At 72.0% G+C, this 45,497-nt stretch carries 43 protein-coding genes and 3 pseudogenes; 15 read left to right on the forward strand and 31 right to left on the reverse strand.

Annotated features, from left to right (window positions below; genetic code table 11):
* From ABIA33_RS36230 to ABIA33_RS36255, 6 genes and pseudogenes are all read right to left on the reverse strand, one after another.
* Window positions 1-423 (reverse strand): annotated as a pseudogene (locus ABIA33_RS36230) (hypothetical protein); the annotation flags it as partial.
* 152 nt (window positions 424-575) lie between these two features.
* On the reverse strand, window positions 576-866 hold the full coding sequence (locus ABIA33_RS36235; RefSeq protein ID WP_370088122.1) for a helix-turn-helix domain-containing protein: 291 nt from the start codon (window positions 864-866) through the stop codon (window positions 576-578).
* A 246-nt stretch (window positions 867-1,112) separates the two neighbouring features.
* On the reverse strand, window positions 1,113-2,135 hold the full coding sequence (locus ABIA33_RS36240) for a DNA cytosine methyltransferase (protein ID WP_370088124.1): 1,023 nt from the start codon (window positions 2,133-2,135) through the stop codon (window positions 1,113-1,115).
* Window positions 2,135-3,271, reverse strand: a complete 1,137-nt coding sequence (locus ABIA33_RS36245) for a DNA cytosine methyltransferase (protein WP_370088126.1) — start codon at window positions 3,269-3,271, stop codon at window positions 2,135-2,137. Before ABIA33_RS36245 ends, ABIA33_RS36240 begins: the two co-directional genes overlap by 1 nt.
* Window positions 3,271-4,269, reverse strand: coding sequence for a TRM11 family methyltransferase (locus tag ABIA33_RS36250; protein ID WP_370088128.1), 999 nt, complete (start codon window positions 4,267-4,269; stop codon window positions 3,271-3,273). The genes ABIA33_RS36245 and ABIA33_RS36250 overlap by 1 nt, the downstream gene beginning before the upstream one ends.
* A gap of 36 nt (window positions 4,270-4,305) precedes the next feature.
* Entirely contained in the window at window positions 4,306-5,082 is a 777-nt protein-coding gene (locus ABIA33_RS36255; RefSeq protein WP_370088130.1) for a hypothetical protein, read from the reverse strand.
* Between the two features lie 440 nt (window positions 5,083-5,522).
* On the opposite strand from ABIA33_RS36255, the gene ABIA33_RS36260 reads away from it, so the two are divergent.
* The 10 genes from ABIA33_RS36260 to ABIA33_RS36305 all read left to right on the forward strand — a co-directional run bounded on the left by ABIA33_RS36260 (window position 5,523) and on the right by ABIA33_RS36305 (window position 18,819).
* Window positions 5,523-6,329, forward strand: coding sequence for a hypothetical protein (locus tag ABIA33_RS36260; RefSeq protein ID WP_370088132.1), 807 nt, complete (start codon window positions 5,523-5,525; stop codon window positions 6,327-6,329).
* Between the two features lie 299 nt (window positions 6,330-6,628).
* A complete protein-coding gene (locus tag ABIA33_RS36265; protein WP_370088134.1) occupies window positions 6,629-6,994 on the forward strand; it encodes a pilin in 366 nt (121 codons plus the stop codon).
* Window positions 6,991-8,883 (forward strand): hypothetical protein, encoded by a 1,893-nt coding sequence (locus ABIA33_RS36270; RefSeq protein WP_370088136.1) that lies wholly within the window; start codon window positions 6,991-6,993, stop codon window positions 8,881-8,883. Before ABIA33_RS36265 ends, ABIA33_RS36270 begins: the two co-directional genes overlap by 4 nt.
* A 2-nt stretch (window positions 8,884-8,885) precedes the next feature.
* Window positions 8,886-9,830 carry a PrgI family protein gene (locus ABIA33_RS36275; protein WP_370088138.1) on the forward strand — a complete coding sequence of 315 codons (945 nt, stop codon included), beginning with the start codon at window positions 8,886-8,888 and terminating at the stop codon, window positions 9,828-9,830.
* A complete protein-coding gene (locus ABIA33_RS36280; protein ID WP_370088140.1) occupies window positions 9,827-11,650 on the forward strand; it encodes a VirB4 family type IV secretion system protein in 1,824 nt (607 codons plus the stop codon). Before ABIA33_RS36275 ends, ABIA33_RS36280 begins: the two co-directional genes overlap by 4 nt.
* Window positions 11,647-14,079 carry a type IV secretory system conjugative DNA transfer family protein gene (locus ABIA33_RS36285; protein WP_370088142.1) on the forward strand — a complete coding sequence of 811 codons (2,433 nt, stop codon included), beginning with the start codon at window positions 11,647-11,649 and terminating at the stop codon, window positions 14,077-14,079. Before ABIA33_RS36280 ends, ABIA33_RS36285 begins: the two co-directional genes overlap by 4 nt.
* Before the next feature lie 8 nt (window positions 14,080-14,087).
* A complete protein-coding gene (locus ABIA33_RS36290) occupies window positions 14,088-15,104 on the forward strand; it encodes a replication-relaxation family protein (protein ID WP_370088144.1) in 1,017 nt (338 codons plus the stop codon).
* An 18-nt stretch (window positions 15,105-15,122) separates the two neighbouring features.
* Window positions 15,123-16,052 carry an NlpC/P60 family protein gene (locus tag ABIA33_RS36295; protein ID WP_370088146.1) on the forward strand — a complete coding sequence of 310 codons (930 nt, stop codon included), beginning with the start codon at window positions 15,123-15,125 and terminating at the stop codon, window positions 16,050-16,052.
* A 145-nt stretch (window positions 16,053-16,197) separates the two neighbouring features.
* Window positions 16,198-17,229: a hypothetical protein gene (locus ABIA33_RS36300; protein ID WP_370088148.1), complete on the forward strand. Its 1,032-nt coding sequence runs from the start codon at window positions 16,198-16,200 to the stop codon at window positions 17,227-17,229.
* A 372-nt stretch (window positions 17,230-17,601) separates the two neighbouring features.
* Window positions 17,602-18,819, forward strand: coding sequence for an IS110 family transposase (locus ABIA33_RS36305; RefSeq protein ID WP_370088150.1), 1,218 nt, complete (start codon window positions 17,602-17,604; stop codon window positions 18,817-18,819).
* On the opposite strand, the gene ABIA33_RS36310 is transcribed toward ABIA33_RS36305, so the two are convergent.
* Window positions 18,816-19,271, reverse strand: a complete 456-nt coding sequence (locus ABIA33_RS36310) for a hypothetical protein (protein ID WP_370088152.1) — start codon at window positions 19,269-19,271, stop codon at window positions 18,816-18,818. The two genes, ABIA33_RS36305 and ABIA33_RS36310, sit on opposite strands and share 4 nt — an antisense overlap.
* 204 nt (window positions 19,272-19,475) lie before the next feature.
* On the opposite strand from ABIA33_RS36310, the gene ABIA33_RS36315 reads away from it, so the two are divergent.
* A complete protein-coding gene (locus tag ABIA33_RS36315; RefSeq protein WP_370088154.1) occupies window positions 19,476-20,444 on the forward strand; it encodes a hypothetical protein in 969 nt (322 codons plus the stop codon).
* Between the two features lie 78 nt (window positions 20,445-20,522).
* Window positions 20,523-21,509, forward strand: coding sequence for a serine/threonine protein kinase (locus ABIA33_RS36320; protein ID WP_370088156.1), 987 nt, complete (start codon window positions 20,523-20,525; stop codon window positions 21,507-21,509).
* Here ABIA33_RS36320 and ABIA33_RS36325 read toward each other — a convergent pair.
* The 3 genes and pseudogenes from ABIA33_RS36325 to ABIA33_RS36335 form a co-directional block, all read right to left on the reverse strand.
* Window positions 21,502-22,176, reverse strand: a complete 675-nt coding sequence (locus tag ABIA33_RS36325) for a hypothetical protein (RefSeq protein WP_370088158.1) — start codon at window positions 22,174-22,176, stop codon at window positions 21,502-21,504. The genes ABIA33_RS36320 and ABIA33_RS36325 overlap by 8 nt on opposite strands.
* A gap of 225 nt (window positions 22,177-22,401) precedes the next feature.
* On the reverse strand, window positions 22,402-22,830 hold the full coding sequence (locus ABIA33_RS36330) for a hypothetical protein (protein ID WP_370088160.1): 429 nt from the start codon (window positions 22,828-22,830) through the stop codon (window positions 22,402-22,404).
* A 633-nt stretch (window positions 22,831-23,463) separates the two neighbouring features.
* A pseudogene (locus ABIA33_RS36335) lies at window positions 23,464-23,931 on the reverse strand (DUF5317 family protein); the annotation flags it as partial.
* A 476-nt stretch (window positions 23,932-24,407) separates the two neighbouring features.
* Here ABIA33_RS36335 and ABIA33_RS36340 point away from each other — a divergent pair.
* A complete protein-coding gene (locus ABIA33_RS36340) occupies window positions 24,408-25,367 on the forward strand; it encodes an ArsR/SmtB family transcription factor (RefSeq protein WP_370088162.1) in 960 nt (319 codons plus the stop codon).
* Between the two features lie 166 nt (window positions 25,368-25,533).
* Here the strand turns inward: ABIA33_RS36340 and ABIA33_RS36345 are convergent, their stop codons facing one another.
* From ABIA33_RS36345 to ABIA33_RS36445, 21 genes are all read right to left on the reverse strand, one after another.
* On the reverse strand, window positions 25,534-27,366 hold the full coding sequence (locus ABIA33_RS36345) for a hypothetical protein (protein WP_370088164.1): 1,833 nt from the start codon (window positions 27,364-27,366) through the stop codon (window positions 25,534-25,536).
* Window positions 27,367-27,446: 80 nt separating this feature from the next.
* Window positions 27,447-28,607 (reverse strand): AAA family ATPase, encoded by a 1,161-nt coding sequence (locus tag ABIA33_RS36350; RefSeq protein ID WP_370088166.1) that lies wholly within the window; start codon window positions 28,605-28,607, stop codon window positions 27,447-27,449.
* Between the two features lie 540 nt (window positions 28,608-29,147).
* Window positions 29,148-29,579, reverse strand: coding sequence for a hypothetical protein (locus ABIA33_RS36355; RefSeq protein WP_370088168.1), 432 nt, complete (start codon window positions 29,577-29,579; stop codon window positions 29,148-29,150).
* 104 nt (window positions 29,580-29,683) lie between these two features.
* Window positions 29,684-30,223 carry a hypothetical protein gene (locus ABIA33_RS36360; protein ID WP_370088170.1) on the reverse strand — a complete coding sequence of 180 codons (540 nt, stop codon included), beginning with the start codon at window positions 30,221-30,223 and terminating at the stop codon, window positions 29,684-29,686.
* A 52-nt stretch (window positions 30,224-30,275) separates the two neighbouring features.
* Window positions 30,276-30,608, reverse strand: a complete 333-nt coding sequence (locus tag ABIA33_RS36365) for a hypothetical protein (RefSeq protein ID WP_370088172.1) — start codon at window positions 30,606-30,608, stop codon at window positions 30,276-30,278.
* A 68-nt stretch (window positions 30,609-30,676) separates the two neighbouring features.
* Entirely contained in the window at window positions 30,677-31,150 is a 474-nt protein-coding gene (locus tag ABIA33_RS36370; protein WP_370088174.1) for a hypothetical protein, read from the reverse strand.
* A gap of 84 nt (window positions 31,151-31,234) precedes the next feature.
* Window positions 31,235-31,417 (reverse strand): hypothetical protein, encoded by a 183-nt coding sequence (locus ABIA33_RS36375; protein WP_370088176.1) that lies wholly within the window; start codon window positions 31,415-31,417, stop codon window positions 31,235-31,237.
* 83 nt (window positions 31,418-31,500) lie between these two features.
* Window positions 31,501-31,797, reverse strand: a complete 297-nt coding sequence (locus ABIA33_RS36380; protein WP_370088178.1) for a hypothetical protein — start codon at window positions 31,795-31,797, stop codon at window positions 31,501-31,503.
* Between the two features lie 922 nt (window positions 31,798-32,719).
* Window positions 32,720-35,524: a tetratricopeptide repeat protein gene (locus ABIA33_RS36385; protein ID WP_370088180.1), complete on the reverse strand. Its 2,805-nt coding sequence runs from the start codon at window positions 35,522-35,524 to the stop codon at window positions 32,720-32,722.
* The gene (locus ABIA33_RS36390; RefSeq protein ID WP_370088182.1) at window positions 35,521-35,895 is read right to left on the reverse strand and encodes a hypothetical protein; all 375 of its coding nucleotides are present in this window, start codon (window positions 35,893-35,895) and stop codon (window positions 35,521-35,523) included. The genes ABIA33_RS36385 and ABIA33_RS36390 overlap by 4 nt, the downstream gene beginning before the upstream one ends.
* A gap of 59 nt (window positions 35,896-35,954) precedes the next feature.
* Window positions 35,955-36,413, reverse strand: coding sequence for a TadE/TadG family type IV pilus assembly protein (locus ABIA33_RS36395; RefSeq protein WP_370088184.1), 459 nt, complete (start codon window positions 36,411-36,413; stop codon window positions 35,955-35,957).
* A gap of 37 nt (window positions 36,414-36,450) precedes the next feature.
* Window positions 36,451-36,840, reverse strand: coding sequence for a TadE/TadG family type IV pilus assembly protein (locus tag ABIA33_RS36400; RefSeq protein WP_370088186.1), 390 nt, complete (start codon window positions 36,838-36,840; stop codon window positions 36,451-36,453).
* Between the two features lie 45 nt (window positions 36,841-36,885).
* On the reverse strand, window positions 36,886-37,116 hold the full coding sequence (locus ABIA33_RS36405) for a hypothetical protein (protein ID WP_370088188.1): 231 nt from the start codon (window positions 37,114-37,116) through the stop codon (window positions 36,886-36,888).
* 31 nt (window positions 37,117-37,147) lie between these two features.
* A complete protein-coding gene (locus tag ABIA33_RS36410) occupies window positions 37,148-37,387 on the reverse strand; it encodes a hypothetical protein (RefSeq protein WP_370088190.1) in 240 nt (79 codons plus the stop codon).
* Window positions 37,388-37,443: 56 nt separating this feature from the next.
* Window positions 37,444-38,334, reverse strand: a complete 891-nt coding sequence (locus ABIA33_RS36415) for a type II secretion system F family protein (RefSeq protein WP_370088192.1) — start codon at window positions 38,332-38,334, stop codon at window positions 37,444-37,446.
* On the reverse strand, window positions 38,331-39,227 hold the full coding sequence (locus tag ABIA33_RS36420) for a type II secretion system F family protein (RefSeq protein ID WP_370088194.1): 897 nt from the start codon (window positions 39,225-39,227) through the stop codon (window positions 38,331-38,333). Before ABIA33_RS36420 ends, ABIA33_RS36415 begins: the two co-directional genes overlap by 4 nt.
* Window positions 39,227-40,564 carry a CpaF family protein gene (locus ABIA33_RS36425; protein ID WP_370088196.1) on the reverse strand — a complete coding sequence of 446 codons (1,338 nt, stop codon included), beginning with the start codon at window positions 40,562-40,564 and terminating at the stop codon, window positions 39,227-39,229. The genes ABIA33_RS36420 and ABIA33_RS36425 overlap by 1 nt, the downstream gene beginning before the upstream one ends.
* Window positions 40,561-41,403 carry a hypothetical protein gene (locus ABIA33_RS36430; protein WP_370088198.1) on the reverse strand — a complete coding sequence of 281 codons (843 nt, stop codon included), beginning with the start codon at window positions 41,401-41,403 and terminating at the stop codon, window positions 40,561-40,563. The genes ABIA33_RS36425 and ABIA33_RS36430 overlap by 4 nt, the downstream gene beginning before the upstream one ends.
* Window positions 41,403-42,164, reverse strand: coding sequence for an SAF domain-containing protein (locus ABIA33_RS36435; RefSeq protein ID WP_370088200.1), 762 nt, complete (start codon window positions 42,162-42,164; stop codon window positions 41,403-41,405). Before ABIA33_RS36435 ends, ABIA33_RS36430 begins: the two co-directional genes overlap by 1 nt.
* Before the next feature lie 47 nt (window positions 42,165-42,211).
* Complete coding sequence (locus tag ABIA33_RS36440; protein ID WP_370088202.1) at window positions 42,212-42,880, reverse strand: hypothetical protein; 669 nt, start codon at window positions 42,878-42,880, stop codon at window positions 42,212-42,214.
* A gap of 233 nt (window positions 42,881-43,113) precedes the next feature.
* On the reverse strand, window positions 43,114-43,473 hold the full coding sequence (locus ABIA33_RS36445; RefSeq protein WP_370088204.1) for a hypothetical protein: 360 nt from the start codon (window positions 43,471-43,473) through the stop codon (window positions 43,114-43,116).
* Window positions 43,474-44,420: 947 nt separating this feature from the next.
* Between ABIA33_RS36445 and ABIA33_RS36450 the strand changes: the two genes are divergently transcribed.
* Both ABIA33_RS36450 and ABIA33_RS36455 read left to right on the forward strand, forming a co-directional pair.
* A complete protein-coding gene (locus ABIA33_RS36450) occupies window positions 44,421-44,912 on the forward strand; it encodes a helix-turn-helix domain-containing protein (protein ID WP_370088206.1) in 492 nt (163 codons plus the stop codon).
* 135 nt (window positions 44,913-45,047) lie between these two features.
* Window positions 45,048-45,497: pseudogene (locus ABIA33_RS36455) on the forward strand (hypothetical protein); the annotation flags it as partial.

Raw genomic sequence — 45,497 nt, forward strand, 5'->3', positions numbered from 1 at the left:
GCGGATGGCGGTGACGGTGGCGGGGCTGTAGCGCTGGGCGAGTTGCCGGGTCCAGATGGCGACGTCGGCGGAGGTGATCGCGGTCAGTTCGGTGGTGCCCCAGCGCGGGATCAGGTGGTTGCGGGCCAGGCCCTGGTAGCCGAACAGGGTGTTGTCGCCGACGTCGATGGTGTGCCACCAGCCGGTCATCCATTCCGCCAGGGTCAGGCCCGCTGCCGGGGCGGGCTCGGGCGCCACGGCGGGGGTGGCGTGTGGGGCGAGGAACTGGGGTGCAATGGTGGCGGGGGTGCGGTGGTCATCGAGGGTGGCGGCGTGGTCGCGGGCGTCGTCCTCGGTGGTGAACCCGGGGATGGAGCCGGCGGTGTTGTCGGGTTTCCAGTAGCGCACCCGCCAGGTGCGTCCGTGCTTCTCAACCCAGGCCATGGCAGTACTCCTTGCGGATCGCGGCGGTGGCCAGCGGCGCCGACCGCCGCGGCCCTCGCCGCCGTTGGCGGTGTCGTGGTCCATGGACGCGTGGACCACGCGGAAGCGGAACCCCATTCCCCGAGGTGCTTGTGCGCCTGTCCCCCGCCGGGTCAGGGGCCCGGGCGCGGGCGGCGCGGCCCGGTGGTGGCGGGGCGGCGGTGGCTGTCGACCAGGGCGTCCAAGTCGGTGCGGGCGAACAGCAGTCGGCGCCCGAGCAGGACGCTGGACATCCTCCCGGCGGCGGCCTGCTTGCGCAGCCACGAGCCGGGGACCTGGAGCAGCAGTCCTGCCTGCTCGGGTGTGAGCAGCAGTTGTTCCGGGTGCGGCGCCGTGACCGTCCCCGTGTGTGATTCCGGAGGGTCCGGCTCGATGGCGCTGCCGGGGCCCGGCGCCTGGGGCACCGTGGGTAGGGGGCGCGGTGGTGGCACGGGCGGGGAGGTTGGGGCGGGCGGTGGCGGGTGTGCGGTTGTTGGGGTGCGGTGCGGTCGCCTGCGGCCCAAGGGTGGTGCGGTGCCCAGCAGTGCGGACAAGTCATGGCTGTTCTCGACGCTGAGGGGATCACTGGGCGTACGGGGTCCCATCGGGGGCTGCGCCTTTCCTGCGAAGGGCCGACCGGGTGTCATGCCCGGGCGGTGCCCGGTGGTAGTTCAGAGGCGCGGGGAGCCGGGGCGGTGGAGGAGGTAGTGCAGGGCGGCGGCGGCTTGGTGGACGCAGCCGCCTGCCAGGGCGAGGCGTACTGCCTGACGTCTCGTGAGGTCGGGGACCTGGGCGAGATAGCCGTCGGGCAGTCCGGTCAGGAACTCCCCGATCCGGGTCGTGACGAGTGGGGTTCCGGCTGGTCCGGGGGTGCTGGGGGCGGGGGCTGGGCGGCCCAGGATCTGCTCCCAGTGCCGGACCCGGGCCTTGAACGGCCCCCAGTCCACCGGCGGGTCTCCAGCACAGACGGCCGGGCTGGCGGCCTGGACGCTTTCGCGCAGCAGGGCGGTGATCACCGGCGCGACCAGGGCGGACTGCTCGCGCTCCATGCGGGTGGAACCCGGCGCGACCGGGCCTGCGGGCAGGCGCGTGCCTGCGGCGGGCAGACCGCCGTCAAGGCAGGTCGGATCAGGCGGGGATACCTGGTGCCGTCTGTTCGCGCCGGGGCCAGCCGGGGTACCGGCGCCGGCGCGAGCGGGTGCCCGGTCGCGGTGGCAGTGCTCCCCGAATAGGTAGAGCCGCTCGCAGCGCTGCGGCGCACCGACATCGCGGGCCCGCAGTGTGGTCCAGCGGCAGGCGTAGCCCAGCGCGTTGAGATCGGCGAGTACCTGGTCCACGCCGCCGCGCCGCAGCACGGCCGGCCCCTCGACGAAGACGTACCGCGGTGCCAGGACGGCCAGGGCGTCGATCGCGTCGCGCCAGGCGCGGGTGCGGGTCCCGTTGCCGGTCTTGGTGTTGTCGCCGCCGCCGAGTCGGCAGGCGAGCAGGTCCACGCGCGGGGCGGTGGTCCAGTCCGCCTGGGCGGGGTCTCCAAGCTGGAGGGTGTCGCGGAGGTGGTGGGCGGTGACTTTGGCGGCGTCGGGGTCCGGGTCCGCGCGCCAGATCACCTCGCCGCCCAGCACAGTGCGCACCGCCAGGTCCAGGACGCCTACCCCGGTGTGCAGGGCGCCGATGCGCAGGTGGTGGTCCGTCATCAATGCCTCCGGATACTCGTGTCGGGCAGGTCGGTGAACGGGCCGGCGAGGTCGCGCAGGAGCAGCTGCAGGGCCAGGACCGCTTGTTCGACCACCACGGATCCGCCGAGCAGGCGGAGCATGGCGGCCCTGCTGATCCCGTCGACCGAGGTCACATGTCCTTCGGGGAGCGACATCAGGAACTCGACGAACTCGGGCCTGAGCCTTCGGTGCTCGTCCGCCGGAGCTGGAGCGGCACGCCCCAGGACGCGCTCCCACCGTTGGATCGCGGGGGCGTACTCGCCCCAGTCCACCCCGGTGGCAGGAGTAGGAGGGGTAGGACGACCTGGGACAGCGGCGGGCGGAATCCCGGGGTGGCCCTGCGTCCCGGGGTACCGCTGTCCGAGGCGCGTGGGGTCGGCAGCAGCCTGACCGCCGAGGCGGCTGCCGAGGCCAGGCTCGGTCCGTTGCTGTAGTGCTGGTTCGGGGAGCCCTTGGTGCCGTCGGAGGCACGCGGGGTCGGCAGCAACCGCCCTGGGCAGGCAAGCTCGCCGACCTCCGCCGCCAGCGAGCGGCCACGACGGCCCGCCAATTGGGAGGGGCTGCGCCGGGTCTGTCGCTGCTCGCCGGCCGAGGCCCGGGGTGTGGGCAGCAGGGGTGGTGTCGGGTGTCGCCCCAAGGAACAGGCGGCGGCGCAGGTGAGGGGCTCCCACCTGGGCAGCTGCCACAACTCCCCACGCGCTGCGGTAGCCCAGGAGGGCAAGCGAGGCGAGGGCGTCGTGCAGGCCGAGGGTGATAAAGCCGGGTACCTCCTCCAGGACGAGGAGTGGCGGTCGAAGTACCCCCACGGCCGCGGCGATGTGGGGCCACAGGTGGCGCGGGTCATCAGTTCCCCTTCTCTTGCCGGCGAGGCTGAACGGTTGACAGGGCGGGCCGGTCAGGAGCGCGTCGACCTCGGGGACGTCCAGCCAGTCCACCGCAGTGATATCGCCCAGATTCCGGGTGTTCGTCCACCTGTGGGCAAGGACCCGGGCGGCGTCCTTGTCGCTGTCGGCGACCCAGACCAGTTCACTGCCGGGGAACACCCGCAGGGCCGCCAGCTCCAACGCCCCGACTCCCGTACACAGCGAGCCGATGCGCATCCGGCGAAGTGCCATCAGGCCCTCCGCGTCGCGGCGTCGGGCCACTTCTCACCGCGCGCCGGCGGCACAGCGGGCACAGGCGTCGGACCGGCAGCAGGTCCTCGTTCACGGGCGGGCGGGCTGGTCAGCTCGTTGCGGAAGATCAGCACGTCCTCGTGGACGATCAAGTGCATGGGCACTCCGGCGGCGCGGGCCTCGCGGATGTTCTTCAGCTGGTAGAACGAGGGCCGCGCGACCAGCCCCTCGTCGCGGACGGCGGCGAGCAGCGCCACGCAGCGCTCGACGGGCACGAGTCCGGCGGCGCGTCCCGCGCCGATGACGGCGGCCGGGAGGTCGACGAATTCCCCGTGCTCGCGCCAGGGCCGGGCGGTGACCGCGACGGTCGCGCCGTCCGCGAGCAGCGCGCGGCAGCCGGTCAGGATCGCGGTGAACGCGGTGAGCAGGTCGTCGGTCGGGGCGCTGGCGAGGTTGCCGGGTGAGTTGCCGTAGGTGTCGTGGAACTTGGTGATGCCGCGGCGGCCGGTCTCGCGGGTGGAGTGGAGCTGTCCGTGCAGGGAGTTCCCGTACGGGGGCGAGGTGAGCAGGAGTTGCGCGAGGCCGTGCTGCTCGGTACCGATGAGGTGGGCGGCGCGGCGGGCGTCGCCGAGGTAGGCGTGCCCGGCGCCCGGGGCGCCTTGCTGGTAGGCGTGCTGGAGGTTGGCGCGGGCCAGGAACGCCCACTTGGGCTCCAGTTCCACTCCCACCGCGTGGCGGCCGGCGTGGACGGCTTCGACCAGGCTGGTGCCGATCCCGCACATCGGGTCCAGGACGGTGTCGCCGGGGCGGGTGTAGGTGGTGATGGCGTGCCGGGCGATGGCAGGCAGCATCTTGCCGGGGTGGGCGATCGCGTCGGGCAGGTAGCGGTCGCGGCGTTGCGTGCGGGAGTCCTGCTGGGCGGTGACCCACACGCTGGTGGGCAGCGAGGCCAACGTGATCGGTGCCGGGTCAGCGGTGTCCGGTCGGGTCGTGGTCATCGGAGACTCCTTCAGGATTCGTGAACTGACGCGGGCTCACGGGCGGGTGAAGACCAGGAGGTCGTTGTGGACCAGGGCGTGGCGTCCGGCCCCGGGACCAGTGGGGTGGCCGCCGCAGTTCGGGCCGTGGTCGGAGCCGTCGGCCGCCGTGGGGATCAGGCGTCCCTGGCCGGCGGTGGCCTCGACGGCGACGATGTGCTGCAGGTAGACCAGTCCGGCCGCCTGGGCGTGGACGACCAGGTGCCCGGCCAGGTCCTGGCCTGCGGCCTGCCGCGCGGCGATCACGAGTACGCCGTCCGGGCGCAGCGCGCGAGCGCAGGAGTCGATCAGGGCGGCTAGTTCGATAGAGGTGGTGGGGGTGTGCGGGGCGAGGATCGCCAGTGCGGCGCGTGATGCGATGCGCTGGCTCTGCGAGGCCAGGGCGCCGGGGACGGGGGCGTTGCGGATGATCGCGAGGCTGGCGACCTCGGCTGCTTCGTCGGTGAACCTCTGGTGGGTGCGCCGTCCGTGGTCGCTGCCGCGGACCAGGCCGTAGACCTTGCGTCCGCACCTTGCCGGTGCGATCAACGCGCTGGCGTTGCCCGCGTCCGGGGTGAAGACCACCTCGCCGGGCTTGCTGAACGCCTCGGTGATCTGCTGGACCAGGCCGAGCGGCAGGCGCTGCGCGCAGGCCGCCGAGGCGGGCTCCCGGCACACCTGGCAGCAGCCGGTCAGCGGGTCGGTCAGCCAGACGGACAGCGGCACGCCGAGGTCCTGGGGCCGGGCCTGGGACTGGTTGCGGCTGGAGGTGCGGATGGTGTGGGTGCGGTTCATGGGCGTCGGCCCGGTGGCCGCCGCGAGGGACGCTGACGAGGTCCTCTTGCACCCTTACAAACCGGGGTGAAGGCCCGCCCTAACGCCCAATCGGCCAAAGTGCGCGATAAGTCATATCAGTGACCATGCGTCACGCCAGCCCATTTCAGGGGCAGCGGGGACTGGGCAAGGGGTCACGCTGAAGAATTTCGAGAATCTTCTCCCCGCCTCGCGGCGGACGGCCGCCTCCACGCGCACCACCGCATTGCTGCTGGTCAGCGCCGGATTGGGGCAGCGATGGGTCAGTCGTCCACAGGGCTTGGGCCCTGCGGCGCCCCATGACTGCCCCAGGCGTGCCCCACCGCGGCACCTTCGCCGAACCAAGATCGCCCCACCCGTCCTGGCGGACTCGACCCCGGCGGCACCAAGCCGTCGCCCCGCCGGTCGAGAGGAACCACGCCTTGAGCGCCAACACCACCACTACCGCTCTGGAGCCGCTGCACGTCCTGGAGGAGCAGATGCACCTCCTGGTCGAGCGCGACCACCCGCTCACCCTGTTCGTCGGCGACCTCGATGAGGGCCTGCCGCCCCACCCGCTGGACCTGATCTCGCTGCGGGCGCTGCTGCTGCACCCCTCGGTCGGCCACCAGGCCCGCGGCCAGATCTGGGTCCGCCTGCTGAAGCTGACCGGCCAGGACGGCACGGCCGGCGAGGAGTGGCGCATCGCCTGCTGTTCGATGGCGCTGTCCGGGCTGTGGCGCACCGCAGCACGCCTGCGCCGCCAGGCCCCCGCGCTGGAGCAGGACGATGTCCAGCAGATCGTCCTGGCCGGATTCTGGGAGGCCCTGACCGACCTGCGCACCCGCGTCGACGAGATCACCGAGCCGGGCCGGATCCCCGCGAGCCTGTGCTGGAACGCCGACCGGGCCGCCCGCCGCCACCAGGAGCTCCAGCAGCGCCACGCCACCCGCCGCGCCGAGCTCGCGGACCGGCCCGAGACCCCACAGGAGCCGGCGGCAGACCTGCGCCCGTGGTGGATGGACCTGGACGTGCACCTGCTGCTGCGCAGGGCGGTCGAACAGCGGGTGATCGACGCCGAACTGGCCGAACTGATCGTCAGCACCCGGCTGAAGGGCGTCCCGATCGGCCGGCTCGCCCGCGAAGCCGGGACGAGCCCGGAAACCCTGGGCATGCGTCGCCGCCGGGGCGAGAAGAAGATCGCCGAGGCGGTGCGGGCGGGCCGCCTGGACCCGCTGCCGTTCGTATGACTTACCCGCGACTTGCTCGCGAATCGCGTTAGGACGCTCGAACACCCCGGTTTGGTAAGGGTGTGAGGGACGCTTCCCGATCATCACTGCCGGAGTCGGCGCAGCCCTGGGACCGCCGCAGACGCTGACACCGCTGAAATGCCGCACCCGATCCCGTGAGGGGAGGTGACGGCCCGATGGACCCCCTCGGCAGCGCCGACCCGGCAGGTATCACCCCCGCCTCTCTCCCGCCCAGAGCCCTCTCCCCGGCACCGCCAGGCAATGACCCCGGGCCCTGCCAGTAAAGGAGTCGACCTGCCATGCCCGCAGCCCCCGCCCCGCGCCCGCGCCGACCGCCCCGCCCGCTCCTGATCGCCGTCATCATCCTCGGCTGCTGGCCGCTCTCCCGTACCAGTGCGCACGCGGCAGCGGCCCACGCGCCATTGCTGGCGGTCGCGTCGATCGACCAGACGATCACGAACATCACCAACTGGATCGTCGGCCTGCTCGCCGGGATCGCGACGATGTTCCTGACCATCGGCGGACTGCGCTACCTGATGGCCAGTGGTGAGCCGGGCGAGGTGGAGAAGGCCAAGGGCGCGCTGAAGAGCGCCTGCACCGGCTACATGCTCGCGCTCCTCGCACCGGTCATCGTCGGGGTCCTGAAGAAGCTGGTCGGCGCATGACCCCCCGTCACCGGGTTGCTGCAGCAGGCCTGCTGCTGCTCGCCGTGCTCGGCTGCGGCGCGGGCACCGGAACCGCGCTGGCCGATCCCTCGCCTCAGCCCGCACCGGCAGCCGGGCTCGCGCCGAGCGCGGGCACCGGCCCAACCCCTGCACCGGCACCGGCACCGGCACCGGCACCGGCACCGGGCACAGGAGCACCCGCAGCGCCCTCGCCGTCGCCAGGGCCGGCACCGGACCCGCACTACAAGCCACCTGCCCCGGGGCCCAGGCCCGCTACGCCGCCGAATGGCGGCCTGATGCCGCCGGCGAACCCGCCGGACCCGAATGCCACCGGGATCTTCGACATCCCCGGGCAGGTCAAAGCAGCGATGACCTCCCTGCTCGCCTCGCTGCTGCAGCCGCTGGTCGTGCCGCTGATGAACATGCTGGCGCACTTCCTGCTGACCACCCCGGAGGTGACCGCGCAGCCGCGGGTGGCGCACCTGTGGGACTCCCTGCGGATCCTGGCCTGCTCGCTGTACGGGCTGTTCGTCCTGGCCGCGGGGATCCTGGCGATGTCGCACGGCACGGTGCAGCAGCGCTGGGCGGCGCGCGACCTGGTCCCGCGTCTGGCACTGGGGATGTTCGCGGCGAACCTGTCGCTGTTCGTGTGCCGGCAGGCCATCACGCTGACCAACGCCGTCTCCGTGGCGATCTTCGGCGACGGGATCACCGCCCAGGACCTGGCCGGGACCATGGTCGGGCTGATGACCAACAGCAACCCCGACACCGCCCCGCTGTACCTGCTGGTCTTCCTCGGAGCGGTCCTGGGCACCGGGGTAGTGCTCCTGGTCACCCTGCTGGTGCGCACCGCCGTGGTGATCGTGCTGGTGGTCGCCGCCCCGCTGATGCTGGCCTGCCACGGCTTCCCGGCCACCGAGGGCGCCGCGCGAATGTGGTGGCGCGCGTTCACCGGCGTGCTGACGACCCAGATCATCCAGTCGATCGTGTTCCTGGTCTGCGTCAAAGTCGTCCTGGACCCCTCGAACTACAACATGTTCGGCGTCCCGACCTTCACCAGCATGATCAACCTGATGCTGCTGTGCTGCACCTTCTACCTCCTCATCAAGATCCCCGGCTGGATCAGGACACTCGTCACCCAGCCCGTGCACCGCACCATGGGCAACGCGGGCGGCGGCGGGATGCACCTGCTGAAGAAGGTGGCGCTAGGCGCGATCGGCCTTCCGTTCGGCCCCTATGCTCTCGGCGCGCAGCTCGCCGGTCGCGCTGGCATGCGCGCAGGCATGGGCAGGTTCGCGATGGGCGCCGGACGCCGCCCACCCGGACGCCCCGGCGCCCCCGGCGGCCGACCCGGTCCGGGCAACCGTCCCCCCGGAGGCCCCCGCCCCGGACAACCGGGCCAACCCGGCAGCGGTCCCGGGACCCCGCACTACCAGTGGGGCACCCCCACCGGACGCGGCCAGGGCCCAGGCGCCGCCCCTGGCAACGGCCCCGCGCCCGGGAGCCCGGGGCCTGGAACGCCGCCGCCCGGCCCTGGCCCCCGGCCTGCCGGCCCTGGTCCGGCCGCTCCGCAGTACACCTGGGGTCCGCCGCGTCGCCGGGGCGCGGGCAACCGCGTCCCTTCGGGGCCGCCGGTCCGGCCCCAACTGCCCGGCAGCCGTGGCGGCAACGAGACGGCGCCGCCCCCATCGGGCCCGCAGGGGCCCGCCCCACGCCCGGGCGGCACGCCGCCGCGGCCCGCGCCGACCGGCGGGCGACCGGTACCCACCGTGCCGCCGCCATTGCGGCCGGCCCGCGCCGAGCTGCCGCCGCCACTGCCCCGACCCGCACCTCTTCGCCCGCCGCTGGACGACGACCCGCCGCGCGGGCGTCGTGGAAGGAGACCCTGAAGTTGAGCCGTAGAGAATCCGAGAACGACTGGCACGAGCTGGTCAAGATCCCGGCTGTGGACCACGAGGACCGCGTCGTGGCCAACCTGACCATCCGCCAGGTCGTGCAACTCGCCGCCGTCACCGCCGCGCTGTGGCTCGCCTGGCAAGCCACCCACCTCTATATCCGCCCCCTCGTCTTCGCCGTCGCCGCGGCACCCGTCCTCGCTACGGCGCTAGCAGTGGTGCTGACCCGCCGCGACGGCCTGTCCCTGGACCGCTGGCTCCTCGCGGCCTGGCGGCACCGCCGCGCCCCCGACCGGCTCATCCCCACCGGCATCGGCGACCACGAGGACAGCCCGGCGTTGGCGCTCCTCGCTGACCAGGGCCTCGCCGCGCTGCCGCTGCCCGCCCGCGCCATCGGTGCGGACGGCACCGTTGACCTCGGCGAGGCGGGCTGCGCTGTCATCAGCACCGCCGGAACCGTCAACTTCGCCCTGCGGACCGCCGGTGAGCAGCGGATGCTGAACGGCGGCTTCGGGAGGTGGTTGAACGCGCTCACCGCGCCCGTGCAGGTCCTGGTCCGCACGCACCGATTGGATCTCGCCCCGATGGTGGCGGTGCTGCGCGAGGAAGCGCCGGGGCTGCCGCATCCGCTGCTGGAGGACGCCGCCCACGCGCACGCCGACTTCCTGGCCGAGCTCGGCCAGGGCCGCGACCTCTTGGCGCGGCAGGTCCTGCTGGTGCACCGCGAGCCCGGCTCGGACCGGGCCGGCGCCCAGCGCGCGCAGCGCCGCGCGGCCGAGACCGCCTCGCTGCTGGCCCTGTGCGAGGTCGACACCGCGCTGCTGGATCCGAGCGCCGCGTTTGCGGTGCTCGTGGCCGCTTGCGATCCCACCGGTCCGCCGCACCCGGACCCGGCCCGCCCCGAGGTTCCCGTCACCCACCGGCTCGGAGGCCGTCCATGAGCACCCTCACGCACCTCGCCGCCCGCCTCACCCGTGCGGTCAACCCGGAGCTGCCCGGCTCGTCCACGCTGGGACTTGGGCCCGACAGTGTGCAGGTCGAGTCCCGGTGCGTCGCGGTCGGCGATCTGCTCGCCGCCACCCTGATCGTCACCGGCTACCCGGCCGAAGTCGGCCCCAGCTGGCTGGACCCGCTGCTGTCCTACCCCGGACGCCTCGACGTCTCCCTGCACATCGAGCCCGTGCCCGCGGTCGTGGCCTCGGACCGGCTGCGCAAGCAACGCGCCCGACTCGAATCGACCTGCCGCAGCGCCCACCAGCACGGCAAGCTGGAGGACCCGGAGACCGAAGCAGCCGCCGCCGACGCCGCCGAACTCGCCTGGAGAGTCGCGCGAGGCGAGGGGAAGCTGTTCCGCACCGGCCTGTACCTGACCGTCTACGCCCCTTCGCGAAGTGAACTGGCTGATGAAGTCTCGGCGGTGCGCGCGCTGGCGGAGTCGATGCTGCTGCGGGTCCAACCCGCGACCTGGCGCGCGCTGCAGGGCTGGACCAGCTGCCTGCCGTTCGGCGTCGACCAACTCGCCCACCAGCGCACCGTGGATACCGCCGCCCTGGCTGCCGCGTTCCCCTTCGCCAGCCCCGACCTGCCCTCCAGCGGGGACACGGCGGGCGCGGTAGAGGGGGTGCTCTACGGGGTGAACGCCGCCGCCTCGGGACTGCTGTTCTGGGACCGCTGGCGCCAAGACAACCACAACTCGGTCACCCTGGCGCGCTCCGGGGCCGGCAAGTCCTACCTGACGAAGCTCGACGTGCTGCGCTCCCTCTACCAGGGCGTGGAGATCCACGTGATCGACCCCGAGGACGAGTACACCCGCCTGGCCGAAGCCGTTGGCGGCACCCTGATCCGCCTCGGCGCCCCCGGGGTCCGGCTCAACCCGCTGGACCTGGACCCCGAGGGTGGCGCCGACGAACTGACCCGCCGCGCCCTGTTCACCCACACCTTCCTGGCCGTGCTCCTCCAGACCCCGTTCACGCCGGGCGAGAAGGCGCTGCTGGACAAGGCGATCCTCGCCGCCTACCGGCACGCGGGCATCACCTGCGACCCGCGCAGCCACACCCGCCCCGTCCCCCTGCTCGCCGACCTGCAGTCCGCCCTCGTCGCACTGGAGGCGCCCGAGGCAGTGCTGCTGGCGGACCGGCTCGCGCCGTTCACCACCGGCACCCACCGCCAGCTCTTCGACGCCCCCACCACGACCGTCCCAGGTGGGCACCTGACGGTGTACTCGCTGCGGGACCTGCCCGACGAACTGGCCGCCGGCGGAACCCTCATCGCCCTGGACCGGATCTGGCGCACCGTCACCAACCGGCAGCAGCCGCGCCGCCGCCTGGTCGTGATCGACGAAGCCTGGTTGCTGATGCGCGAGGTCGAGGGCGCGAAATTCCTGCACCGCATGGCCAAGGCCGCCCGCAAGCACCAGGCCGGACTCGCGGTGGTCACCCAGGACACCCCAGACCTGCTCAGCACGGACCTCGGCAAGGCCGTCGTGGCGAACGCCGCCACCCAGATCCTCATGCGCCAGGCCCCGCAGGCCATCGACGCCGTCGCCGACGCCTTCCACCTCTCCGCCGGCGAGGCGGCCTACCTGCAGACCGCGCAGCGCGGAGAGGCCCTCCTTTCCGCAGGTCCCGGGCGCAGGGCGGCGTTCGTGAGCGTCGCCTCCGCAGTCGAACACGATCTTTGCGTGACGGGGATCCAGGCTCCCGCGCCCGACAACCCGGATACGGATGCCGACGCGGGCAGTGGCGAGTGGGGTGTCTTGTGAGCGGGGACGGCGGCATCGTCGGCCGCTTCCTGCTGAACCCCCACGCGCCACTGACCCGCCTGCCCGCCGTGATCGGCCACTTCGCGGTCGCTGACGGCTGGTGGCTCGCACCGACCGTGGCCTTCACGGCGGCCGGTGCGCTAGCGGGTCGTCTCGCACTGCACCGCTCCCGCCAGCGCCGCCTGACCGCTGACGGGACCTGCACCACCATCCTGGTCCCGCCCACCGTCGACCCGGCCGCCGCCCAGGCCCTGTGGGCTCACCTGATCGGGCTGCTCCGCCCCTGGTACCGGCGCCTGTTGGAAGGCCAGCCGCACCTCGCATTCGAGTACCGCTTCACCGATGCCGGACTGAGCGTCCGCCTGTGGGCACCAGCGGCCGTCCCGCAGATCCTGCTGCGCCGCGCTGTCGAGGCCGCCTGGCCCGGCGCCCACGCGCGCACCGAACACCGCCCCGTCACCCTTCGCAAAGACCGCGCCCACTCCACCGGCGGGACCCTGCGGCTCGCACGCCCTGAAGCGCTGCCGCTGAAGAGCGACCACGACACCGACCCGCTGCGCGCCCTGCTCGGCGCGGGACTCGCGCTGCTGCCCGGCGAGGAGATCACCGTGCAGGTCCTGGCCCGCCCCGCCACCGGCAGGCGGCTGCGCCGCGCCAAGCACTACCTGCGACGGCTGCGGACCGGCACCGGGAGCCCCACTCGCGCGAGAGCGGTGTTCGACCTGCTCACCCACCAGCCCTCACGTACCCTTCCCGCCCAGCGCGACCCCGAACAGGGAGCCGAACTGCGCGCCGCCCTGGCCAAAGCGGCGGGGCCACAGTGGGAGACGGCCCTGCGCTACCACGTCACCATCCCCATCCAGCCAACCGCCACCGACCCCGCACCCCGTACCGTCGAGGCGGCGCGGGCCCGGGCCCGGGGCCGTGCCCACGCGGTCGCCTCGGCGTTCGCGGTGTACTCCGGCCGCAACTTCTACATCCGCCACCGCCTGCGCGCACCCGCCCGCGTCCTGACCGAACGCCACTTCCCCCGGCGCGGCGACCTGCTGTGCGTGGCCGAACTCGCCGCCATCGCCCACCTCCCCTTGGACCCGGCCGCCCCCGGCGTGCAGCGCGCCGGTGCCCGCTCCGTCCAGCCGACCACCGCCATCGCCGCGCCCGGGCCCACGGCGAAACCACTTGGCGCCGCCGACACCGGGCCCGAGCGCCGCATCGGCCTGTCGGTGGCCGACGGACGCCACCACCTGCACATCGTGGGCGCCACCGGCTCCGGCAAATCCACCCTGATGGCCGGCATGGTCCTCGCCGACGCCGAGGCCGGGCGCGGGGCCCTGGTCATCGACCCCAAGGGCGACCTGATCCTGGACCTCCTCGCGCGCCTGCCCGAATCAGCGCTGGGGCGCACCGTGCTCATCGACCCCGACGACCACGGCCTGCCGCCGCGCCTGAACGTCCTGGAAGGCCACGACGCGGACGTGGTCGTCGACAACCTGGTGGGCATCTTCCGCCGCATCTTCACCGCCTTCTGGGGACCGCGGACCGACGACGTCATGCGCGCCGCCTGCCTCACGTTGATGACCAGCGCCACCACCGCGGGCACCGTCACCCTCGCCGACATCCCCCCGCTACTCACCAACGCCCCCTACCGCCGCCGCGTCACCAAAGGCATCCAGGATCCGGTACTGCGCGGCTTCTGGCACTGGTACGAACAACTCTCCGAACCCTCCCGGGCGGCGGCCACCGGGCCGCTGATGAACAAACTCCGCGCGTTCCTGCTGCGCCCCTTCGTCCAGAACACGATCGCCAAGGGCTCATCGAGTTTCGACCTCGCCGACGTGCTGGACGGCGGCATCGCCCTGGTCCGCCTGCCCAAAGGCGTGCTCGGGGAGGAGACCGCGCGGCTGCTGGGCTCGTTCGTCGTCGCCAAGACCTGGCAGGCCGCCGCCCGCCGCGCCGGCTCGGGCGAGCACACCCGCCGCGACTGCGCCCTCTACCTCGACGAGTGCCACAACTTCCTCACCCTCCCCTATCCCCTGGAGGACATGCTCGCCGAGGCCCGCGGCTACCGCCTGTCCCTGGTGCTCGCGCACCAGCACCTCGCGCAACTGCCCCACGACCTGCGCGAAGCTATCTCCGCCAACGCCCGCTCAAAGATCGTCTTCAACGCCTCCCCCGAGGACGCCCGCGACCTGGAACGCCACATGAGCCCCCACCTGACCGCGCACGACCTCTCCCACCTCGGCGCCTACCAGGCCGCCGCCCGCCTGGTCGCCGCCAGCGCCGACGCCCCCGCCTTCACCCTGCGCACCTCGGCCCTGCCTGCCCGAATTCCCGGACGAGCCACCGCGATCCGCACCTCCAGTCGCGCAGCCTTCGGCCCCACCTCTAACCCCGCCCCGAGCCCCGACTTCGATGCCGACCGGAAGTGAGCACCGCCATGCCGCGCCCACGCCGCACCCACCCGCCCAAGGAACCGGCCCACGCCACCGGCTCCGCCCGCGGCAACCGAAGCCCCTCGCTGACCGCGCTGCTGCCCCGACTCACCGAGCGCGACCTGTGGCTGCTGCACATGCTGCTGGAGCACACCGTCCTGACCACCCCGCAGATCACCGCCCTCGCCTACACCGGCCAACGCTCCACCAACCGCCGCCTCACCGCGCTGCGCGAACTCGGACTCATCGACGCCTTCCACCCCCACCGCGCCACCGGCTCCCACCCCGCCCACCACGTCCTGGGACCACGCGGCGCAGCCCTGCTCGCCGCCCGCTACGCCACCACCCCCACCGCCCTCGGCTGGAGCCCGGAGCTGGCGACCCGCACCTCGTACTCGCCGTTCCTGGCGCACAACCGCGGCGTCGGCGACTTCTTCACCCGCCTCGCCGCCCACACCCGCACCCACCCCGGGGACGGTGCATTGACTCTCTGGTGGTCGGAGAAGCGCTGCGAGCACCAGTGGGGCGACCTGGCCCGCCCCGACGCCTACGGCCACTGGCAAGGCCCCGACGGACAGAGCGTCGCGTTCTTCCTGGAGTACGACACCGGCAGCTACGCGGCCACCCGTGTCGCCGCCAAACTCGACGACTACGCCGAGGCCGCCCACGCGACCCGGGCCCGGCCACTGGTGCTGTTCACCGTCCACAGCCAGCGCCGCGAGCAGTCCCTGCGCGAACGCCTGGCCGCCCACCCCGCGCTGGGCCAGGTCGCCGTCGCCACCACCGCCCGCGACCTGGTCTCCACACCCGGGGGTGACCACGACCCCGCCCGACCCGCATGGCTGCCGATCGCCGCCCCCTGCGGCCGGGTCCGGCTGCACGAACTCCCCACCGCCTGGCCGACCTCGCACCGTCCGGACCCCGCGCCACCACCCGATCAGGACACCAGGGCGCGGGGACTCCCCGGCGCGGACCGTGACCCCCTCTACGTCCCCGCTCCGCCGCCGCTGCCACCCGCATAGACCACGGACGGAGTCGCCATGGAGTCCGCCGCCAAGATCGGCGCCGGGGTCGGGGCCGGCTGCCTCGGCAGCCTGATGTGCTTCACTGCCGTCGTCGCAGGGGTGCTGAGCATCCTCACCGGCGGACTCCTCGGCTCCTTCGCCACCCCCAGCGCCCAGGCAGTCACCGACATCCCGGCCGCGATGCTCACCCTGTACCAGCAAGCAGCCGCCACCTGCCCGGGACTGCCCTGGAGCGTGCTGGCCGCGATCGGCAAAGTCGAGTCCGACCACGGCCGCGCCAAGCAGCAGGTCTCCACAGCGGGAGCCGTCGGGCCAATGCAATTCCTGCCCGCGACGTTCCAGGACTACGCGCTACCGGTGCCGCCCGGCGGAACCACGCCGCCAACCCCCTGGGACGCCCCCGACGCCGTCTACGCCGCCGCCCGCCTTCTGTGCGCCAACGGCGCACGCCGCGGCGACCTGCACGCGGCCGTGTTCGCCTACAACCACGACCAGAGCTACACCTCCCGCGTGCTGTCCCTAGCCAGCACCTACGCCGCTGCGCCAGCCGACACGCTCCCGCCGACCCAGGCCGCCGCCACCGCGATCGCCTACGCCCGCAGCCAGCTCGGTGTGCCCTACCTGTGGGGCGGCCAGACCCCCGGCGTGGCCTGGGACTGCTCCGGCCTAGTCCAATCCGCCTACAACGCGGCCGGCGTCCACCTCCCGCGCACCGCGCAGCAGCAGTACGACGCCGGGCCGGCGCTCCCTGCTGGAGCGGCGATCCTGCCCGGCGACCTCGTCTTCTACGGCGCCGGACCCAAAAGCGTGGTCCACGTCGCGATCGCGGTCTCACCCACGCAGATGATCAACGCGCCCAAACCCGGCGACGGCGTCAAGTACGACCCGATCGTCACCGGCCAGCCGATCGTCGCCATCACCCGCCCCACCAGCACCACTGGTTGAAGCCTCAGGCCCGCACACCACAAACCCACGCCCGCCGCGTGGCGCAAGGAACGCACCCTCACGCGGCCGGAGGTACGCCGGTCGCTGTGCCACCGGCGTACCCAGCGTCACCCTCCCCCTGGCCCTCATTCGAAGGAGTTCCGCCATGCGCGGCATCCGCCTCGCCGCCCTGCTGACCGCCACCCTGCTCACCTGCGGTTGCACCGCGACCGCGGCCCGCAAGAGCGCGCCGCCGGACGCAGCGCGAGGTGTGCTGACGCTTGCGCAGGCCACCGCCGCCTTCCGGCTGTGGGACCAGCGCGCCGACAGTACTTCTACCGATCCGGCGTACTGGCGAGGCCTGCTGGAGGCCGCCCCCTTCGACCAGCGCCTGGACGAGATCACCCGCGCCCGCCACTACGGCTGGCCCACCCCGCCCCCCTTCCCCACCGTCGACCCCGCGCTGACCATCGACCTCATCCCCCACACCGCGAGCGGGGACTGGTTCCTGACGGTCAACCAGGTCGCCGAGTGGGTCATCGGGGGCAAGCCCGGCGACGTCGAGAAGAACACGCGCATCCGCCTGTTCCACCGCGCCCGGCCCACCGGCTCCTGGCTCATGGCTTTCGAGAGCGACGCCACCGGCCCCAGTGCCCTCAACTCCCTGGTCTTGGACCGCAACCGCACGACGACTCTGGCCACCGTCCACGCCGGCGACCCCGCTGGGGCACTGGCCGCCGACCCGCGCGCGGTCTGCGGCCAGCTCGTCACCTACATCGGCGCCACCTCCCCGGCGGACCTCACGGGCTGGGACAGCGCCATCACTCAGTGGCGCACCAGCACGCTCGACTCCCTCAGCCAGGCCGATCCGGTAACCTACAGCGGATCCCTGACCGACAGCGAGGCCGTCCACCCCGGACTCGACCACGCACCGGTGCTGCGCACCACCGGCGGCGGGGCGCTGCTCTTCTGCCAGAGCGCCGACACCCGGCAGCACGTCCATGACCCCGGTACCTGGGAGGAGTTCAGCGAAAGCGGCTGGATCGGCACCACCGGGATCCGCTGGGCCTCCTACACCTCCACCACCTTGACCAGTACCGTCCTGGCGGTCCCGCCCGCCGGGCACGGTCCGATCGCTGAAGCGGCCATCCGCACCACTCCCTGGCAGTTCACCGGGCAGCGCGCCGACCAGAAGTGACCGCTTGCCGCTCACCTGGCGGCCGGTATGCCCGTGCATCCAGGGCCAGAGCCACATCCCCTGCACGATGCTGCCCCGCACGGATCCGCCAGAAGGACGCCCGGCGGTGCGGTGCGGCTTCAACCTCCGGCAATGTCCCCATTACCTTCTTGGTGGCCCCGCAACGGGGCGCCCGGCCTCCGGGTCCGGCATGACTGTCTCCCCCTGTTGAACGCATGGCCTGGGGGGTGGTGTCACCGGCCCGGAGGCATCGACAGACCGCTGATTAGGGGCATGACCACCGGCTCGTCCGCAGGTCGGGAGGCTCTTCGTAATGTGGATGTGGCGATCGGTGCCGTAGGACGGCCGGGTGAGGACGACCGGAGGACGAGCGTGATCGACACCAGTGACATTGGCGCGTTCCTCGGCCTGGACGTCGGCAAGGGCGAACACCACGCCACCGCCGTCACCCCGGCCGGGAAGAAGGCGTTCGACAGGCGGCTGCCCAACAGCGAGCCCAAGCTCCGCGAGGTCTTCGGCAAACTGCAGGCCAAGCACGGCACCGTGCTCGTGGTGGTCGACCAGCCCGCCTCCATCGGCGCCCTGCCACTGGCGGTGGCACGGGACATGGGCTGCCCAGTCGCTTACCTGCCCGGACTGACGATGCGACGGATCGCCGACCTCTACCCGGGCGAGGCCAAGACCGACGCCCGCGACGCGTTCGTCATCGCGGACGCGGCCCGCGTCATGCCGCACACACTCCGCTCGGTCGAGCTCGAAGACGAGACCATCGCCGAACTGGAGATGATCGTCGGCTTCGACGACGACCTGGCCGGCGAGGCCACCCGCGTCAGCAACCGCCTGCGCGGCCTGCTCACCCAGATCCACCCGCACCTGGAGCGCGTGCTGGGCCCGCGCATCCAGCACCCGGCCGTCCTGCAGTTGCTCGCACGGTTCGGATCCCCGGCACAGATCCGCAAGGCCGGCAGACGACGGCTCGTCACGCTGATACGCCCCAAAGCCCCGCGGATGGCCGAGCGGCTGGTCGAGGACATCTTCACCGCCCTGGACGAGCAGACCGTCGTCGTCCCCGGCACGGACGCGGCCGCGCTCATCGTCCCAAGCCTTGCCGGTTCGCTGACCGCAGTCCTGGATCAGCGCAAGGTCCTCGCCACACGCATCGAGGAACTCCTGGAGAACCACCCTCTTTCGAAGGTCCTGACGTCCATGCCGGGGATCGGCGTCAGGACCGGCGCCAGGATCCTCATCGACGTCGGCGACTGCAGCTGCTTCCCCTCCGCCGCCCACCTCGCCGCCTACGCCGGGCTTGCCCCCGCGACCCGCAGTTCCGGGTCATCGATCCGTGGCGAACAACCCTCCCGGCGCGGCAACAAGCAGCTCAAACGGGCCTTCTTCCTCTCCGCGTTCGCCGCCCTAGCCGACCCCGCCTCGCGGACCTACTACGACAAAAAGATCGCCCAGGGCAAACACCACACCCAGGCCCTGCTCTGCCTCGCCCGCCGCCGAGCCGACGTCCTGTTCGCCATGCTCCGCGACGGCACCTTCTACGAACCGTCACCGCTGAACACGGCTGCAGTCGAGAGGGCTTAGGCCATGCTCAGCAGATGGTCGGTGGGCCAGTAGTCGATCTTCCAGTCGACATAGGAACCTACAGCTCCGTCCTCCTGGCACCGCAAGCCAACGGTCACCCAACGGACCGATCCGTCGGCGGCCAGCGAGAACGCAACAGCTGCCTCGAACACCTCGCCCCCACACGGGCAGCCAGCCGCGCCAGGGTCCGCGTCCTCCCAGAACTCCTCGCTGTCCGCGACGAACGCACGACTGCCACAGCCAGAGCACTCCCGCTCAGCTCCGCCCTCGACGTCATCAACGAGCATGAAGAACAGGCGGCCGCCGCACACGCCGCACACGGAAGGAGCGATCTTCACCGGGCGGTCGTCGACAGCGTCTCGGAGAAACCCCGCGAGCTCTGCAGAGACGCCGTCGCCAACCTGATCATCAACATGCACAGGCACATCGTTCCAGACGGCCCGAACCAGCACCCATCGAGCTTGACCAAACACATAGGGGCACCCCCCATGACCGCTTGTGACCAGATGCGATCAGCGCGACCACCGACTTGACGCGGCGGGCTTTTGGAGTGTCCATGGTCAACGGCGGCCCGCAGCAAGCGGTGCGCACCGCGCAGGCCGCCACCCCCGGCCGGGGCATCCCCATCCACTCCTTCGGAGACCTGGAGAGCCCCCATGTCCCAGACCACCAACACGCCCAACGCCCTCGACATCCCGCAGCTCACCGGCGTGACCGGACCCGCCGCCGCGATCTGGACCGAACTCCACGACCGGCCGCACGGAGCCACCGTCGCCGCCGTGGCCCTGTCGGTCGGCGTGTCCCGCTCCACCGCCAGCAAAGCCCTGACCGCCCTGGAGGACCAGGGCCTGACCTGGCGAACCAACGGCGGCAACGACCGCACCCGCCGCCTGCCCGACCAGTGGCACCTGACCACCCCCAACCACACGGAGCCCACCGACACCGCCGCCAGTGGCGCGAGCGACCGCACGGCCGACCCGGACGAGAAGCCGCTCACACCCCCCAACGACAGCAGCGACACCACCCACGACACGGACACGGAGGACACCGAGGACCAGACGGCTGCCCCGGGCGAAGTGACCCCCCACGTGCAGGACACCCAGGCTGACACTGACCAGCCCCACCCCGGCACCGCGCCGGATGCCACAGACGGCGAGGCAGGCGCACACGAGACCACCGCCGGCGAGGAGGTGACCGCCGGGCAGGAAGTCACCGTTCCTGCGCCGCAGGCCCACCAACAGCCCACCGCCGCCACAGCCGACGGCGCGAAGCGGCCGGAGGCCGACGACACCCCGCTGCCGCCCGCGTCCGGCGATGCGGTGCCTGCCGGGGCGGCGTGCCCGACCTGCGGGCACCGGCAGCGCCCTGCGGCCCCCCAAGCCGCCACCAGCGGCGGACCGCGCCTCGGCCAGGGACAGCTGCACCAGCTCGCGCTGGAGCACCTGCGCGCCCACCCCGAAAAGGAGTGGACCGCCACCGGCATCGGCAAGGTCATCGGCCGCTCCTCGGGGGCCATCGCCAACGCGCTGGCAACCATGGTCACGCGCGGCGAGGCCGAACTCACCTGCGCGGCCCCCCGCCGCTACCAGGCCCTGTCCCAGCCCGTACCGACCCCCGGCGGGTAAACGACCACCGCTGCCAGTCACGCCCCCTGCACCGTGTGCAGGGGGCGCGCTCTCTTGCCCTGGCCGTGAGTTGGCACGATGGGCGGCACGACGAACGCTGCGATTCCCGAGCCGGGTCCGGGTGAGGAGTTGCTCCCGTTCCTGGAGCGGGTCGGGGAGGTCTTCACCGTGTTCGACGCGCAGGACTCCGGCTGCTGGAGTGCCGGGGTACGCCTCGGAGAGCGGCCCTGGTTCATCAAAACGGCACTCACGAAGGCTGCGGAGGAGTCGTTGGCGCGGGCGCGGGCACTGCACGCCGCCGTGCGGCATCCGGTCATCGTGCCGTTGGAGCAGGTTCTGTTGGTTGGCGGGCGGGCGGTGCACGTGATGCCGTGGCGCGACGGGCAGGTGCTGTACCACCCCACGACCACCACGCGACCCGACCGCACCCACCCCGATCACCCACTGGCCCGCTTCCGCGCCCTGCCACTGCCGCAGGCCCAGCGGGCCGTGGACGAGATCCTCGACGCCCACCTGGCCGTCGAGGCAGCCGGATTCGTGGCCGTCGACCTGTACGACGGAGCGCTGCTCTACGACTTCACCGGGCAACGGATGAGTCTGTGTGATCTGGACGAGTACCGGCCCGGCCCGTTCACCGTCCCCGGCGAGCGGCTGCCGGGATCGGCGCGGTTCATGGCCCCCGAGGAGCACCGGCACGGTGCCCTGATCACCACCCGCACCTCCGTCCACGCCCTCGGCCGCACGGCCCGCCTGCTCCTGGACGCCGGCGACCACGAGAAGCGGTGGCGTGGCACGCCGGCCCAGCTGGCAGTCCTGCGTCGCGCCACCGACCCCGACCCAGCGCGGCGACACCCCAGCGTCCGTACCTGGTCGCCGACTGGCATGCCGCCACGCCGCCTGTTCCAACGCCGGGGTGAAGCTGCCCCGGCCGGAGAAGGTGCGGCCCTGCACGTGCCCCCGAGAGGGGTGCGCGCACCCGGCGGACGAGCGGCCGGGCCGCACGGACGTGTAGAAACACTGCGGCCCCAGCGTGGCGCTGGGGCCGCAGTCGTGCTGGTCAGGTGACGTCGATGACGGTCCAGCCCTGGTAACCGGCGTCCTGGCTCGGGCCGTTGCACGGGTAGCCGCGCACGCCGTACTGCGAGTCGTCCAGGCACTGCCAGGTCTCGCCGTCCTGCCAACGGCCGTTCTGGAGTACTTCCTCAGCTCCGCCGGAAGCACTGGTGCGGTGCACCCGAGCCCACATCTGCCAGCCGCCGTTGAAGCTGCTCGGGTAGCAGCCGAAGGTCCGCAGGCCGTACTGGGGCGACCAGTCCAGGCAGCGTCCGGTCGCCAGGTTTTCGAGCTGCGCGTAGCCGCTGCTGAGGTTGATCACCTTCCACTTCTGGTAGTTCAGGTTGTTGCAGCCGAAGGTGCGCGTCCCGCCGCCGTTGGAGTCGTCCAGGCAGGAGTCAGGGGCGCTCTGGTACCAGGTCACGAAGGTGTAGACGTGGCCGTACTGCCAATAGCCGTAGTCGGTGGCGGCGTGCGCGGTGCCGCCCCCTGCGACGCCGAGGCCGACAACGAGGCCTATCGCGGCGGCCGCGGAGCCGAGCCGTCGCAGGAGCTGCATCATCAGACGGGTCCCCCTGCGTGCCGGCGCAAGGGACAGCGTCGTCACCGACGAGGAGCCGGACCGCGCAGCGCCGCCGGGCGCGGGCACGGCGGAGGCGAGCTGGCTACGGATGGTCATATCTGTGTCCTTTCGGAAGTGCGGCGCCGTCGAACCCGTGTGGCCCGCCGGTCACCTGAACGCGGGGCATCGAGGCAGTCAAGCTCCGCACCCGCTCAGATCTGGGCCAGGATCCAGATCGCTACTCCCCCTCAGGCGCACCGGGACCAACCCCGCGAGCGCGGGAATGGCCAAGCCTGCCCGGCCGGCCGTGGCCGGCCGGATGGGGCCAGGGCTGCTCACCCGTCAGCAGACGTTGCAGATAGCCGCACTCATGCCCCCGTACCAGTACGTGGGGCTGGTGAAGAACGACTGGGCGTTCACGAACCCGTCACCTACGGTCACCGTGGGAGAGGCGACGGAGCCGGAGGGGCCCCACACGACCTTGCAGGCGAGGCTGCCGGGAACGACATTCTGGTTGGTGTCCAGGACCTCCACGCAGAGGTTGATCGAGGTGTTGTTGCCTCCGTAGGTGCTGACGGTGGCCCAGACGTGGTGTCCGTCGTACTGGGGCGTGTTGATGCAGGTGTGGACGTAAAGGCCGTCCGCAGCCAGGTCGGGCGTGCGGCAGGCGGTGACCACGTTGGCGGCCGAGGCGCTGTCGGCCGTGACAAGACTTGTGGCCGCGGCCATCGCGAGTGCCGCCGCTGAGGCGGCAAGGCGGAGCTTCTTCACGGCGTCTCCTTCGAGATCGGATTGGGGGCAGGGTGTGGTGCGGAGGGCCGCGTGGCGCGCGTTCGCATACGCCTACCTCCCCCCTGCAAGGGGTTGTTGAGGAACTGGCCTACGGCCGGTGGTTCTGACGCGGATTCTGCTGATCTATCTCGGGATCCGCGCCAGAACCGGAGCGTGCGGGTCGACGACCAGAAGGTGGCCGGGTGGGTCAGCCGCCGGTCCAGTCGGGAGCGCCGAGGGTGTAGAGCACCAGGGCCAGTGCAATCAACGTGAACGCGGCGGTGGTGATTCGCTGCCAGGTGAGCGTCTGAGTCATGTCACCTCCTTGGGTGCGTGAACGAGATCCGCGTCGGAAGCCAGAGAGAGTGCGGGTCGAGGGCCGACGAGGCCGGGTGACCGGGTCAGCCGCCGCTCCAGTCGGGGGCGCCGAGGGTGTAGAGCAGCAGGGCCAGCGCGATCAGCGTGAAGGCGGTGGTGGTGATGCGGTGCCGGGTGAGCGTGTGGGTCATGCCATCTCCTTGGGGTGCGTGAGCGTGCGGGTTGGTTGGGGGTCTGGCCCATGGCGGCGGCAAGCAGTGCGACGGTGCCGATCACGATGAACACGTCGCCGATGCTGATAGCCGCGTGGAGCGGCGGGACTGGGATTACGTCACCCAGGAAGACCAGGTGGCTGGCGTGCCCCGCGGCGACGTTCTTGGCGGAGGATGACCCGGCGGGGATCCCTGCAGCGGCAGCCGCGGCAAGCGAGTACGGCATCCGGCCGTTTACTGCGATCGCGGCACCGTTGAGCAGCCCGCCGGCAATGGCGGCCCAGGAAGCGGCCTGCATCACCGGTGATCGACCCGACAGGTTGGTGACAACCCACCACAGGGCCAACGCGAAGGTCAGGCCCAAGAGGGGCGACCGCAGCACCCGGCTGGCCGGATCGGGCAGCGACGACGTCGACAGCTGCACGACCTGAACGGCTCCCGCCAACCACAGCAGCCACAGCCGCCGCAGCCGCGTCGCCAGCAATCCGGCAACAGTGCCCCCGGCTGCATACCCGGCGCCGACGCCCAGGAGTACCGGCGTCGCATAGAGCACCGCGCCCGGAGCATTCATCGCTGTGTCCTTCCCCCTTGGGTATCGTCAGCGGCCAGCAGTGGACGGACCCCGTTGACGGTCCGTCACCGACAAAGCGCCTCGAACAGTTATCGTTGGACGCAGCCAGGGCATGGCAGTGGCTTCGCGGAGGCGGCGACGGTGCCAGCCAGGAGGCTTCCGCCGGTAACGGTGATGACGGTCACGGCCGCGACGACGGCCTTGATCGCGCGCAGGATGGTTGGTCCGCTGGTCCTCCTGGAGGTGAAGCCTGTGGCACGGGGTGGCTGCGGCAGGCTCGGAATGCAGGGCCTGCCGCTGGCGGATCTCTTGGGGAACCCGGAGGGGGTCACTACGTGCCGCCATCTGGTCGCCCCGGTAGGTGAGTTCCCCCATACGGTGAAATTCGGCTCGGATCGAGCTTGCCGGGGTGGCATGCCGGGAGTCGAATGATTCGAGCAGGTTCGACAAGATCACCCGAGGGAAGCGGGGGATGTGTGATCCGGATCGAAATGGGTGCGGAGGGGTTGGGCCGCACCAGGTTCGCGGTCGGACCGCTGAACGTGGCAGCCAACCTGCTCCACGCTCTGGGACGCAATCCGCAGTCGGTCGACAGACCCTGGCAGGCGAAGGCCGGCGAAGCCCTGCGCGGCCGGCGGCTGGGACTGCTGGCGGTGCTCGGCGCCGGCGGGCCCCACGGCTACGCACCCGACTTCCTGCGCCCCGAACCACTCACCTTCCACACCAGCCTGGACACCGCCCTGCACCAGGTGGCCACCGCCTCAACCGATCGGATCCGCTACGAGCTGACCCAAGCCCTGGGAGGCCACTCCTGGGACAACACCCCCGCAGGCAGGCCCCCGCGGCTGCTGCTGGAGGCCATGCAGCAAGGAGAGGACCACCTCGCCCAGCGCATCGCCGACCAGATGCAGCAGTTCTGGCAGCTGGTCTTCGCACCCCACTGGCCCCGCCTGCAGACCCGACTCGAAGAGGACATCGCCTCCAAATCCACCGCGATCGCCCGCGACGGAGTCACCCACGCCATCAACCAACTCAGCTCGAACCTGACCTGGCGAGACGCAGGCCTGGACCTCCACATCGACGCCCACCAGCTGAAGATCGACGCCGACGCCCTCATCCTCGTACCCTGCATCTTCTCCACCCGCGCATCCTTCTGCGCAGGCGAACCCGAAGGAACCCCCGACCCCCGCACACCACTGATCTGCTACCCGGCCCTCACACCCACCCACACCCCACCCCCACTCACCGACGAACTCATCGGCAACACCCGCGCACGGCTACTGGCCGAACTCACCCAACCCCGGACCACCACGGATCTGGCCCAACGCCTCCACCTCAGCCGCGCAACCGTCTCCTACCACCTGCAAATCCTCCACCGCGCCGGACTGCTCCACCGGACCCACCACTCCCGGCACATCCTCTACCAGCGAAGTTAGCGGGCGCAGCAACCTCGGCACTGGGGTCGGGCGGTGGCACCGGCGTGGGCTCACCTGGTCGCCCCAAACCAGGGCCTCCCACCTTCGGTTCACGATGGAGAGTGGTCCGTGATGCGGCGGGCATCGGGGAGGTGATTGTTGGCTGGGTCGCGGCCGGGCGTGCTACTCAAAAGCTGTCGGAGTGGGTGGCCGTGATGGCGGCGGTGGCGGCTTTGGCGATTGCGCTGGCGGCGCGGGCGGGGTGGTTGAGTAGCACGAGGGTGGTTCCCGGCAGCGGGCGGGGATCGGGGGCGAAGGCGAGCCACAGCACTGCGCATCCGGCGGTGGCCAGGGCGTTGGTGCGCTCGGCGGCCCGGGTTGCCTCGCTGGTGGCGTAGTAGCCGTCGGAGGCGATTACCAGTAGGCGTCCGGTTCCTGGTCGGTTCAGGTCGAGCCCTGCCGTGAGCGCGTCGATCGCCTCGGCGAGGCTGTGTCCCCGGCCGCTGGCGGCGAATTCGGTGACGTGCGCCGGGGTGCGGCCCGGGGCTGTGATCGCGGTCAAGGATGCGTCGTAGGCAACGGTAGCGGCGCGCGAGTCGGGGTCGGTCAGCGCGGCGGCCTTGGCCAGGATCCAAGCGGCCGAGACGATCGGGACGGTGGCGGCGCTCATCGATCCGGACACGTCCACGGCGATGCCGACCCGAAGCGGCGGCGTGGGCGTGTGGCGGCGCTGGGTGTGGCTCCAGGGCCGGGCGGTGGGTGTCGCACCAGCTGCTTTTTGGGCGTCGCGGGCCAAGGCCCCGCGCATGTTGAGGCGTCCGGGCGGGGCGGCGCTGGTGGTGACGGTTTCGATCCGTTCGCGGTAGGCGGCGGTGCGCAACGCGCGGGCCAGGGCTGCGGCGGCGCTCTTCTCGGCGGTAGTGGGCGACCGCTGTCCGGTGACCGGAGAGCGGACGCCTCGGATGGTGCCGGCCTCGCTCGGGGTGAAAGGGCGCGCGCCCGGGGCGAACACCCGCTTGGCGATGCGGGTGGCTTCTCGGTTCCGGGCGGCGTTCGCGGCTCGCGCGTTCGCCCGGGCGATAGCGGCGGTGGCCATCGCTGCCTGCGCGGCGGCCTGCGCGGCCTCGTTCGCTTCGACGTTGCCCAGCACTTCCCCGATGGCTTCGGCCAGTTGGCCCCGCCGACCGTCGCGGCCTTGGGTGCCGGGCTGGGATGCGGGCCTGGCGGGGTCAGAACCGAGCGCCTGGCACCAGGCCTGCGCGTGGTCGAGCATGCCTTGCCCGTCGTCGTCGCGGCAGGCGTGGGCGGCCTTCCAGATCGTGGTTAGGCAGTGAAGGAGGTCTGGGCCGAGGATCGAGGTGACCATCTGCGCGAGGGGTTCGGTTTCGTCGTCGTCCAGGATTCCGGCGTCGCGGCGGGCCAGGATGAGTCCGGCGGCGTGGGCGGCCTGCCAGCGGTCGGCGGGTGTCTCCTGGGTGATCTCGGCCAGGACCAGGGTGCGGACGCAGGCCCGCAGGAACCGGCGGTCCTGTGGGCGGCGGTGCAGGTGGGCCCGTTCGGCGCGGGACTCCTCCAGCATGGCCGCCGCGTCGTCGACGGCGGTTCCGCGCAGTGGGGCCGGGGTGTTCCAGGTGCTGTGGGCGGCGTGGGCGGCCTCGTGGATCAGGGCTCCCCAGGCGGCCGGGTAGCGCTCTTCGTCGCCGTCCTTGCTCGGGTCGATGCTTGCGGGGGTGAGTGGGGCGAAGAGGTCGGCGTCGATCTCCAGGGCTGCCAGGGCCGGGTAGAAGGCGGCCGGTGCGCCGGAGCGGGTGCCTGGCTCGCAGGTGACGATCACGTCCTCGCGCCCTGCGATCGCGGGTAGGCGCTGGGTCAGGGCGGCCGAGATCCGCAGCCAGTGCCCGGCGTGTACGCCCGGGCTCGGTTCGAAGCAGGCTCCTCCGTCGTCCGCCCAGCGGGCGGCATCCGCTTCGGCCTCGGTCACGGCGGCTCGGTCGGGGTGGACGTGGCGGTGTGCGGGCATGGCGGATCATTCCCTTCCAGGGGCATGCGTGGGGAGTTGGGGCCGCAGGTCGGCGCCGGTGGTGGGGGCCGGGTGGGGGTTTAGAGCTGGCGGCCGAGGGTCAGGGCGGTCACGGGTTTGCCGGTGGCCTTGGCGACGATCTCGGCGACCTGGTCGCGGTCTTCGATGGGGGCGATGCCGACCAGGTTGGCGAAGGCCGCCTCGGGACCCAGGACATCGGCGATCTTCTGGAAGGCGATCAGTTCCCGTAGTTGCGGGGCCCAGCCCAGGTCGCCTGCCTGTTCGCGGGCGGCGATGTGGCGGGCGATGCGCACCGCCCTGGCGTCGATCTTCAGGGCGCGGGCCAGGTCGTAGTCCGAGCCGACCTGGATCTGCACGCTGAACCGCGAGGCGAGGGCCTCGGTCAGAACCGCGCCGTGCACACCAGGGTTGTGACCGGCGACCACATAGAACCCGTCGGTAGCTGTGACCGTCTCGCCTTTGTGGGCCTTGACCTGGATCTGGCAGCGTCCGTCCATGGCCGGGTACAGGGCCGCCAGGACCTTGGGGGATACCAGGGTCACGTCGTCCAGGAGCAGGGCGCGCCCTTCCTGCATGGCGGTGACCAGGGGGCCGTAGATGAACTCGTAGCCGCCGTGCTCGTCCTGGGTGTACTCGCCGACCAGGTCGCCGACCGTGGTGTCGCCGTCCCCGGCCACGGTGACCAGGTCCTCGAACGCGGCCTCGACCAGCGAGGTCTTGCCGGTGCCCGGGGGCCCGTAGAGCAGGACCGGCACCCCCGCCTGGCGCAGCCGCCGTAGCGCTTCGACGTCGGGCAGGCCCGCGAGCGCCCTGGGGTGGTAGTGCTGCCCGCCCGGCCGGGTGATCGGCGCGGGCCTTGCGCCCGGTACCCCGGCTGCCGGAGTCGCCGGAGCGTTCGCCGTCGCGGGTGCCGGGGCGGTCGCTGGCACCGGCGGTGTGGTGCGGCCCTGGCCGGGCGGGCTGATCACGACCCGGCTCGCGGCGGTGGCGGTGGCGGTGTTGGCCTGGTAGCGGCGGGGCTTGGTGCTGGTCATGGTCGCCTCTCCTCGGTCGGTCAGTGTCTGGCAGGCGTTGCCGACCGCGCCGCCGGAATGCCCCAGCGCCTTGGCGATCTCGGTCACGCTCATCGAGGACCCGGCGTGGTCGTTGAGGATCCGGGCGACTTCGGCGCGCAGCTGGCCGGGGCCTGAGCGAGAGGGGTTGGGCGGAGGGGTGGTCATCGGGCAGCTCCTGTGCGGGGGTTGGGGTGCCGGGGCCGGTGGTGCGGCCCCGGCGCGGCGGGGTGGGGGTCAGGTGAAGACGGCGAGGTAGGCGTTGATCGCCTCGCGCAGGGCCTGGGGGGGTGAGGTAGCCGGGGTCGGCGAGGTGGTTCTGGGTGTAGGTGTCGATGACGGTCGCCTGGTTGGGGCCGGTGCTGGGGCGGAAGGTGTTGTAGGCGGCGAAGTCGAAGACGTTGACGTCGACCTCCGTGGCGCCGGACAGCACCCGGACCCGGATGCCGCTGTAGACCTCGGAGCGGATGGTGGGCACCAGCTGGGCGGTGACGACCAGGTCGCTGAGGCGGACGAGTTGCTTGAGGCCTGCCGTCGTGGTGTTGCCGGGGAGCGGCTTGATGGCGTCGAGGACTTGGGCGTGGGCGATCACGGGAACCTCCAGGGTGGGGCGGCCGCGCGGGTGCGGGCCGCAGGGGTTGGGGAGCGGGGGTCGCCGGTGCCGGTGTCCGGGCCGGTGGTGCGGCCCGGACTCGGCGGGGCGCGGGTTCAGCGGCGGGTGGCTGTGGCGTTGTCGAGGTGGGTGTAGGTGTCGATCTGGGCGTGGAGTTGTTCGCGCAGGAGGTCCTGGCGGTGCAGGCACAGGTCGATCTCCGCACCCAGGGTGGTCATGGCGGCGCTCGCGAAGCAGGGGGTGACCCGTGCCCCGGCGGCGAGACGGTCGGCGTAGTTGCGCAGGGTGGTCAGGTGCCGGGCCAGGGTGTCGGCGGTTGCGTCCAGGCGGGCTGCGGTGTCAGTGAGTTGGGCCGCGATCGGCGCGAGGGCCGGGTTGCCGGTGTGCGTGGCGCGGGCGAGGAGGTCGCGGGGGCGGGCCGCGCCCAGGCGCTGCTGGATCAGGTGGCGCCCGGGTGAGCGCACCGGGTCCGGGGCGGCGGGCGTGCTCGCCGAATCGACGGGGGCGATTGCGGGGTTGGGGGTCATCTTGGGGTTCCCTTCGAGGAGCGGCGGGGTGGGGGTGCCGCCCTGGGCGTGGGCGGCACCGGTGGTGGAGCGTCAGGTGGGGGCGTTCGGTGGTGGGGTGCGGGTCAGGTTTCGGTGGCCAGGGTGTGGGCGAGGGCCTGGTCGGGGCCGTGGTGGAGGGTGCCGTCGGGCAGGAGCATCTGGCCGCTTGCGGTGACCAGGGCCAGGTGCACGGTGCCGTCGCCGGTGCGGCCGGTCAGCAGGTCGCCGGGGTGGAGGTGTCCGGCGGCCAGGAGCGGGGCGAGTTCGCCGGTCGGGGTGGGGTCGGGGTCCGGGATGACCAGTTCGGGTGCGCGGGCGGCGAGTTGCAGGGCGCGGGCAACGATGGGGCGGACCTGTTCGACCCAGTCGCCGGGGTGGGTGTCCTGGTTGATGCGCTGGGGGCCGCGCGGGCCGCCGAGGCGGATCAGGACGGTGGTGCCGTGCGGGGCGGGGGTCCAGGTGATGCCGACTCGGCCGGGGGGCAGCGGCCGGTTGGCGGGGTGGGGAAGGGCGGTGAAGGCCGTGCCGGGGGCGGGGTCGACACGCAGGGCGATGACCTCGGCGGCATCGGCGGGCATGACCGCGCAGGTCCGCAGGTCCAGCGGCTCGGGGGTGGTGTCCATGGGTGTTCCCTTCAGGTGGGCCGGGCGGCGGGTTGCCGCCCGGCGGGCGGGGTCAGGAGTTCGGGTGGTCGGGGTGGACCGGGCACTGCCATACGGCGTGGCCCACCACGCGCTGGTAGGTGTTCAGGTCCTCGTCGAGTCCGGGGGCGAGGTGGACGGTGTAGTGGCAGGCGCGCAGCATCCGGGCGGCGTTGCTGGCCTGCGTGTTCTCCTCTGCGGCGGTCTGGTCGTAGGCCAGGCGGTAGTAGCGCTGGGTGAAGAAGTCCTCGGGCCGGAAGGAGGCCCGGGTCAGGATCAGGGCGATCAGGGGGTCGTAGCCGCTGGCCTGGGTTCCGGTGGTGGCGTGGCGGCAGATGACGATTTCGACGTCCGGGGTGGCGGCCATGGCAGGGCTCCTTCGCGGGTGGTCCGGGTGGGGCGGGACCGGTGGTCCCGCCCTCGGGTGGCGGGGTGTCAGCGGTGGCGCAGGGCGAAGGGCAGGGGCGCGTCGGGGTGGGTGGTCCAGGGGATGTGGACCGGGGGCAGCCAGCCGGTGCCGCGCGGGTTGGCGGGCCGGACCTCCAGGCCCTGGGGCGTCATCAGGTAGACCCACCAGTGCCACAGGGGGTCGGCGTCGGTGTGGGTGAGGAGTTGGGGCTCCTCGCACCGGTCGCCGTGGCAGTAGCACTGCGGCGCGCGCAGGGTGCGGGGGGCGGTGCCGGGTTCGGTGAAGCCGATGTCCCCGGTGACTTCGAGCCCGAGGGAGGACCATCCGGCGGGGTGCCGGTCCAGCAGCAGCCGGTTCATGGCCTCCAGGTCCGCGCCGAAGCTGTCCCGGTAGAGGGTGAGCAGGAGGGGGACGCGGGCGGTGGGCTGGCCGTCGTGGTGGACGTAGCGTCCGGCGAAGCCGTCCGGGGTGGGGCGGGCGATGATCGAGCGCATCGACATGCGGATCAACTCCTTGATTGGGTCCGGTAGGTGGGTCCGGGGCACCGCCGCCGAGACGGCGGCACCCCGGGGAGCGGGTGGGGGTCAGCGGGCGGCGCCCCAGGGGCCGGGCAAGGCCCCGCCCCGGGTGAGCCAGCCGTCGAGGGCTTCGATGCCTTCGAGTGCCTCGCGGGCCAGGTCGGACCAGTCGCGGTCGGGGTGGTTGTCGATCTCCTCGATGCGGGCGGTCAGTTGGCGCAGGGCGCGCAGGATCGTGTTCGGGTCCATCGGGTGCTCCCGGGATGTCGGCTGGCGGGTGATCGGGCGGGGTGCCGGGTCCGGCCGGTGCGGCCGGACCCGGCGCGGCGCCGCTAGGGGCGGTCGGCGGAGCCGGGTTCGGGAAGGAGTTCCACATGGCGGTGGCCGCCGAGAACACTGGTGACCCGGGGCATGCCGTCGTCAGGGTCGAGGGTGATCTGCGACCAGCCCCGGCCGAAGGTCATGCCGTTCACGACGGTGACCACGCGTCCCCGGAAGGTCACCTGGCTGCCCGCCTCGCCGTGGCCGTCCGCTTCCATCTCGTGGTCGCACATGGTGGTGAACTCCACCAGCCGCCCCGCGTCGTACGGCCGCATTTCGACCGCATTGACGAATTCCCGTTCCGTCATTTCCGGGTCCTTTCTCGCGCCCGCCGGGCATGGGCGTCCCCAGGTAGAGTTTCCCTGGGGTATTCCGCCGGGCGGCTTTCTCGTTTCCCGGTATTCCCGGGCACATTTCAAAGATAGCTCGACGTCGCGGACGAGTCGAGCCGGAATGGGGCTGGGAATTGCTGGAATTCTCGCGAATTCACGACGCTTCCCAATTCAATTCGGCGGCACCTCGACGCAAAGCGTCGTGCGGGCCATACGTGACGACCAGTCCGCAGGGCCGCCTTTGGCGGGCGGGGGCGAACCATCAAAGGTGATCATGGAGTGCGCCGGCCCCACCATGATCGTTACCGTGACCCCGGCGGGCCTGACCCCGACGGGCCTGACCCCGACGGGCCTGACCCCGGCGGGTGGCTACCCGCCGCTGCGCGGGGGTGCCCGCCCGCACCCGCGCGCCGGCTGCGGTCCGGGGCCTGTTGGGGTGAGAGGAGGAAAGGCGGGAGAGGGGGCAAGAGACAAGGGGGAAGCAACAGCGGGGAAGAGGGCTGAGATGTGGAGGGACGGGCCGGGCCGTCGTGCGCGTGGAGACCGGGTGGTACCTACCCCCGGTTGATGTCCCGGCCTCGCCGCGCTGACCCAATATCGCGCTGGCCTGCGGCTATGGACGGTGGACCGGGGGTCCGGGCGAAGTGGGACGGCCGGTTGGACGCCGTGGTTGGACACCCGTGGTCGGACAGTCCGCTGGACCTGGGTCACCGGCGGGGCGGTCGGGGTGGACGGGGTGTTGGATACCCCACGTGGTTCCCGCCGCCGCCAGTCCAATGCTCGGCCGAGCCCGCGGCTGGCGGCGGTGGGCGACGGCAACGGTGTCGTGTCACCGCCGGGCGTCTGGTGCGGTGGGGTCCATCTACGCTCGCCGCCCCGTCCCAGGTCAACCGGCGGGTCAGCCCTGGCGGCGGTGCCGTACTGGCGGGCTGGCGCGATGAGCAGCGGAGGCGGACGAGCGCAGCAGGCTGTGGAACTCGGCGGTGGTGGGACTGGTGGTTCGCTCGCCGATGGCGCGGTGGTTGGCGGTGAGCTGGTCCAGGAGGCGGCGGATGGCGTCGGTCTCGCCGCGGGCGGCGTGGAGGCGGGCCAGGCGCAGGTGGAGTTCCTCGCTGTGGGGGTCGTGGGTGAGGGCTTCGGTCAGGATCTGCATGGCGCTGTCGGTGTCGTGGGCCGCTGCGGCGGCGGTGGCCAGGGTGCTGAGCGCGTTGAGGGTGCGGCGGCGGGCGTCTTCGCGCGGGGCGGTGGCCCAGGTGAAGTCCGATCCCTCGCACAACGTCTCGGTGTACAGGTCGGCGACGGTGCGGCAGGCCTGGAGTCGGGCGGCGGTGTCGAGTGCGGTGCAGCTGCGCTGGACGGCGGCGTGGAAGGCGGTGTAGTCGGTGGTGACCTGTTGGGGGTCCAGGCGCCACCGGGGGCCGCTGTTCACGATGAACATCGCTTCCATCCCGCCAAGGGCGTCGCGCAGGTGCTTGCGGACGGTCTTCTTGGCGGTGTTGAACGCCTCCTCGCGTTTGTCGGGAGTCCGCTCGGGCCACAGGGCCTCCTCGATGGAGTCCTTCGTCGCGCCCTTGGGATGCAGGGCGAGGTAGGCCAGGAGCTCACCGGCTGAGCCGGCCATGCCCTTGGTGACGGCCCTCTCCCGGGCCAGGACCCGCAGCGGCCCCATGACCTTCACCTGCACCGGGCACCGCGTCTCCGCCTCACCCGGCAGGTCCGGGTCCGGCAAGGGCACCGGCACGGGTGCGGGTGCGGGTTGGAGTTGTCGGGCCGAGGTACTGCTGTCCGCTACCTCCGCCTCCGGGGCAGGAGGGGGTTCGGCGTCGTCGTGGAGCAGGGCGACGGTCGGCCGCGTTCCGGCAAGCAAGGCGGAGGCCGAGGAATTCTGTTCAGCATGCGGCGGAATCACCCCGATCGCACCGGAGGGGAATTCCTCTGGCTCTTCCGGTGCGGGTGGCTGGCTTTCCTCGCTGGCTGCTGTGGCGACGTGGTCGAATTCTCGGTCGTGGGCGAGGAGGGTGCACAGGATTTCCGTGGAACCCGTGGGCAGGTGGAACATGCGCAGTGGTGTGGCGAGTGTTCCGTCGTCCTTAAGGCGGGCTGCCTGGCCGCCTGCCGCGATGCGGAAAGCGGCGCCCGGGAGGCTGCCCGTGGTCGGGTCGTTGTGGAGGAGGACGGCGGCGAGTCCGCGTCCGTGCGAGGCGGTGAGCAGGGCGGAGAGCCGGTGCCGGGTGTGGGTGGCCGTACGGCCCAGCAGGATCACCAGTCCGGTCTGGTCGGGTGTGTCGTCCAGGTCGTGTTCGTGGCGGTGTCGGGCGCGGTGGAGGAGTGCTTCTTCGAGGGCGTCGATGCTGGACTGCGGGCTGTCGGTGACCTGCAGGGCGCCGCCTGGGGCGGGCGTGCGATCGGTGATGAGCAGGGTCAGGTCCTCGCGGTTGACGATGAGGCGGTGCGGGGTCCCTGGGTCGGCCAGGACGGTGACCAGCAGCGCCCGCGCGGCATCCAGGGCTCCCTCGCCGGTGAGTGTCAACGCCGGGACCGCCTGGTCGGCGAGCAGGTCCAACAGTGTGACCTCACCGCCTGTTGCGGCCGCGGCCACCGGGAGGCGGCCAGGAGCGGAAGCGCTGGCGGCGGGAGTGTCGGGATGGAGGTCGGTGCTGCGCCGCAGTGAGGCGATCAGTCCGGTCTCCTCGGGGTTCTTGGGTCGGGGGCGCTGGGGGGCGGTGAGGTCTTCGGGTTGGTAGCCGCGGCGTCGGCGGCGCATCACGGTCAGGGCGGTGGCGCTGAGCGCGGCGGCCAGGGTGAGGGAGATATATCCGCCCGCGCTGGTCAGTTCAATCCCGTGCGGGTGCGCCGCCGCGGCGGCGTGCGGGCGGTCGGCCGATGGTGCGGGCCGTTCGATTGGAGGTTGTGTGGGAGCGGCGGTCGGCGACGGTGCTGCCGACGCCGGTCCGTTCACCGCCGCTGGTGGTGGTGGCGCGGTGCCCGTGACGGGTGCGGGGTCGGCGCCCTTGGTGGGCAGGCGCAGGGTCCAGTGGGGGTAGATCAGGTCGGGGTCGGTCAGGGCGCGGCCGTCGGCTTGTGGTCGGTGGGCGTTGAGTTGGTAGATTTCGGGCCAGCGCAGGGGGTCGCCGAGGTGGCGGGCGGCCAGGTCCCACAGGTTGTCCCCCTCCTTGACCGTGCACACCCGCATGTCGGCCGTGCGAAGTGTCGTTCCGGGGACGGCGGGTGCGGCGGCTGCCGGCCGCGTGGTCCAGGCGGCGGTGGCCAGGTCGGTGCGCTGACCGGGCGGTTGGCTGGTGCGCAGGGCTGCGGCGATCCCCAGGACCAGCGCGGCGATCAGCATCCCGGCCAGAGTGCGGCGGGCCGCGAGCACCACACTGCTGCCCGCCGCTGGGCCGAGGAGGTCGCGGGCGTGGGCGGCGTACCAAACCAGTTCGACGATGGTCTGCGCGGCCAGCCATAGCCACAGCATCCAGCAGGCGCAGTCCAGGAGTTGCAGCAGGACCACGGTGTCGTACGGGAACTGCAGCCAGGTGGTGACGGCGTCCCAACTGGGCACGCGGGTGGGCTGCCAGGATCGCGCCTGGTGCAGCAGCACGTACGGGATGCCGGTGAGCAGGAGGGCCAGGGTGGCGGCGGCGGCCAAGGCGCGGGCCAGGGCGCGGAAGCGGTCCAGGGTGCGGCCGGGGGTGGCGGTCATGGCGTTGTGGAGATCTGGGGGTGGGCGGTGGCGGTGCCGGTGACGTGGATCGCGGTGATGCCGAGCAGGGTGAGGAACTGGGTGTGCTGGGCGCGGTGGACGGTGACGGTGACGCTCGTGGTGGTCGCGGTGACCTCCCCTGTGCTGCCGCTGCCGGTTAGGAAGTCGGTGGCGGCGCGGCACGCGGCGGGTGGGTCGATGACGACGGGGCCTTGTCCGCGCAGCGCCGCCTGGTCGAGTTGCCGGGCGCCGGCGCGGGCGGCTTCCTGGGCCTGTCCGTAGGCCTGGACGCGGGCGGCCAGTGCCAGTCCGCCGTCGATGACCAGTCCGAACATGGCGAGCAGGCCCAGCAGGAGGGCTGCGGTGAACACGGTCACCGACCCCTGATCGCCAGGAGGTCGGCGGGGGTGGTGGCGGGGGCGGGTGGGTGTCACTGCGGGTCCTGCCCTCGGTAGGTGTCGATCACGGAGGTGCTGGTGGCCTGGACGGTGTGGTGACCGGGCATCGGCACGCCGGTGAGCCCGGACAGCGAGGCTGTGCACGCGAGGGAGACGCCGACCTGGCCGCCGGGGTGGTAGTCGGCGGTGCTGATGTTCGCGTCCAGGTGGGAGCAGGCCAGTCCGGCGGAGGCGAGCGCGGTGGCGGCGGCCTGCTGGGCGGCGCGGACCGCTTCGCCGGGGCTGCGGGCCAGGGAGGCGGCGCGGGCGGCCGCGTGGGCGGCCTGGTCCACGTCCTGGCGGGCCGAGACGAGGCGGCCGCTGCCGATCGACAACAGCAGGAGCATTATCAGCAGCGGCATGATCAGCGCCGTCTCGGTGGCGGCCGACCCGCGGTCGCGGCAGGCACGGCCCTGCGGATCGCGGTCACACCCGGGTTCAGGCTCGGACATCAGGAACTCCGCTTGTGGATAGGTGGGTTGCTGCGGCTCAGCGGGCCGGTTGGGTCAGGCGTTCGACGGGTCCGGCGGCGTAGCCGATCACCTGCGGCGTCCAGAACGGGACGACGCCGGACACGTCCCCCACCACCTGGGCGGTGACGGTCGTCGCGGTGCGCCGCACGGTGATCTGCGGCCGGCCCAGCGCCCCGGTGCCGAGCGAGGCCAGCAGGGCCTGCGCGTCGGCCCGGCCCTGGGCATTGGTGCCGCCCTGCGCCCGGGCCGCGTCCACCGCCTGGGCGGCCACGGCCTGGGCGACATGGTGCGCGTGGACGATCAGCGAGACTTGCACGATCCCCATCAGCATCAGCAGGAGCAGCGGCATCACCACTGCGATCTCCGAACTGGCCGCGCCCCGGTCCCGCACGCGAGGGTCCCGCACCCGAGCAATTCGTGCGCTCCAGCGACGCATGGCGGTCCCTCTCCTTTAGAACTGCATGCCGTTGACCTTGGCCATGACTTTTGACCCGATGACTCCGATGACGGCGATGGCCAGAACGGCCAGCAGCGCGGTGATGATCGCGGTCTCGGTGCTGTAGCCGCCGTCGCGCTGCTCGGCGCGATCCCGCAGCCGCGTCCAGGCTCCCCGGCATCGGAGGGCGAGCCGCAGGGTGACGTCGGCGGTGGCGGTGCGGGTCTGGGTCAGGACGGTACGCATGAGGAGTGCTCCAATCAGGGGACGGGCGGCGCTACTTGTCGGCGAGCAGATGAACCAGGGCCGGGTAGCCGAGGAAGATCGCCGCCGCCGCGACGCAGGCGCTGATGGCCACAAGCCCGATCCGCCAGCGCCTGTGTTGGTCGCGAGCCTCCTCATACGCGTCGGCCATGGACCGGAAGAGGGCAACGGTGTCGCTGGACGCGGTCACGGTGGCTCTGCCGTGCTCGTCTTCGGTGACGACCCACGCTCGGGCCCGGGTTGTGCTATTCACGTGCGTCTTTCTCATTTCTGATGCGGGCTTCGATTCGGACGGGCCAATGGGCCGTTTCACATGCCGGCGATCGCCAGGCTGACGGCGGGATAGCCCAGGAAGATCAGGAAGGCGGCGAACAGGCCGACGACGGGGATGCTCATGCGTTCGGTCGCGGACGAGGCGGCGGCCTCGGCCTCGGACAGGAGGTGGCCGCGCAGGGTGGCGGCCTTGCTCGCCAGGGATGCCCTGATCCGTGCGCCCTCGTTGCCCGCCAGGGCCACGGTCGCGGCCAGTTCCGGGAGTTCGGTGACGCCGAGCTGCTCACCGAGCCGGGCCAATGGGCCCCAGGGGGCGGTGCCGGTGAGCTCGGCCTCGCGCAGCGCACGGCGGAACGCGGCGAAGGCTGGCCCCTGCCCCGCGCCGGCGGCTGAGCGCAGGGACTGCTCGATCCCCGAACCCCCGGACAAGCCGACCACGGTCAGGTCCAAGAACGCCGACAGGGCGTGCCGGATCTCCACGCGGTGGCGCTGCGAGTCTTGGCGCACCGCGTGGTCGGGGATGAAGAACAGCACGGCGGCCAGCAGCACCGCCGCCCCCGAGGGCAGCACCCAGCCGACCCGGATCCCGACCAGCGATCCCAGGACGGCCAGCAGCCAGGGGAACACCAGCCCGGCCAGGGCCGCTGCGGCCTTTTCCGCCAGATGGCGCTCGACCGGGACCCGCATCGTGCGCAGCGCGGCAGCCGTCGTCGCCCCGGGCAGGCCGGACCGGGCCAGCCACGGCACGACCACCCGCCCGGCGCGCGCCGACCACCCGGCCCTGTTGTCCGCTGCCGGCTTGGCTACCGGAGCAGGCGGTTGCCGTGGGGTCAGGGCCGCGGTCAGCGCGGGGGTGGCCGGGCGCGTGCCGGTCCACCAGCACCACAGGCCCGCGCCGAAAGCGGCGCCCAGAAGCAGCACGATCACGCCGGCACCCCTGTCTTCATCGTTTCTGTCTTCATCGTTTCGGGCGCGGTGGCGTCCAGGAGGCGGGCGGCCTGCGGGATGGCCGCGATGCTGCGCAGCCAGGTGAACATCACCGCGAACATGGCGCCGATGACCAGCAGCACGAACTGACCCTGCACGCTGGCGAACGGCCTCACATACTCCGGGTCCAGCACCGCCAGACCCACCGCCATGCCCACGGCGGTGGTGACCACGATCCGCACCGAGGTCTGCACCCGCGCCCTTGATGCCGCGGTGCGCGCCCGCATCTGTGCCTGCTCCCGTGCCGAGAGCGCCAGGCTGCTCAGCACGTCCGCGAGGCGTCCGCTGGTGCGCCCCGACGCGCCGATCAACGCGATCACGACCAAGTCCCCGAGCGGGTCAGCGAGCTCGGCCGCAAGCGAGCGCAGCGCCTCGGTCAACGGCAAGTTGCAGCGCACCCGCTGCGCGCAGGTCGCCACCTCGGTGCGGATCGCCACCGGCGCGGTGCCCGCCGTCGCCAGGAGCGCCTGCTCCAAGCCGGCCGCGGCGCTCATGGTGTCGCGCAGCTGCTCGGTCCACGCGGCGATCGCCTCGATCCGCGCCAGCGCCTCCTCATAGGCCGTGTCGCGGCCCCACAACCCGGGCAGCACCCACGCTCCCGCCGCCCCGAGCGGGGCAGCGACCGGCCAACCCGTCCACGCGCAGGCGACCAGCCCAACCACGACGGCGAGGGTGATCCGGCGTCCGGGACTCGGCGGACGATGCTCCGCCCACCAGCGCCGCAACCGGCCCAACCGCGCCGACTCGTGGGTGACCGGAACACTGAGAGCCAGCCAGATCCCACTGCCCACCCCCGCCCCCAGGCCCAGTACCGCCAGTGTGTCCGTGTTCATCAGACCCAGTCCTCCAAATCCGCGGGCAGGGGGGCGGTATAGCCGTGGCGGGCCAGCTCGGCAGCCGTCGTAGCCCGCAGCGGCGTACGAGGCACCGCGCGGCCGGTGGCCGGCTCGGGGGCGAAGACCTCGTTAGTGACCAGGCGCGGCCCATCCGCGCCGACGACCTCGCGGATCGAGGAGACCACCCGGCTCCCGCGCTCGTCGCGGCTGAGCTGGACCAGGAAGTCCACCGCGGAGGCGAGCATCAGGCAGGTCGCCTCACGCGAGAGCCGCTCGGGCGCCTGGATGGCGTAGTTCGCGAACTTCGTGTCCGCGTCCTCGGTTGAACTGCAATGCAGCGTGGACAGCGAGCCCGCCAGACCCAGCGACATGGCGTTGCACATCGCGATCACCTCGGGGCCGCGGATCTCGCCGACGATGACCCGCTGCGGACCCATCCGCAGTGCCCAGCGCACCAGTTCCGCCTGGTCCAGCGCTCCCTCCCCTTCCAGGTTCCGCTGGCGGGCCTGGAGTGGGACCACGTCCTCGTGCACGCCGTCGTTCTCGATCATCAGCTCGGCGGTGTCCTCGATCACGATGATCCGCTCCAGTGCCGGGATCTCCGAGACCAGGGCGCGCAGCAGTGTCGTCTTGCCGCCGTCCGGGCCGCCCAGGATCACCGCGTTCTTCTTCGCCCGCACCATCGCCCGCAGGAAGTCCTCCACGACCCGGTCGATCGTGCCCAAGCCCCGCAGGTCCGGCAGCGACACGACAGTGAAGCGGTGCCGGCGGATCGACAGCGACACCCGCGGGGTGACCGCCATCACCGCAAACAGCCGCGACCCGTCGACCAGTTGCAGCGACAAGCCGGGCACCGAGCGGTCGAACCGGCGCTCCTCCTCCCCACTGCGCGCGGCCAGCGTGCGCACCAGGTCGACCAGCTCCTGGTCCGAGGACGCGAACGGGGCGACCCGCTCCTTGCGGCCGTCCGCGTAGGACACGAAGACCCGATCGAAGCCGTTGACGTAGATGTTCTCGACCTCGCGGTCCTCCAGCAGCGCCTGCAACGCGCCCAGGCCGAACAGGGCGTTGCGCGCGGTACGGACCATGCGCTCCTCGACCGCCACCGACGGCATCGCCAACCCGGCGTTCAACCGCTCGGTCAGCAGCCGCTCCAACTCCTCGGACAGCACCTGCTCACCCAGGTCGCGGCGACGCGCCTGCGACAACGCGACCCCGCCGCTCTCCTCCGCGTCCGCCCGCTCCACCAGGAGCCGAGTCGCCTGATCGCGCAGCCGGGCGGTCAACTCCCGCTCCAGCTTGGCCTCGTCGTCCACCTCCACGATGGTGGTCACGGCTGCCTCCGGCTGCCGATGAGCTCGGACAGGTCCGCCCGGGCAGGCTCGGCCACCGCCACGCGATGTGCCGGTGCTTCTGTGGCTGGGGCGGGCGGGGTCAGGAACCGCTCCAGGTCCCGTACCAGCGCCCCCGCTCCCGCGAACAGATCCAGGCTCGGCTTGCGGCGCCACAAGCGGGGGACGAACCGCGTTCCGCGCAGCATCTGCGCGCACTCCTCGTCGCGCGGCAGGAGCCGGCAGCCGTCCACCCCCAGCGCCTGCATGATCTCCGTCGCCGCCCACGCGCTCTCGCCGACCACCGCTACCACCACGGCCTTCGCCAACGGGCGCAGCCGGTCGGCGGCGGTGGCCGCATGCCCCAGGGAGTCGGCACTGCCCCGGCACACCACCACAACCGCATCGGCTGCCCGCAGCAGCGGCTCCAGCGCCGAGGAGTCCCGACCGAGCCGACCGCAGTCCGCCAGTACCATCCGCGGATCACCGGCCCAGTCAGCCATCTCCCACACCGGCGCCAGGCCCTCCAAAGCGGCCTGGCACCTCTCGGGACGATCTGGAGCCAGCACCACCACCGTGCCACCAGGCAGCACCTGCGCGTGCTGCGCCAAAACGGTCGTCGACAGGTCCCCGTGGCGGGCGGCGGCAGCCAGGGTCGTCAGGCCCGGCTCGCTGGCGGCGTTGAAACGCAGCATCCAGTCGCCGCCCGCCGGATCCGCCTCCACCACCACGGGCTGGGCCCGGCCCTTCGCGCCGTAGGCAGGCCAGGTCGCCGCCAGCGCCATCACCGTCGTGCTGCCACCCGGGCCGTTCTTCACCGAAACCACCGCGACCAACGCCATCAGCGCCCACCACCATGCACCGCGCCCGAGCTCGTGCTCGTGCTCGTGCTCGTGCTCGTGCTCGTGCTCGTGCTCGGGCTCGTGCTCGCGGGCAGCTCGACCACATCCACCGCCTGGGCCTGCGCGACCGCCCCGGCATCCGACTGCGGAACCTGCACCGTCAGCACCGCCCCGCCGTCCACGCCCTGCGAGGAATCGACCTCCAGCACCACCCCCTGCGCCAACGCCGTTCCACCGCTCCCGCTCCCGGCCGAGGCCGTCGGCGCACTGCTGCCACCGGAGCCGGTCGCGTACACCGCGACCTGCGCACCGGGGCCCAGGCGCGGCGGATACTGGCCCGGCTTCACCGGCAGCGCCAGGGTCACACTGCCCGCCGGCACCGGCGGCGCGCCCAGCATCTGGTCGCTCAGCAGCGTTCCGGCCGGAAGCGACCCGGCGGCCGTGCTGCCCACCACCGAGTCCTTGCGCGCGGCCGCGATCAGCGGCACCCCCTCCCCCGCGCCGACCAGGACGGTCTTCACGTCCCCGGCGGCGATGACCTGCCCGACCGCGACCGGACGGGCAAGCTCCAGCACCGCTCTGCGCTGACCGGCAGTGATCCACATGCCGGCGAACACCAGCGTGCACACCCCTACCACCGCCAACCCCGCGACCTGCCGCTTGCGGTTCCGCGCCCGCACCGCACCCGCCTGAGGCCGCACCCCGCCGGCCCCCGGGGCACCGCCCCGCGACACCGGGATCCTGATCTTCGTCAACTCCACGAAACGCACCTCTCCTTGAACCGCATCGCTTCACACCCATCCACCGGTCAGTGGACAGGGCTGCTGACCACCAGGTCCTGCACCTCCACCACCCGCACCGCAACCACCGTGCGCGTCACCAGATCCGGGAACACCCCGCCCCGGCCCGCCCCCTGCCAGCGCACCGTCCAGTGCTCGCTCACCGTCATCTGGAACACCCCGCCCGGCGCCGCGGCCGAGGACTGCGCGAAACGGTGGCCGCAGTCCGGCGACGAAGCGCCCGGATCGCCGCCCTCCACGAATGGCGTCCCCGGGCCCTGGCACACCACCGGTGCAGAGCCATCGCCCAGGTCCCACACCGTCGAGACCGGCGTCGCCGTCGCCGTGACCGTCACACCAGGCACCTGTGCCGTCCTCGACACCGACGACCACGAACCGCGCTCCACCCACAGCCACGCAGGAAGCCCCGTCACCTGACGGCCCGTCTGCACCGGCGACATCCGCACCACCGGCTTCGGCAGCACCAACTGCTGCTCGGCCTGCATCGCGACCACCGCCGGGTCCACCGCAGGCACCAGCGCGTTCGTCAGACCCATATCCGCCCACAGCGCCCCACCTGTCAGCGGGCTGTCCGTGCCCAACCCGCCCTGCGGGAACGTCTGTCCGCAGTTCTGCTCGTACCACTGACCTCGCTGACCCGACGACAACGTGACCACCGGCGACATCGCCACCGGCACACAAGCCGCCTTCCCGCTGCCGCCAGCGTTGCCGCCACTCGACGCCCCGTCGTTCGAGGGGTGTTGAGGCTGAACAGGGCTAGTCGTCTCGGTCCCGGCTGTCACGGTGCACAGCGGGTCGCCTGGGCATTTGACCGTGCCGTAGGGCTGGCCGTAGACCGCCAGAGCGACCCCAGTTCCAAGGAGCATTGCTGCTGTCTGGAAGGCCGCAACAACAGTCCACCCGCGCCGGGTCAGCACGACCCCAACTTCCCAATCATCTGCTCGCTAACCCTCCAGGTCCCGTCCGGCTGAAGGGTGATCGCCGCAGCAGACGTGTGGCGACCGTCGGGAGCATCGGGAGCCTTCGTGCCGTCTTTGGTGTAGTTGACCCAGTCGGAATCATCGAGGCAGTCCGTGACCGTGACGAGGGTCGGCGCAACTGACTTGACCTGAGGGCTCCACACCTGGCGTCCTCGGCCCACCCAGCCCTTGCTCTGATTGGCGGCGATGAGCTCGGTCCAGTGTGCTAGGGGGACGCCGATCATGTGGGCAGCGAGCCGCGGGTTGGTGTAGTCCGACGTTCGCGAGACCGCCATGATGTCTTCCCACATCGCGTTGTAGGCAGACAGCGCCGCCCGCGCTGCCGGAGCACCTGATCCTGGTTGGCTAGGAGACGCGCTGCCGACCGGTGGTGTGCTGGCAGCCGCAGACCTGGCATCGCTGCTGGACGATGCAGTTCCCGCGCAACCAGCCACCCCTGCGAGCAGCACCACGGTCGCCGCGCAAACAGCCATCCTGGTAGAGCGGTTGTGCCTGCTGGAACTGAGCATCGTCCTCGCCTCGCCCTCATCATCTGGGTCACGCGGACCCGGTTGTGATCTCAAGTACCGGTGTAAACGCGAGGAATGCCAGCCAGGCTCCAGAAAAGCGGATACTTCATCACTCAGAGTGATATATCTGACTAGCGGGCGAGACCGATGCATCACGTCGCATCGAAGCCCTCTGTCCTGCACGATCCCAGCCCGTCCTTGAGTGCCTGATTCGATATAACGGCAGTTCACGGCATGGATCGAGAGGAAACCCCGCAGGTTCACCACCACGGAGGACAGAACACGGGCCTAACCACGATCCGGCGTACAGGTTCGCCGCGCGGCGCTCATTCGGGAGCCTGTCGGGTCGGCTCCCACGTGCACTCGAGAGGCCTACCAGGATGGCCGCATCGTGGAATACGGACGCGAGGCTCTGTCGGACAGCGCGTAGTTCGGCTCGGCCCGGCGTACTCAACTGACGCCGGACCGCACACCTCCCGACAAACCGGACGTGCAGACGCCCGGCAATTCTGTCGGAACGTCAGCTACTCAACCTCCAAGCGCGGGCGTCACTCTCTGCAAGCAAGAGAGGCCTTGAGCTTGCGGGTGAACCGGTGCATGTGGGGGCCGAGTGTTTCCTGCGGGTGGTCGAGGATCTGCAGCGGTGTCAGCCACTTGATCGCAGCCTCTGAACCTGCGGGTGCCGCCGCCCGGTGCGGCACCCGCAAACCCACTCCCGGAGCATACGGATGGAACCAACCCCGCACCCCGACCACACCGACGACCCCTCCCCCACCCTGGCCGCACTCCTGGGGGCCGCTCCCGCTCTCCGCCGGGCTGCCACCACCTCCGCAGCCCCGGTGCTGCACGCTCGCGGTGTCGCACGCACGCGAACGCGGCAGCGCGCCGCCGCCCCAGCCGCGCCTGTCCCTCCCCACCCACCGGTGCTCCAGGCTCGGGCCGACCCGCCGCCGCACGGTGCCGATCACGACGGCCGTTCGCAGTCCACCGGCTCCCCCGACGTGGTCGCGCACGCGAACCAGTTGCTGTTCACCGCCGAACAGGCCGCCATCCTGCTCCAGATCCCCGCGTCCTGGCTGCGCAAGCAAGCCGCAGCCGGACACGCGCCCTGTGTCCTACTTGAACGCCGCCTACGCTTCGCTCGCGCGGACCTGGACGCACTCATCGCCGCCAACCGCCGCCCCGCTACCGCGCGCCGTCGTCTCCCGGCAGCCCTGTGACCGGCAACGATCTGCGCACAACAACCTCCCCCAAGCGGCTTCCGCTCACCGGTATCTGCACGCATCCGTGGACCACAGCCGCAGCGGCACCTGTCATGGCCGCCGCGTACACGCCCCGACGCAAGGAGCACTGACATGGCCTGGGTTGAAAAGCACGGACGCACCTGGCGCGTGCGCTACTGGAAAGACGATCACACCCCCGGCTCCATCCCCGGCTTCACCACCGAAGAAGCCGCCCGCGACCACGCCGCCACCATCAACGACCAACAACCCCCAACACGCGCCACCGCACCCCAGTTCCTCCCTCCACAAGCGCCCACCTTCACGCCTTCGGCGCAGCCCGCACCCCTGCCAGTTCCCCCACCTAGCGTGGCGGGGTGGACGTTGGAGCAGTGGCTCGCCAGCTGGTGGGACACCATCGACGTCGGCGACAACACCCTGTTCGGCTACCAGGGCCTGGCCCGCAACCACCTGATCCCGCGCTGGGGCGCCACCGAACTGACCGCGATCACCTCCGCCGACGTCGCCATCTGGACCCGGCAACTCGCCCAGCGCTACAGCCCCGCCACCGTCACCGCCATCCGC

It is taken from the genome of Streptacidiphilus sp. MAP12-16 (assembly GCF_041262165.1).
In the GTDB taxonomy this organism is placed as follows: Bacteria; Actinomycetota; Actinomycetes; order Streptomycetales; family Streptomycetaceae; genus Streptacidiphilus.

Bases quoted from the DNA above. Each gene is read 5' to 3' on its own strand.
- ABIA33_RS36315 (WP_370088154.1), top strand. From the start codon at position 19,476: ATGTCCCAGACCACCAACACGCCCAACGCCCTCGACATCCCGCAGCTC.
- ABIA33_RS36255 (WP_370088130.1), bottom strand. From the start codon at position 5,082: ATGAACCGCACCCACACCATCCGCACCTCCAGCCGCAACCAGTCCCAG.
- ABIA33_RS36295 (WP_370088146.1), top strand. From the start codon at position 15,123: ATGGAGTCCGCCGCCAAGATCGGCGCCGGGGTCGGGGCCGGCTGCCTC.
- ABIA33_RS36395 (WP_370088184.1), bottom strand. From the start codon at position 36,413: ATGTCCGAGCCTGAACCCGGGTGTGACCGCGATCCGCAGGGCCGTGCC.
- ABIA33_RS36405 (WP_370088188.1), bottom strand. From the start codon at position 37,116: ATGCGTACCGTCCTGACCCAGACCCGCACCGCCACCGCCGACGTCACC.
- ABIA33_RS36385 (WP_370088180.1), bottom strand. From the start codon at position 35,524: ATGACCGCCACCCCCGGCCGCACCCTGGACCGCTTCCGCGCCCTGGCC.
- ABIA33_RS36350 (WP_370088166.1), bottom strand. From the start codon at position 28,607: ATGACCACCCCTCCGCCCAACCCCTCTCGCTCAGGCCCCGGCCAGCTG.
- ABIA33_RS36265 (WP_370088134.1), top strand. From the start codon at position 6,629: ATGCCCGCAGCCCCCGCCCCGCGCCCGCGCCGACCGCCCCGCCCGCTC.
- ABIA33_RS36300 (WP_370088148.1), top strand. From the start codon at position 16,198: ATGCGCGGCATCCGCCTCGCCGCCCTGCTGACCGCCACCCTGCTCACC.
- ABIA33_RS36375 (WP_370088176.1), bottom strand. From the start codon at position 31,417: ATGGACCCGAACACGATCCTGCGCGCCCTGCGCCAACTGACCGCCCGC.
- ABIA33_RS36270 (WP_370088136.1), top strand. From the start codon at position 6,991: ATGACCCCCCGTCACCGGGTTGCTGCAGCAGGCCTGCTGCTGCTCGCC.
- ABIA33_RS36430 (WP_370088198.1), bottom strand. From the start codon at position 41,403: ATGGCGTTGGTCGCGGTGGTTTCGGTGAAGAACGGCCCGGGTGGCAGC.
- ABIA33_RS36380 (WP_370088178.1), bottom strand. From the start codon at position 31,797: ATGACGGAACGGGAATTCGTCAATGCGGTCGAAATGCGGCCGTACGAC.
- ABIA33_RS36345 (WP_370088164.1), bottom strand. From the start codon at position 27,366: ATGCCCGCACACCGCCACGTCCACCCCGACCGAGCCGCCGTGACCGAG.
- ABIA33_RS36370 (WP_370088174.1), bottom strand. From the start codon at position 31,150: ATGTCGATGCGCTCGATCATCGCCCGCCCCACCCCGGACGGCTTCGCC.
- ABIA33_RS36420 (WP_370088194.1), bottom strand. From the start codon at position 39,227: ATGAACACGGACACACTGGCGGTACTGGGCCTGGGGGCGGGGGTGGGC.
- ABIA33_RS36450 (WP_370088206.1), top strand. From the start codon at position 44,421: ATGGAACCAACCCCGCACCCCGACCACACCGACGACCCCTCCCCCACC.
- ABIA33_RS36240 (WP_370088124.1), bottom strand. From the start codon at position 2,135: ATGACGGACCACCACCTGCGCATCGGCGCCCTGCACACCGGGGTAGGC.
- ABIA33_RS36280 (WP_370088140.1), top strand. From the start codon at position 9,827: ATGAGCACCCTCACGCACCTCGCCGCCCGCCTCACCCGTGCGGTCAAC.
- ABIA33_RS36290 (WP_370088144.1), top strand. From the start codon at position 14,088: ATGCCGCGCCCACGCCGCACCCACCCGCCCAAGGAACCGGCCCACGCC.
- ABIA33_RS36325 (WP_370088158.1), bottom strand. From the start codon at position 22,176: ATGACCATCCGTAGCCAGCTCGCCTCCGCCGTGCCCGCGCCCGGCGGC.
- ABIA33_RS36320 (WP_370088156.1), top strand. From the start codon at position 20,523: ATGGGCGGCACGACGAACGCTGCGATTCCCGAGCCGGGTCCGGGTGAG.
- ABIA33_RS36250 (WP_370088128.1), bottom strand. From the start codon at position 4,269: ATGACCACGACCCGACCGGACACCGCTGACCCGGCACCGATCACGTTG.
- ABIA33_RS36245 (WP_370088126.1), bottom strand. From the start codon at position 3,271: ATGGCACTTCGCCGGATGCGCATCGGCTCGCTGTGTACGGGAGTCGGG.
- ABIA33_RS36355 (WP_370088168.1), bottom strand. From the start codon at position 29,579: ATGACCCCCAACCCCGCAATCGCCCCCGTCGATTCGGCGAGCACGCCC.
- ABIA33_RS36365 (WP_370088172.1), bottom strand. From the start codon at position 30,608: ATGGCCGCCACCCCGGACGTCGAAATCGTCATCTGCCGCCACGCCACC.
- ABIA33_RS36360 (WP_370088170.1), bottom strand. From the start codon at position 30,223: ATGGACACCACCCCCGAGCCGCTGGACCTGCGGACCTGCGCGGTCATG.
- ABIA33_RS36445 (WP_370088204.1), bottom strand. From the start codon at position 43,473: ATGTGGGAAGACATCATGGCGGTCTCGCGAACGTCGGACTACACCAAC.